Origin of the sequence: Roseovarius sp. A-2, from assembly GCF_002072155.1 — a bacterium.
Taxonomy (GTDB): domain Bacteria; phylum Pseudomonadota; class Alphaproteobacteria; order Rhodobacterales; family Rhodobacteraceae; genus Roseovarius.
In genome coordinates this window covers 1-57,167 of sequence record NZ_BDIY01000023.1, presented here as the reverse complement: position 1 = coordinate 57,167, position 57,167 = coordinate 1, and the positions used below count along the sequence as shown (strand labels likewise).

Here is a 57,167-nt window from a genome sequence, read left to right as displayed (position 1 = left end):
GCCGCGAGGGCCGCGCGCCCACCAGAGGGCGCAAGAGGTGCGGCACCACGAGGCCGACAAACCCGATGGCCCCCGCCACGGCGGTTGCCGCGCCAACCACGCAGGCAGTGCCCAGCACCAGCGTCAGGCGCAGTCGGGTGAGGCGAATGCCCATGGCCTCTGCCGCGTCCTCGCCCAATGTCAGCGCATCAAGCCCGCGCCCGAGGGTCGCAAGCCCGATCCAGCCTACCACCATCAGCGGCAGCGCCACCCAGACATGCGTCATCGAGCGGTCGGCAAGCGAGCCCATCATCCAGAACACGATCTCTGAGGCGGCATAGGGATTGGGCGAGAGGTTGAGCACCAGCGAGGTGAGCGCGGCGGCCAGCGCCGATATGGCGATTCCCGCAAGGATCAGCGTGATCGACGCACCGCGCGGCCCGGCCAGCATCAGCACCAGCAACACGCCGGTGCCCGCACCCGCAAGCGCCGCCAGCGGCAGGCCAAGAGTAAAGGCGGCGGCAAGCCCGGTATGGATGGCCAGCACCGCGCCGAGGGCGGCGGAGCCCGACACGCCGATCAGGCCCGGCTCGGCCAGCGGGTTGCGCAGGTAGCCTTGCATCGCGGCCCCGGCGAGTCCGAGGCTTGCCCCGATCATCAGGCCCAGAAGGGCACGCGGCAGGCGGATCTCGCGCATCACCAACGGCAGGGGGCCGTCACCGCCGAGGACCAACGCGGAGATGTCCGACAAGGCGGGGGTGTCCGACGGCCCGGTGGTGAGCGAGGCGGCGAAGAGTACCGCCACAAGAGTTGAGAGGGCGAGGGCGAGGCGGCTCATTGCGTGCCCTCTGGCAGGACGCGGCGCGCCTCGGTCAGGCGCTCGACCGCGTTCAGGACATGCGGCGTACCGCAGATCCAGTCGGGCGAGGTGATGCGCAGCCCGGCGCGTCCCTTGCGCAGCGCATCAAGCGCGGGATGGCCCAGCACCGCCTCGGAGCGCGAGGTGCCGGGCAGGGGGGCGGCGCTGATCAACAGGTCGGGGGCGGCCATGACAAGCTGTTCCAGCGGCAGGGTGCCCCCGCCGCGATGCCCCAGTTCCGCAGCGAGGTTGCGAAAGCCCGCGGCGCGCAGGATGTCATCCGCCAGCGTGCCGCCGCCGAGCGTATAGCCGTTGGGGTGGTAGAGCGCGGCGCGCGGGCGGGGGCCAGCCTCGGCCTCAAGCTCTACCATACGTGCGTCGAATTCGGCGATCAGCGCCGCACCTTCGTTTTCGCGCCCCAGAACGCGGGCCATCTGCGCGATACGCGCGCGGGTGTCGTTGAGCGACTTGGCGGTGTCGAACTGTTCCACCCGCAGCCCCACCCGGCGCAGCATCTGCACCGTGGCGGGATCGCTATAGGCCCCGGCGAGCACCAGATCGGGGGCCAGCAGATAGACCTCCTCGGCGCGGCCCCGATTGACCGGATAGCCGCGCGCGGCGTCGGCCATGGCGGAACTGTGCGGATCGGCGGCCAGATCGGAGACCGAAACAAGCTGCCCCGGTGCCGCCAGCAGCATAGCCAGCTGATCGGTGCACAGGTTGATCGACACGACCCGGCGCGGAGCCGGGTCGGCCGGGGCCTCGGTTGCGGCCACGGCCCCTGCAAAGGCGAGGGCCGCGCCAAGAGATATGAGCCTAGAAAGACGCACGCAGCCCCACGAAGGCCGAGCGCCCGGCGGTGTTGAACCCGCCCGCCGTCTCGTAATCCTCGTCAAACAGGTTCTCGACGCGGATATAGGCGGTCGCATTGTCGGTGATCGCATGGCTCAGCCCGACCCCGACAAGGGTATAGTCACCCACCTTGTTGCCTGCGGGTGCAAAGGCGCTCGGTGTCACACCAGCCACGTGACGGACATCGAAGCTGCCCGACAGGCGGTCGGTCAGGTCGGCATCAAGCCCGATCACGGCGTCATGTTTGGGCGTGCGGGTAAGTTGCTGGCCGCCGTTGCGGGCGCGGGTGTAGGTATAGTTGCCGAAGACGGTGATGAAGGCATTGATATCGGCCTCACCCGCGAGCTCGAGCCCCTTGGAGGTGGTCTCGCCCGGCACCTGCCCGAAACAGCCGAAACCCGAGCCGCAGGCGGTCGCGCCCGGGTCGAAGTCGATCAGGTCATCGACGGTGATGTGAAACAGCGTGGCCTCGATCCGGGCATTGGCAAACGTGCGCTCGACGCCGATCTCGAAGCTTTCGCTGTCCTCGGGTTTGAGGGTGGGATCGCCGAAGGCGCTGAACCGCTCGAAGAGCGAGGGCGCGCGAAAGCCGGTGCCGGCGACGGCGCGCAGCGCCCAGCCATCGGCGGGGCGCCAGACGGCGGCGGCGCGCCCCGTGAGCTTGCCGCCGAAATCGCCGTCCTCGTCATGGCGCAGCGCCAGCGAGAGATCGACCGTGTCGCTGGCAGGCAAAAGCCATTCCGCCGTCACCGCGACATTGTCATTGGAGCCGCGCACCGGCTGCGCGGTAAAGCGCTCCTCGGTATATTCCAGCCCGCCGGTCACGGTGCCGGCGCGACCCACTTCGACGCTGCCGAGATAACTGATCTCGTCGCGCTCGCCGGTGAAACGCGGGGTGAAGGCACCGGGTGAGGTGTCGCGCCGGTCGATGTCGAAATAGGCATAGGACAGCTCATGGCTGACCGGGCCGGTGCGCAGCCGGGCAAAGCCGCGCAGGCCCAGTTCCTCGGTCTGGATCTGGCCCGCCGTCGCAGTCAGGCTGGGGTCGAAATCGGCCTCGTTGTCGCGATAGATCACAGTGCCGCCGACCGTGAGCATGTCGGTCGCGTCGAACTCGCCCGAGATGGTGAGCATGTCCTGCTCGAACCCGTCATCCTCAGGGTCGCCCGCGCGGGCAGAGAAGCCGTCGCTGTCGATGCGGTTGTAGCTCAGCGCCACCTCGCCGCGCGCGCCGCGATAGCCGAGGCTGAGCGCGCCGCTCTTGGTGTCGAACGCGCCCGCCTCGGCGCGCACCTCGCCCGACAGGCCATCGCGCGAGGGCCGCCATGTGGTGATATCGATGACCCCGCCAATCGCCTCGGATCCGTAGAGCGCCGATTGCGAACCCTTGAGCACCTCGATCCGCCCGAGGCCCGCGCCGGTAAGGCCGCCGAAATTGAACTGGTTTTGCGTGCCCGACGGATCGGACATGTCGATGCCGTTGATCCGCACCCCGACATAGCGCGCGGGCAAGCCGCGCAACTGGATCGAGGACGACGCCCCGAGCGGGCCGTTGCTGGTCGAATTGACGCCCGGCAGCCGGTCGAGCCGGTTGGTGAGCGCGGTGTCGGAGGTCTCGGCCTCGCGCCCGTCAATGACCTCGACCGAGGCCCCGGTGCGGGCGAGTTCCTGGGGTGTGAGGCTGCCCGAAACGGTGATCGTGTCGAGATCGAAGGCGTCCTGCGCGAGAGCGGGGGCGGTGCAAAGCGCGCAGAGCGCGCAAAGGGCGGTGGTTCTGAGATATGTCATTCAATGTCCCTCAATACCGGTTTCCGGCATCGGCGTTCCAAGGTGCGAAGTCATTGGAAAGGACATGGCCCCTCCGCAGACGGTGAAGCGCCACCACTACGGAATAGACCGTTATCCACGGCGCGCCCCGCGCCCGGATAGGGTGATCACCTCGGCAGGTCTCCTGACTCGCGGGTCGCTGCTCTACCGGGCCTTCCCGTCACATGGGGTGACAGTGGCATCTGCCGGTATCGCTCGCCGCTTACAGTTGCGGGGGCAGTTACGGAATTGATCCAAGGCGAGGATCGCACCGTATTCCCTTTTCACCGGAAATATGCATTTCCGGACCGAAGCATGTGTGCGGATAATCCCGACACGGGATTCGTGCAAGGATAAAGATAGCGCGTCCGGTGATCCAAGACGCGAAAAGGCCCCCTCGCCGGGGGCAGCCCCTGGAAGGAAATGGTGCAGGTGAGCGATACCGGGGTTCGGAGCCCAATGTCTGCTTGGAGCCCCATACTTACCAAATGCCGCAGATTGGCCGAACGGCAGCTTCTGTTTCGTCCGGCCGACTATTGTCGCCGCTCAAGCGTCTTTCATCTGGATCAACTGAATCAGGTTGCCGCAGGTGTCATCAAAAACTGCCATGTGAACAGTGCCTGCATCCATTGGTTCGGTGGTGAACTCAACGCCCCGGTCGGTCAACTTCTTCCACTCGGCATCGAGGTCTTGGACCTGAAATGAGTGCGCGGCGATACCGTCGGCAACGATAGATTCCCTGAAGGGGTTCGCCGCGGGGTGGTCGCTTGGCTCAAGCAGCAACTCAGTTCCATCAGGGTCTTCTTCTGAAACAACGGTCAGCCAACGGTTTGTGCCCAACGGAATGTTGTGTTTTACCTTAAAACCGAGCACTTCGGTATAGAATTTTTCGGCCTTGTCCTGGTCGTCAACAAAGACACTTGTGACATAGATTTTCATTTCTTGGTTCCTTTCGGTTTGTATTTCGTCAGCCATGATGCTGCCGCGATGTCGTCTTCGCTGACACTCAAAGAATGCGCCTTTGTGCGCCCCTTCCATTCAAACTCAATTAATCCCGCTTTCTCTAAGACAGCGAGATGCTGGGAGACTGTTTGTCGGGATAAAGCAACACCACCCTCTGCAACCGATGCGGCGCACACCTCGAACAACGATTGAGCGGGCTTTTTGCTCAGGTGGTCGATAATGCGACGGCGTGTGCTGTCAGAAAGAGCCTTGAAGATTAAGTCGAGCTGGTCATTTGTCATGATCTGCAATATGCAGTATATTTACTGCATATCAAGAGGAGTAATTTTACTGCATAATTGACGACGATAGAAAAGCGGACGTAACTGGCTAGCAAACCAACAGCTGCAAAGTACGCACTACCGACATCAACTTGCAGAGGTTCCCTATAATTTCTTCGCGAGTCTTTGCTCAACATTGCCTTTTCGGGGCAAGGGGTTTCGCTCAACTAAAGTGTGCATCATTTACTGCCAAAGGCCCCCTCGCGGGGGCCTTTGTCGATGGACATCTGCCGTGTGAGCCATGGCCCGGCCTGCGGGTCAGAGCAGCGCCTTGACCTTGTCGGCCACGGCCTGCGCCGTGATGCCGAACTGCTCGTAAAGCACCTCGGCGGGGGCGGAGGCGCCGAAATCGTGCATGCCGACGAATTCGCCCTTCTCGCGGCGGCCGCGCTCACCATAGAGCCAGCGATCCCAGCCGAAACGGATGCCTGCCTCGACCGCGACGCGCACCGGGCCTGCGGGCAGCACGCGGCGGCGATAGGCCTCGTCCTGTTCCTCGAACAGCTCCCAGCAGGGCATGGAGACGACGCGCGTGCCGATCCCGGCTTCGTGCAGGATATCGCGTGCGGCCATGGCGATGGCCACCTCCGAGCCCGTGGCCAGCAGTATCGCCTGACGTTTCCCTTCTGCGTCGGCCAGGACATAGGCGCCTTGCGCGGTCAGGTTCTTGACCTTGTGCTCGCGGCGCAGCGTCGGCAGGCCCTGACGGGTCAGCGACAGGACCGATGGGGTCTCTTTCGAGTTGAGCGCCAGTTCCCACGCCTCGGCGGTCTCGACCGTGTCGCAAGGGCGGAATACCCAGGTGTTGGGCGTGGCGCGCGAAATCGCCAGATGCTCGATCGGCTGGTGGGTCGGGCCATCCTCGCCCAGGCCGATGCTGTCATGGGTCATGACGAACACGGTGGGGACCTTCATCAGCGCGGCGAGGCGCATCGAGGGGCGGGCGTAATCGGTGAAGCACATGAAGGTGCCGCCATAGGGGCGGATGCCGCCATGCAGGACCATACCGTTCATCGCCGCCGCCATGCCATGCTCGCGGATGCCGTAATGGATGTAGCGGCCCTTGCGGTTGCCCTCGTCAAACACGGTCATGTCGCCCGAGCGGGTGTTGTTGGAGCCCGACAGATCGGCCGAGCCGCCAATGGTCTCGGGCATGATCGGGTTGACCACTTCGAGCACCATCTCGCTCGATTTGCGGGTGGCGACCTTGGGGGCCTCTTCGCTGATCTGCTTTTTCAGCGCCTTGATCCGGGCCGACAGTTTCGACGGCACGTCTCGGGAAAAGATCCGCTCGATCTCGGCCTGACGCTGCGCCGATGCCTCTGCCAGGCGCGTCTGCCAGTCGGCGTAGTCGGCGGCACCGCGCTTGCCGATGGTCTCCCATGCGGATTTCACATCCGCCGGGATGTCGAAGGCGCCGTGTTGCCAGCCATAGGCCTCTTTCGCCGCCCGGAGCTGATCGGCATCGGTCAGCGCGCCGTGCCCCTTGGAGGTGTCCTGCGCGGCATGGCCCAATGCGATATGCGTCTTGCAGGCGATCATCGAGGGTTTGCGCGTGCGCTTGGCCTCGGTCAGCGCGGCGTCGATGGCCGCCGGGTCATGGCCGTCGATTTCCTGCACATGCCAGCCGCTGGCGCGAAAGCGTTTCACCTGATCGGTGCGGTCGGCCAGATCGACAGAGCCGTCGATGGTGATGTTGTTGTTGTCCCACAGCACCACGAGCTTGCCCAGGCCCTGACGCCCGGCAAGGCTGATCGCCTCCTGGCTCACGCCCTCCATCAGGCAGCCGTCGCCGGCCATCACATAGGTGTGGTGATCCATCAGCTTCTTGCCAAAGCGCGCGCGCAGGGCCTCCTCGGCGATGGCGAAGCCGACCGAATTGGCGATGCCTTGCCCGAGCGGGCCAGTGGTGGTCTCGATCCCCTTGGCATGGCCGTATTCCGGGTGGCCTGCGGTTTTCGCCCCCCATTGTCGGAAATTGCGGATCTGGTCGAGCGTCATGTCCTCGTAGCCGGTGAGGTAGAGCAACGAGTAGAGCAGCATCGAGCCGTGGCCCGCCGACAGGATGAACCGGTCACGATCCGGCCAGTCTGGGTTTGCAGGGTCGAACTTGAGGTGCTTTTCAAAGAGCACGGTGGCGACATCGGCCATGCCCATGGGCATGCCGGAATGGCCGGAATTGGCGGCGGCGACGGCGTCGAGGGTCAGCGCGCGGATGGCGGTGGCCTTCATCCAGTGATCGGGGTTGGCAGAGCGCAGGGCGGCGATATCCACGGGGCGAGCATCCTTTGGAAGTGGCAACAGATGCCCGCTGCATATCAGCCCGGCACAGAAGATCAAGCGCGCGCGCCCTGTCCGGAGCGCTCTGGGCGGGTCTGCAGCGCCAAAGGGCGCGCATTTCCCCGCAGTTTTGGCTAGACTTGAACAAAACCGGTCCGGTATGCGATTCGTAAGGCAAACGGGCCAAGAGACGTGAGGGGTCGAGGAGATGAGCCAGATAGACGAGTTGCAGGCGCGGATCACTGCCGCGCTGGACCGGATCACCAAGGGTCTCGAGGGGCGCGAGGCGGCGGGCGATGCGACCGACGTGGACAAGCTGCGTCAGGATGTCGAGGACGAGAAGCTTGCCAATGCGCAGCTGGAGGAGCGGGTGCGCGCGTTGCATGAGCGGCTTGCGGCCCGCGACGCGGAGTTGGAGGCGGCGCGCGGCGCGCAGGCTGACAATCTGCGCAGGCTTGATGCCGATCTGCAATCGCTGCGCAAGGCGAACCAGCAGTTGCGCGACAACAATCAGGCCTTGCGCGAGGCGCATCAGGCGGGCATCGCCGAGCCGCATCTGATCAACAAGTCGATGCTGGCAGAGCTGGAGGGGTTGCGCGCCGTGCGCGCCGCCGACCGCGACGAGGTCGAGGCGGTGCTGGCCGAGCTGGGGCAGGTCATTGCCACGGCGGGCGACGACACCACAACCGAGACGGAGGACGCCTGATGCCCGAGGTGAAGATCGAGATCGGAGGGCGCAGCTTCGATGTGGCCTGTCAGGCAGGCGAAGAGCATTACCTGCAGTCGGCCGCCAGGATGCTGGACGAGGAAGCCGCCGTTCTGGCTGCGCAGATCGGGCGCATTCCCGAGGCGCGGATGCTGTTGATGGCGGGGCTGATGCTGGCCGACAAGACCGCAGGCTTGCAGGACAAGCTGCGCGCCGCCGAGGACAAGCTGGCAGAACGCGAGGCGGAGCTGGATCAATTGCGCAACGCCCCCGCGCCCGAGGCAGAGCGCGTGGAGGTGCCGGTGGTGCCGCAGGAGGTGACCGAGACGCTGGCCGAGATCGCCGCGCGCGCCGAGGCGCTGGCCGAAACGGTGGACGGTGCGCGCGCGGGCTGAGCCGGGACCGGGCCGGCATCGGGGCACCTGATGAAGCTCGCCATCGGACTTGTGCTGGTTCTGATCGTGGCTGCGCTGGCCTTTGTCCGGCTGGCCCCGTCTGATCCCGCACGCTGGCACCAGATGCCCGAGAGCGTGACTAATCGCGATCTGGCGGGTGGCGCGATGCGCCGGGTCGAGGGTGATCTCGCGACGCTGGATGCGAGCATCCGCGCCACGGCCCGCACCCGGGTTCTGGCGGGCGGTCTGGATCAGGGCATGATCACCTATGTCACCCGCAGTCGCGTCTTCGGCTTTCCCGATTACACCACCGTGCGGCGAAACGACGACATGCTTGAGATTTACGGGCGTCTGCGCTTCGGCAAGTCAGATCTGGGCGTGAACGCCGCCCGCATCGACGGCTGGCTCGACCGGATCGCTCAGGCTGGATGACAGGCAGCCATCGCTGACCTTGCGCCAGATCGGCACGTTGAGCGACATCGCACATTTCGCCATGAACATCTTGCCATCGACCCGCAGGCAGATCGTTTCGCCCATCTCGATCCGCGCGCCGCTGGTATCGGTGCAATAGCATTCGACGGTCTTGCCACCGATGGTGGCATCCGAAAGCGCGGGCGTGGCCGCGAGGAGCAGGGGCAAGAGCAGTCTCATGGATGAACCGTAGCACAGCTTTGCGCCCTTGACCAAGTCACAAGGATGGGACAGAGGATCAGCCCTATGGTGCCTTTGGACAGACTGGAACAGATCACGCAGCGTTTCGAGTATATCGAGGCGCAGATGATGCAGGGCGGCGGTGATATCGCGCAGCTCGGGCGCGAATACGCCGAATTGCGCCCTGTGGTCGAGGAAATCCGTGCCTATCGGCAGGCCCTAACGGATATCGAGGCGGCGCGGGGGGTGCTCGACGATCCGGACCTGTGCGATCTGGCCCAGGCCGAGATTGCGGAGCTTGAGGCGCGTCTGCCGGAGATGGAGGCGGCGCTGCAACTGGCGCTTCTGCCGCGCGACAAGGCCGACAATCGCGCCGCGATCCTCGAAATCCGCCCCGGCACTGGGGGCGACGAGGCGGCGCTTTTCGCCGCTGACCTGATGCGCATGTATCAGCGCTACACCGAGGCGCAGGGCTGGTCCTTCGAGGTGATCGAGGAGCAGTGGAGCGAATTGGGGGGCTTGCGCGAACTGGTGGCGCGGGTGGGGGGCGAGGGCGTCTTTGCCCGGCTCAAGTTCGAATCCGGTGTCCACCGCGTGCAGCGCGTGCCCGAGACCGAGAGCGGCGGGCGCATCCACACCTCTGCCGCCACCGTCGCGGTCCTGCCCGAGGCCGAGGATGTCGATATCCAGATCGACCCGAACGATCTGCGCATCGATACGATGCGCTCCTCCGGGGCGGGCGGGCAGCATGTAAACACCACCGATTCGGCGGTGCGGATCACCCATGTTCCTACCGGGTTGGTGGTCACCAGCAGCCAGAAATCCCAGCACCGCAACCGCGAGATCGCGATGGACGTGCTGAAGTCGCGGCTTTTCGACATGGAGCGCAGCCGCGTGGACAGCGAACGCTCCGCCAGCCGCGCGGCACAGGTGGGCAGCGGCGACCGGTCCGAGCGCATCCGCACCTATAACTTCCCGCAGGGGCGGATGACCGACCACCGCATCAACCTGACGCTCTACAAGCTCGATCAGGTGATGCAGGGCGATCTCGACGACGTGATCGACGCGCTGACGGCGGATGCGCAGGCCACGCTGCTGGCCGAGATGACGTGAGCGCGCAGGCCGCTCTTGTCGCGGCCACGCGGGCCTTGCAGGCGGCGGGCATCGACGGTGCCGCCGGTGATGCGCGCGCGTTGCTGGCCGTGGCGATGGAGGTGCCGCGTGACCGGCTAACCTTGCATCTGGGGGATGATCTTGATGCGGCGGCGGCGGCGCGGCTTAATGCGATGATCGCGCGACGCATGGCACGCGAGCCGGTGGCGAAGATCATCGGGCGGCGCGATTTCTGGGGGCGCAGCTTCGAGGTGACGGCGGATGTGCTCGACCCGCGCCCCGAAACCGAATGCCTGATCGCCGAGGCGCTGCGCGGCCCGGTGGCGGCGCGGCTGCTCGATCTTGGCACCGGCAGCGGGATCATCGCGGTGACGCTGCTGGCCGACTGGCCCGGGGCGCAGGGCGTGGCCACGGATATCAGTGCGGCGGCGCTTGAGGTGGCGGCGCGCAACGCGGCGCGGCACGGGGTGGGCGCGCGGCTCGATCTTTACCGCTCTGACTGGTTCTCGCAGGTCACCGGCCCATTCGACCTGATCGTCTCGAACCCGCCTTACATTGCGGTGGACGAGATGCCGGATCTCAGCCCCGAGGTGCGCGACCACGACCCCCAAGCCGCACTGACCGATGGCGCAGATGGGCTCCTGGCCTACCGGATGATCGCTGCGGGGGCAGGGGCGCATCTGCGCCCCGGGGGGCGCATCGCGCTGGAAATCGGCTGGCAGCAAGGCGCGCAGGTGCGTGAACTCCTTTGCGCGGCGGGCTTTGCCGAGGTGGGGGTGCTGCCCGATCTTGATGGGCGTGACCGTGTGGTTGTCGGCGTCTGGCCCGCAAAGCCGGGCCGATCGGCGCGTTTCGACCGCTAAAATCCGCGCAAACTGAATAAAAATCGCGCTTTCCTCTTGTGCGACGCGGTTCGGCGTGTTTATTGGGAGGTATCAAGACGGCGGATGCGCGTAATGGGCGGTCCCGCTTGATGCCAAGCCAATACATGTCCGATTCGACAGATTTCGGTGCACAGACGCGCCAGTCGGAGCAAGCGACGCATTGACCACAAGGCTGGACTGCAAAAATATGAGATCATCCAAGTCACGTTCGCGGAACAAGCCGAACCGCAACCGCTCGGTCGGGAATATCGTCAACCGGGTCTTCGATAGCTCCGGCCCCGAGGGCAAGGTGCGCGGTACGCCGCAGCAAATCATCGAGAAATACAATCAGCTTGCACGTGATGCGCAGCTGTCGGGCGACCGGGTCGCCACTGAGAATTTCCAGCAGCATGCAGAGCATTACCTGCGCATGCTGGGCGAGGCGCAGAAGGAACAGGACGCACGCCGCGAAGAGCAGGAGCGTCAGAACCGCGAACGTCAGGCGGATCGCGACCGTGAACGTGGCGAGCGCCCGCAGGGCGGGCGTGACGACGGTCAGGCGCGCGAGGCCAACGATAGCGGTGGCCAGGGCCCGCGCCATACGCAGCCTGATCCGGCCCGCAGCGCGCAGCCGGACGTGATCGACAGCGGCGGCGATAGCGAAAGCGGTCTGGTCGAGACGCCGGAAAGCCAGGAAAAGCCGGCGCCGCAGAAACGCCCGCGCAAGCCGCGCGCCAAGAAACCGCCGAAATCCGAGGGTGGCGAGGGTCAGGCGCAGGGGGATGAGGCCAAGGATGCCTCCTCCAGCGGCCCGGCGGAAGCGGCGGAATAAGCCGCCACGCGATGGAATGCCTAAGGGCGTGCGTCCATTCGGGGCGCGCGCCCTTTTGTCTGGGTTGAGCATGAGTATTTTCGGAACGGTGAAGGGCAGGGGCTTTTCAGTTCCGCGGCCCTGTCCTAAACCCGGCGCGCCGCCTATCCGGAAAGAGAACACCGATGCCCAGTGACCGACCACAACCCGCCTTCGTGCTCGTGCGCCCGCAGATGGGCGAGAATATCGGGGCCGCGGCGCGGGCGATGTGGAATTTCGGCCTTGACCGGATGCGCATCGTGGCCCCCCGCGATGGCTGGCCCAACCCTCGGGCCGTGGCTATGGCGAGCGGGGCGGGGCGGCTTCTGGACGAGGCGCAGCTGGTCGAGACGACGGCCCAAGGCGTGGCCGATTGCGCCTATGTCTTTGCCACCACAGCGCGGGCGCGGGGCCTGACCAAGCCGGTATTCAGCCCCGAACGCGCGATGGCGCTGGCCGCCGAGAAGATCGCCGGGGGGCAAAAGGTGGCCGTGCTCTTCGGCCCTGAACGCGCCGGGCTGGAGAATGACGATATCGCGCGGGCCAACGCGATCATCAACGTGCCGGTGAACCCCGAATTTGCAAGCCTCAACCTTGCGCAATGCGTGCTCTTGACCGCCTATGAATGGCAGCGCGCCGCAGTCGAGGTGGTGCATGAGCGCATGGACATGGCCAAATCCGACTGGGCCGCGCAGATCGAGATCGAGAAGCTGGCGGAGCATTACGAGGACCGGCTGGGCGAGGCGGGGTTCTTTTTCCCCGACCACAAGGCCGAGAGCATGAAGACCAACCTGCGCAACCTCTGGAGCCGGATGCCGCTGACCCGCGCCGATGTGCAGATGCTGCACGGCGTGTTGCGGCAGATGGTCCGCTGGAAGGAGCGCGGTTGAAGCAGGAGGGGCCTCGACCTAAGCTGTCAGGCGGTCGCAACCGGAAAGGCGGGACATGAGCGGGAAACGCAGTATCTTCGAAGAGGTCGGTGGCGCCGAGACGCCGAAACAGGGCCCCAAGGGCGGCATGATCGACGCCGGTCGTCGCGGCGCGCGGCGCGGCATCCGTGTCTGGCTGATGATCCTCTTTGCGCTGGTGGTGGGGATGATCGCCGTGGGCGGGCTCACGCGGCTCACCGATAGCGGGCTGTCGATCACCGAGTGGAAGCCGGTGACCGGGGCGCTGCCGCCGATGTCGGAGGCCGTCTGGCAGGACGAATTCGACAAGTATCGCGCCATCCCGCAATACCAATTGCTCAACAAGGGCATGAGTTTGGCCGAGTTCAAGGTGATCTACTGGTGGGAGTGGGGCCACCGGCAATTGGGTCGGTTCATCGGGCTGGTCTGGGCGCTGGGATTTTTCGGGTTTCTGGTCACCTTTCAGATTCCCAAGGGCTGGACCGGGCGTCTTCTTGGCCTGGGCGCGCTGGGCGGGGCGCAGGGCGCGATCGGCTGGTGGATGGTGTCCTCGGGCCTTTCGGGTGAGATGATCGCCGTGGCCTCCTACCGGCTGGCCGTGCATCTGGGGCTGGCCTTCGTCATTCTGGGGCTTATCGCCTGGTATGTGATGGGTTTGGGCCGCGAGGAGCGGGAATTGATGCAGGCCCGGCGCGGACGTGAAGCCAAGCTTTTCAGCCTCTCAACCGGCCTCATGCATTTCGCCTTTCTGCAAATTCTGCTGGGCGCGCTGGTGGCGGGCATCGACGCAGGCCGCAGCTATACCGACTGGCCGCTGATGGCCGGGGGGCTCTTGCCGCCTGACATGATGGACCTTGCCCCGTGGTGGCGCAATTTCTTCGAGAATCCCGGCACCGTGCAGTTCATCCACCGGGTCAGCGGTTATCTGCTGTTGGGCTTTGCCGTGGTGGTCTGGCTGCGCGGTCGGCGCTCTGCGCATGGCATCACGCGCGGGGCCTTCACCGCGATGTTCGCGGTTTTGCTGTTGCAGATGAGCCTCGGGATCATGACTGTGCTCTATATCGCGCCGTGGCATCTGGCGATTGTGCATCAATTCACGGCGGTGGTGCTTTGGGTGCTGATCCTGCGGGCGCGGTTCCTGAGCCAGTATCCGCGCACCACATCCATCCGGGAGGGGACGGCATGACGGCCTATGACGATCTGATCGCGCTGGAGCGCGACACGCAGGCACTGGCGCAAGTCGCGGGGCGGCTGGGCTGGGATCAGGAAACCATGATGCCGCGCGGCGCCGCCGAGCAGCGGTCCGAGGAGACGGGCGCGATACAGGCGGTGCTGCACGCCCGGCGCTGTGATCTGCGGCGCGGCGATCTGCTGGCCCGTGCCGAGGCGGATGTCACCGACGAGGTGGCCCGCGCGCAGCTGCGCCATATCCGGCGCGACTATGACCGCGCCACGCTGGTGCCGGGCGATCTGGCGGTGGCGCTCGCGCGTCTGACCAGCCGCGCGCAGGGGCAATGGGCCGAGGCGCGGGCAGGCGACGACTACGCGGCTTTCGCGCCGGTGCTGGCCGAGGTGATCCGATTGAAGCGGGAGGAGGCCGCCGCCGTGGCGCGGGGGCGCACCCTTTATGATGCGCTGATTGACGATTTCGAACCCGACATGACGGCGGCGCGGCTGGACGCGATATTCGCCGAGATGCGGCCCCGGCTGGTCGATCTGCGTGCCCGCGCGCTGGAGCGCGACTGGCCCGCGCTGGACGCGCATTTCGACGAGCAGGCACAACTGCGTCTCTCGCGCGAGTTGGCGCGGAATTTCGGCTATGATTTCGCGCGCGGGCGGCTCGACATGGCGGTGCATCCGTTTAGTTCGGGCAGCGGCGACGATGTGCGCATTACCACGCGGGTGAACGAGCATGACCCGTTCAACTGTCTCTATTCCACGATCCACGAGGTCGGCCACGCCTGCTATGAGCAGGGCATAGACCCGGATTATCGCCTGACGCCGCTGGGGCAGGGCGTGTCGATGGGCGTGCATGAAAGCCAGAGCCGGATTTACGAGAACCAGCTAGGGCGCAGCCGCGCCTATACCGGCTGGTTGTTCGAGCGGATGCGCGACACCTTCGGTGATTTCGGGGTTAACGATGCCGAGACGTTCTATCGCGCGGTCAATCGGGTGCATCGCGGCCATATCCGCACGGAGGCGGACGAGGTGCAGTACAACCTGCATATCATGCTGCGGTTCGATCTGGAAAAGGCGCTCATTGCGGGCGATCTGTCTACGGATGACCTGGAGGCCGCTTGGAACGACCGGTTCGAGGCCGATTTCGGCTATGCCGTCGATCGGGCCTCGAACGGGGTGTTGCAGGACGTGCATTGGTCGGTCGGGCTGTTCGGCTATTTCCCGACCTACAGCCTGGGCAATGTCTATGCTGGCTGCCTTTTCCAGGCGATGCGCGGGGCGGTGCCGGATCTGGAGGTGCATCTGTCGCTCGGCGATCTGGGCGGGGCGACATCGTGGCTGCGCGCGCAGGTGCAGCGCCATGGCGGGCGGTTCGCCCCCGCAGAGGTGATCGCGCGCGCCTGCGGCGGGGCAGAGCCCACTGCGGGGCCGTTGCTGGATTACCTGGAGGAGAAGTTCGGCGCGTTCTGAGGGTCGCGGCGCACCAGCCACCGCGGGGCTCATGGCAGCCCCGGCACCGGCCCCGCAGAAATGGGACCTTGCCGGTGCCACCATGCCCGGCTGCGGATCAGTCGCGCAGCAACTCGTTGATCGCGGTCTTGGAGCGGGTCTGCGCGTCGACGCGCTTGACGATCACCGCGCAATAGAGGTTGAGGTTGTTCTTGGTCGGCATGGAGCCCGAGACCACCACCGAATAGGGCGGCACCTCGCCGATGAAGACCTCGCCGGTCTCGCGGTCGACGATCTTGGTCGATTTGCCGATATAGACGCCCATGCCCAGAACCGAGCCCTCGCGCACGATGCAGCCCTCGACCACCTCCGAGCGCGCGCCGATGAAACAGTTATCCTCGATGATCGTCGGGCCCGCCTGCATCGGTTCCAGCACACCGCCGATGCCGACGCCGCCCGACAGGTGCACCCCCTTGCCGATCTGCGCGCAACTGCCCACGGTGGCCCATGTATCGACCATGGTGCCTTCATCGACATAGGCACCAAGGTTGACGAAACTCGGCATCAGCACCACGCCGGGCGCGATATAGGCGGATTTGCGCACCACGCAATTCGGGACCGCACGGAACCCTGCGGCGCGCCACTCGGCTTCACCCCAGCCGTTGAACTTGCTGTCGACCTTGTCCCACCAGCCGCCCGCCTGCGGCCCGCCGGGATGGATTTCCATGTCCTTGATGCGAAAGCCCAGAAGCACCGCCTTTTTGGCCCATTGGTTGACATGCCAGTCACCGGTCTCCTGCCGCTCGGCCACGCGCAGCGTGCCGCTATCCAGCGCGTTCAGCGTTGCCTCGATCGCCTCGCGGGTTTCGCCGCCGGTCTTGGGCGTGATGGTGTCGCGCGCCTCCCAGGCGGCTTCGATGGCGGTTTCAAGCGCGGCATTCGACATGGGCGTTTCCTTCGGATCAATTGCGTGTGTCGTCGTCGCCTATAAGCGCAAGACGTGCCGGGATCAATGCGACCAACCGCAAGGCACGCACGACGTCAGCCGCGCCAAATCCGGTCACCCTCCGGCTTGACCGGGGGATCTCCCCGGCGATCGGCGATGTCTGCCTGCGCGCGACGCACGCTCAGCCGCGCATCCGCTCCGATTTCGGATCATAGATCGGCCGCAGACTTGCCTCGGCCCGCACGCGGGCACCCGCCACGTCGATCTCGTAGGTCGAGGCCAGCATCTCCTCCGCGCTCTCACCGGGGCAGGGGACATAGCCCAGCCCGATGGCGGCACCAAGGTGATGGCCATACGCCCCCGAACTCAGGTAGCCCACGATCTCGCCATCCCGCAGCAGCGGCTCGTTATGATAGAGCATTGGCTCCGGATCGGTCAGGCGGAATTGCAGCAGACGACGTGTGAGACCCGCCTCACGCTTGGCCAGTACCGCGTCACGGCCGATGAAATCGGGCTTGCCGGTCTTGACGGCAAATCCCAGCCCCGCCTCCAGCACATGATCCTCGCAGGTGATGTCATGGCCGAAATGGCGAAACGCCTTCTCGATACGGCAACTGTCCATCGCGTGCAGCCCGCACAGTGTCAGCCCGTGATCCGCCCCCGCCTCGGTCAGCACCTCGAAGACATGGCCGCACATGTCGGCACTCACGTAAATCTCCCAGCCCAGCTCGCCCACGTAAGACACGCGATGCGCGCGCGCCAGTCCCATGCCGATCTCGATCTGTCGTGCCCAGCCAAAGGGATGCGCCTCGTTCGACATGTCATCGGGTGAGACCGCGCGCATGAGATCGCGCGCGTTCGGCCCCATGACGGCGAGCACGCCCTCGGTAGCGGTGACATCGGTGATCACTACCATCCGCCCGCCCAGATGCCGCCGCAGCCATGTCTCATCCGCCAGCCGCGTGGCGGCGGGCGTGACCACCAAGTAGGCGCTCTCGGAAAGACGCGTCACCGTCACATCCGCCTCGATGCCGCCGCGCGCGTTCAGAAACTGCGTATAGACGATCCGGCCCACCGGCACCGCCATATCCGCCCCGCAGACATGGTTGAGGAACGCTTCCGCCTCCGGCCCCTCGACGCGCAGTTTGCCGAAACTCGACATGTCATACATGCCCACAGCCCCGCGAATGGCGCGCACTTCGGCCCCGGCATTGTCGAACCAGTTCTGCCGCCCCCAGCCATAGCGATACTCCCGCGCTTCGTCCTCACGCGCATACCAGTTCGCCCGCTCCCAGCCCGCCGCTTCGCCCATCACCGCCCCACGCTCCAGCAGTTGCGCATGAAACGGCGTGCGCCGCACACCGCGCGCCGTGGCCTTCTGCCGATAGGGGTAGTGATCGGCATAAAGCAGGCCGAGCGTCTCCTTCGAGCGCTCGAACAAATACTGCCGGTTGCCCTGAAACGGCTGCATCCTGGAGATATCCACATCGCCCAGATCAAAGGGCTTCTCGCCATCCTCCATCCATAGCGACAGCGCATGCCCCGCGCCGCCCGCGGACTGGATCCCGATGGAGTTAAACCCCGCCGCCACCCAGACATTGTCCATCTCAGGCGCCAGCCCCAGATGATAGGCATCATCGGGGGTAAAGCTCTCGGGACCGTTAAAGAACGTGTGAATCCCCGCCTCCGCCAGCATCGGCATCCGGTTCACCGCCGCTTCCAGAATGGGCTCGAAATGGTCGAAATCCTCGGGCAGCTGATCGAATTCAAAACTCTCGGAAATGCCGTCCATCCCCCAGGGCTTGGCATTGGGCTCAAACGCGCCCAGCAGAATCTTGCCCGCGTCCTCCTTGTAATAGGCGCATTCGTCCGGCACCCGCAGCACCGGAAGCTGCGACAGCCCGGCAATCGGCTCCGACACGATATAGAAATGTTCGCAGGCATGCAGCGGCACGCTGGTGCCCGCCATGCGCCCCACCTGATGCCCCCACATGCCCGCGCAATTGACGATGTGATCGCAGACGATATGGCCCGCGCTGCCACCCTCGCCCTGCCAATCCACGCCGGTCACGCGGCGGCCCGTTCGCGCGATCCCCGTCACCTTCACACGCTCCTGCACCCGCGCGCCCCGGCCCCGCGCGCCCTTGGCCAGCGCCAGCGCGATATTCGCGGGGTCCGCCTGCCCGTCGGTGGGCAACCAGACGCCGCCAGTCACGCCCTCGATGTTGAGATGCGGATAGCGGTCGGCGATCTCGGCGGGGCTCAACTCCTCCACCGGCACACCAAAGGCGCGCGCCATCGCCGCGCTGCGCTTGAGCTCCTCCAGCCGCTCGCCCGTCAGCGCCGCCGAGATCGAGCCGACCTGCCGGAACCCCGTGGCGATGCCGGTCTCGGTCTCCAGCCCGGTATAGAGATCGGCCGAATAGCGCGCGAGCCGGGTCATGTTGGCACTGGCGCGCAACTGCCCGATCAGACCTGCCGCGTGCCACGTGGTGCCCGAGGTGAGCGCCTTGCGCTCCAGCAGAACCACGTCGGTCCAGCCCAGCTTGGTCAGGTGGTAGGCGACAGAACAGCCCACGACGCCGCCGCCGATGATGACCACGCGGGCCTGTGTTGGAAGATCGGTCATGGGTTATCTCCTGTCAGGATGCAAGTGGGGCTCGGATCGCTGTCGCGATACGACTGGGGCGGGGGCGCTGCCCCCACACCCCAGGAGTATTTCCGGAACGATGAAAGCCTCAGACAAAGTCATGGCCCGCCGCGCGGATGCGCCGCGCCAGTTCGGTGATATGATCGGGGCCGATCTCGCAGCAGCCACCGACGATCGTGGCACCCGCGTCGATCCAGCCCATGACGGTTGTGGCATATGCGGCGGGGGAGAGATCGGTCCGCTGTTCGAGCGCGTCGACGGTGGGGGCGTTGCCCAGAAACCCCTCGCTGATCCGGGTGAAGCCGTTGGCATAGGCACCGAAGGGCAGGCCGAACGTGGCGATATGAGGTAACCCTTGGGTGATTGCCTCGGGCGGCGAGCAGTTGAGCAGGATCGCGGCGGGCGGCATTTCGGCTAAAAGCGGCGCGAGCGCCGAGAGCGGCTCGCCCGAGCGCAGCCGCGTGCCGTCCTCGTCCATCACCGAGACCGCCAGCCACAGCGGCACGCCCGCCGCCTGCGCCGCCAGACACGCGCCGCGCGCCTGATCGACCGAACACATGGTCTCGAAGAGCAGCAGATCGACGCGGGGCGCGATGGCCGCCACCGGCTCGTTATAGATCATCGCCGCCTCAGCCGCAGGCGGGCAAAGATCCGGCCGGTAGGATTGCACCAATGGCCCTACGGCCCCGGCCACGCGCCCCGCGCCATGCGCGTCGCGGGCGGCGTTGGCGGCGCTGACGGCCACATCGGCGAGGCGGTCGACCGAATCCTCTAACCCTACGCGTACCAGTCGGTCGCGCAGCACCGCGTAGGTGTTGGTGGTGGCCACCGTCGCCCCGGCGGCGAAATAGGCGTCATGCACCTGCCGAACGATCTGCGGGTAGTCGATCATCACCTGAGTGGACCAGAGCGGCGTCGCCCGGTCGCCGGACCGGCGCACCAGCTCCTGCCCGATGGAGCCGTCGAGGAGGGTGATTTCTGCCATGTGTCTGCCTCCCGTGGCAAAAGGAAAAGCTTGCCGTTGTGGGTCTTGGTCTGGAATTCGACCTGTGCGCGGGCGATGTCGCGCAGGTAGATGCGGCATAGATCGGCATGAAACATCGGCCCGGCGATGACCCCCACCCCCGCGTAATGCCCACCCGGGCGCAGCGCGTCGATGAGCGCGGCAAAGCCTGCTACGCCCACGAAGTCGATCACCGTGTGATAGTGGTTCCGGGGCAGGGGGGGTGCCACCACGCGTGACGATCTCCGCCGCACCCTTCAATGGCGCGGAGATGCCCGTCACCCGTGCGCCCATCCGCGCGGACAGCTGCCCCGCCGCGGGGCCGACATTGCCTGAGGTCCCGGTGATCAGCACCTCTTGCCCCGCCGTATCGCCCGTGGCCCCCGTCACCTCCGCCGCATACCAGCCCTCGTGCGTGTTGATATCGGTGTTGTTGACGCTCGCCACCAGCACACGGACCATCCCCTCGCCCACACCGGGGCGCGGGACGGGAAAATCCTCGCGCCACTCCAGCGCCTCCGGCCCGCCATGGCGGGTGAGGTATACGCCGGACATGGTGGCGGGCAGGGTCAACGCGTGGCCTCCCGTTCGATGTCCTTGAAGCCCAGCAAGACCGCCGCGCCGATCATCAGACAGCCCGAGACGCGGTTGATCCAGATCCCGGTCAGTTGCCTGACCCGGCCAAGCGTGCGGGTCGCGGCCCAGCCCCAGAGCAGCAGGATCAGGCCGTCCACCACCAGATAGCTCAGCCCCAATATCAGGAGTTGCGGCCAGATCGGCTGCCCCGGGTTGATGAACTGCGGAAACAGCGCGCCAAAGAACACCACCGCGTAGGGGTTGGCCGAGGAGGTGACGAAGCCCTGCCGGAAGAGCCTGCCACCCGGTGCGGCATCGGGCGCTATCGCCTCGGGGCGGGCAAGCAGCAGCCTGACCCCGATCCAGGCCAGATACGCGACCCCCGCCCATTTGACGATCCAGAGCGCATCCGCGTTGGTGGCGATCACCGCGGTCAGCCCGAAGGCGGCCAGTGTCATCTGAATCGCATTGGCGCTCAGGTCGCCGGCTACGGTGGCGAGGCTGCGGCGCAGGCCGTGGCGCAGGCTGTTGGAGATGATCAGCAATTGGCTGGTGTCCGGGGGCGTCGCGAAGAATGCGGCCACCACCCCCAGATAGAGCAGGTATGTCTCGAGCGTCACGCCTTGAGCCTTTCGTTCTCCGGATCCCAGAGCGGCGCGTCGGCCTGCACCGTGGCGGGAACCCGCTCGCCGTAGATCTCCACCTCCAGCTTTGTGCCCGGCACTGCCAAATCGGCGCGCAGCATGGCGAGTGCCACCGACGCCCCCACGCGGTAGCCCCAGGCGCCCGATGTGGTCTCGCCCACGATCTCGCCCCCGTGCCAGATCGTCGACATATAGGGCGCATCCGCCGCCCCCGCCTCGACGATCATCGGCGCGAACCGTTTGGTCACGCCCCTCTGTTTCTCGGCCAGCAGCGCCGCCTTGCCTGGAAACTCCTGCGGCTTGTCGAGCTTCACGAACCGCTCCAGCCCGCCCTCGAGCAGCGAGTAATCGGTCGAAAGATCGCCCTTCCACGCGCGGTAGCCCTTCTCGATGCGCAGGGAATTCAGCGCCCACATGCCGAAGGGCTTGGCCCCCGCATCCGTCACCGCATCCCAGATCACCGGTGCCTCCGCGGCCCGGCAGTGAATTTCCCAGCCCAACTCCCCGGCGAAGGACACCCGGATCAGCACACAGCCCACACCGCAGACCGTCGCATCCTGCACGCTCAGCCAGGGCCGCGACAGATCGCCATCGGTCAGCGGCCCGAGAATGTTGCGCGCCGCAGGCCCGGTGACCAGCAGGCAGTCATACCGGTCGCTCCGGTCGGTCAGCGTCACCCCCTCGGGCAGGCCCCGTGCCAGCACGTCGCGGTCATGCCATTGCGCCGCCCCGGCGGTGATCAGCCAGATCTCATCCTCCGAACGCGGGATTACCGACATCTCGGTCAGGATACGGCCTCGCGCATCGCTGAAATAGGCAAGGCCAATGCGCCCCGGCTGCGGCAGGCGCGAGGCGGTGAGCGCATCGACATGCGCGCGCGCCCCCGGCCCCTCAACCGCCAGCCGGGTAAAGCCGGAAATCGCGATGACCCCGGCATGATCGCGTACCGCCTCGCATTCCTCGCGGATACGAGGCTCCCACGGTCCCGCGCGGTCCCATGTCTGCGTCGCTTCCTCGCTCGTGTCATCCCCCGGCCCGGCGAACCAATTGGCCCGCTCCCAGCCGTTATAGGCCCCCATCTGCGCCCCCGCCGACTTGAGCCGGTCATGCAGCGCCGAGACCCTGCGGTCGGGTGCCGCAGGCCAGCGGTGCCACGGGAAGTGCATGGCGTATTCGTGGCCGTAAACCTCCATCCCCTTGGCGACACAATACTCGGGATCGGTGTAATCGGTGTAGCGGCGCGGATCGCAGGACCACATGTCCCATTCTGGCGCGCCCTCGGTGATCCATTCCGCCAACACCTTGCCCGCGCCGCCGCCCTGCGCGATCCCAAACGTAAAGACACAGGCCTCGAACGCGTTCGGCACGCCGGGCATCGGCCCCAGCAAGGGCATCCCGTCTGGCGCATAGGGGATCGGCCCGTTGATGATCTTGCTGATGCCCGAGGTGCCCAGCAAAGGCACCCGCGCCATCGCGTCGGTCACGATCTCCTCGATCCGGTCGATATCCTCCTGCCAGAGCTGAAAGCTGAAATCCTCGGGCATCGGGTCGGACGGGTCCACCCAATGCGCCCGGCAGCGCGGCTCGTAAGGGCCAAGGTTGAAGCCGTGCTTTTCCTGCCTCAGGTAATAGGACACATCGACATCGCGCAGTAGTGGCAGCTTGCGGCCCTGTTCCTTGGACCAGGCCTCGATCTCGGGGATTTCCTCGGACAGAAGATACTGATGGCTCATCACCATCATCGGTACGGTGCGCCCGCCATAGGGCCTGAACCACTCACCGACGCGCTGCGCATAGTAACCTGCGGCGTTCACCACGATCTCGCAGCGGATCTCGCCCTTGTCGGTCTCGACGATCCATTCGCCGTTCTCACGCCGCACGCCCGTGGCAGGACAAAAGCGCAATACCTTCGCCCCCATCTCTCGCGCCCCTTTGGCCAGCGCCTGCGTCAACTGCGCGGGGTCGATATCGCCGTCGTTGGGGTCATAAAGCGCGCCCTTCAGGTCATGCGTCTCGATGAACGGATAGCGCGCCTTGATCTCGCCCAGGCCGAGGATCTCCAAGTCCATCCCCTGATGCCTGCCCATCCCCTTGGCGCGCTCGAATTCCTGCATCCGCTCGCGGCTATGCGCCAGACGGATGGAGCCGGTCTGATGATAATTCATCGGATAATCGACCTCAGCCCCCAGTCGGGCGTAAAGCTCGGTCGAATAGCGCTGCATGTTCATCACCGACCAGCTTGTGGAGAAGGTCGGCACATTGCCCGCCGCGTGCCAGGTGCTGCCTGCGGTCAACTCGTTCTTCTCCAGCAGCACGCAATCCGACCAGCCAGCCTTGGCCAGATGATAAAGGCACGACGCCCCCACTGCGCCCCCGCCGATGATCACGACCCGCGCGGTTGTTGGTATCTCAGCCATCCGTAGCCTCCCTCAGCCCTTCTGCGGCACGCCGTCCGCGATGTCGTAATAGTCGCCCTTGTCGGTGACGAAGATGTGCTTTTCCAGCCGCAGGCCCGTTGGCTCCTCCAACGCGCCGAGCGCGAAACTCATCGTGTCCTCTGCATCCGCCGCCCAGAACAGGAACGACCCACAGCGCGGACAAAACCCGCGTTTCGCGGTCTCACTCGCGGCATACCATTTCACCGTTCCCGAAATACTCAAATCCGTCCGCGCCACATAGGCCGAGGCCCAGAGATGGCCGGACTGCCTCCGACACTGCCCGCAATGGCACACGCTCGGCCCTTGCGGGGGTGCGCCCACGGTGAACGTCACATCCCGGCATAGACACGATCCTGTCAACATCACACCCTCCCCGGTGTTGCGGCGCTGCCCAATGCCACGCCATAGAACACGAAGGCGGCGGCCATCGCACGCCGCAGCCAGACATTGAACACCGCACCCAATGCCGCGCGTCCCAGCCCTGCGCCAAGCGCGGTAAAGCCGGTGTAACTGATTGCCGTGATGGTCAGCGCAGTGGGAAAGATCACCCACATCTGCTCCCAGATCGGCACGCCCGGTTGCACGAATTGGCTGAACGCCGCGAGATAGCCCGCCACGCTCTTGGGGTTGATCGTGGCCACCATGAAGGCCCGCCAAAAGACAGATCCATCGCTTTGCGTGCCAGTCTCGATAGGCCGCCGCGCCCGTATCCAGCCGCGCACGCCCAGCCAGATCAGAACCCCCGCCCCCAGCAGTTTCGCCGCCTCGAACGCCACGGGCGAGGCGGCGATCAGCGCAGTGATCCCCGCCGCCGAGAGCGTCAGGAAGAGCGTGGCCTGCGTCAGGATCGCCGCCACGCCCCACAACCCGCGCCGAAAGCCCAGGGTCATCCCGTTGGTGATGCAATTGACGTGATTGGGCCCCGGTGTGATGACGAATACCACCCAAAAGAGCGCGAACACGGACCAGGCTTGATAGCTCATCCCCGCCCCCTCAATAAACCGGCGGAGCGATCACCCAGATCGCAACGCAGGGCGTGTCATAGGGATTGGCCCAGCAATAGGGCTCGCCGCGAAACCGGAAACTGTCGCCCGCGCCGACGGTGAAGCGCCGCTCTGCGATCCTCAGGTCGAGCCTGCCCGACAGGATGTAACCCACCTCCTGCGTCGGGCGCTGCGCCGGGCGCTGCATCTTCGAGCCGGGGCGAAAGGTCGAATGGATCACCTCGAACTCGTCGGTCAGGTCGGGCGAGAGCAATTCCTCGATCAGCCCCTCCTCGCCCGAGCCCATCGGCCGCCGCGCGCCTGCCCGAACCACATAGCCCTGTTCGCTCACCGGCGCGCTCGCATGGCCAAAGAGCAGCGACATCGGCACGCCCAGCACGTGCGCCACCTGCCGCAGATCGCTGATCGACGGCTCCGACAGGTCGCGCTCGACCTGTGACAGCCAGCCAACCGACCGGCCAAGCCGCCCCGCCAGCCCCGCCAGCGTAAGCCCGCGCGCCTTGCGCAGGGCGCGCAGATCGGCGCCCAGGCTTTGCATGTGCTTGATGTCGGACTGATGCATTGGCGGTGAGTCTCGTGAAAATTCGTTAGCAATTTTCACGCTGCGGTGATTCCATGAAAAAATCAATCCCTATTTCATGCGTCGACAGCCGAACCGACGCGATGCCGACGCAATACAGCCCCCGTTTTCGCGGATGACGCGCCAGCCGCATCGTGCTACGTGCGAGCCATGAGCCAGATGCCCTCCAAGGCCGATATCCTGCAATGGATTTCGGACAACCCGACCCTCACCGCGAAACGCGATATCGCCAAGGCCTTTGGTATAAAGGGGGCTGCGCGGATCGACCTCAAGCGCCTGCTCAAGGAGCTGGAGGATGAGGGCCATCTCGAAAAACGCAAGAAAACCTATCGCGATCCCGACCGCCTTCCGCCGGTATCTGTTTTGCAAATCAATGATTTGACCCCGGATGGGGAGCTTCTGGCCAAGCCGCTGGAATGGCAGGGTGAGGGGGTGGAGCCGGTGGTGCTGCTCATTCCCCGCGCCTCGGATCCGGCATTGGGCGAGGGCGACCGCATCCTCGCGCGTTTGCAGGAGGTCAAGGCCGAGGCGCATCATTACGAGGCACGGCTCATTCGCCGCATCGGGGCCAACCCCCGGAAAGTATTGGGTGTTTTTCGCAAGGGAGAAGAGGGCGGCAGGATCGTACCCATCGACAAGGGCGACGGCAAGGAATGGCAGGTGCCGCGCGACGCCACCGGCGGCGCGCAGGACGGCGAGTTGGTGGAGGCCGAACAGGCCGGCCCCAAGACCCGCCTCGGCCTGCCGCGCGCAAGGGTACTGGAGCGGTTGGGCGACCCCTCGGCCCCCAAGGCCGTGTCGCTTATCGCCATTCATCAGCACGGCATCCCGGACGAATTCCCCGACGACGTGATCGCTGAGGCCGACGCGATGAAACCTGCCGGGCTGTCTGGCCGGGACGACCTGCGCGACATGCCGCTCATCACCATCGACCCCTCGGACGCGCGCGACCATGACGATGCCGTCTGGGCCCATGCCGATGACGACCCCAAGAACGAGGGCGGGCATGTGATCTGGGTGGCGATTGCCGATGTGGCGCATCATGTGCGCCCCGGTTCCGCACTGGATGCCGAGGCCAGAAAACGCGGCAATTCCAGTTACTTCCCCGACCGCGTGGTGCCGATGCTGCCCGACCGACTGTCGGGCGATCTGTGCTCGCTGCACGAGGGCGTGCCGCGCGCCTGTTTGGCGGTGCGGATGCAGATCGACGCACATGGTGAGAAGGTCGGGCACAGGTTCGTGCGCGGCCTCATGCGCTCTGCCGCCTCGCTCAGCTATCAGCAGATCCAGACCGCGATGGATGGCGCGCCGGATGACGCATGCGCCCCCCTGATGGACGAGGTGATCCGCCCGCTCTATGCCGCGCATGATGCGCTGCAACAGGCGCGCCACAAGCGGCAACCGCTGGACCTCGACCTGCCCGAGCGCAAGGTGGTGCTGAGCGACGAGGGCAAGGTGCTGTCGGTCAATTTCTCCGAGCGGCTGGACGCGCATAAACTGATCGAGGAATGCATGGTGCTGGCCAATGTGGCCGCCGCCGAGACGCTGGTCGCGCGCAAATCACCGCTGCTTTTCCGCGTGCACGAAGAGCCCAGCCCCGAAAAACTCGATAGCCTGCGCGAGGTGGCCGAGGCGGCGGGGCTGGTGCTGGCCAAGGGGCAGGTTTTGCGCACCGCGCATCTCAACGCTCTGTTGCATGCAGCACAAGACACCGACCATTCTGAGGTCATCAACATGTCCACCCTGCGCGCCATGACGCAGGCCTATTACGCGCCGCAGAATTTCGGGCATTTCGGCCTTGCCTTGCAGGCCTATGCGCATTTCACCTCGCCGATCCGGCGCTACGCCGACCTGATCGTGCATCGCGCGCTGATCACTGCGCATGGCTGGGGCAAGGATGGACTGAGTCCGGCGGAAATCGAGCAACTCGAGAATACCGCGCAACATATCTCCGAGACCGAGCGCCGCTCGATGATGGCCGAGCGCGACACCAATGACCGCTACCTCGCGGCCTTCCTGTCGGAACGGCTGGGCGAGGAGTTCACCGGGCGGATCAGTGGCGTGGCCAAGTTCGGGGTGTTCGTTCGGCTCGATGAGACGGGCGCGGACGGGCTCATCCCGGTGCGCAGTCTCGGGCGGGAATTCTTCCATTTCGACCGCGAGGCGGGCACGCTGATGGGCTCGGATACCGGGTTGACCATCGGGCTGGGGCAGCGCGTGACCGTGCGGCTGGCCGAGGCGCTCCCGGTTTCGGGCGGCATCGCGCTCGATCTGGTGAGCATAGAGGGCGAGCAAATGCCCAAGGGCGGGCGCGGCGGACGCGGCAAGCCCCCTCGGCGCAAACAGGGCGCAGCCAAGCACAAGGCCGCCAAGGCCAAGCGCAAGGTCGCGCGCAAACGCGGCTAGGCGCGGAGTCGGCCTTTACTCCGTTGCCCGCCCGGCCTCGATTTCGCGCCAGCGGGCGACGTTCTGGTTATGCTCGGCCAACGTCTCTGCAAAGGCGTGCCCGCCCGTGCCATCGGCGACGAAAAACACGTAATCCGTGCTGGTCGGTTTGACCGCCGCCTCGATGCTGGCGCGGCCAGGATTGGCGATCGGTGTGGGCGGCAGCCCCTCGATCACATAGGTGTTCCAAGGCGTTGCCCGGCGCAATTCGCTCTGCCGCAAGCCGCGCCCCAGCACGCCCTGTCCCTCGGTGATGCCATAGATCACCGTCGGGTCGGTTTGCAGACGCATACCGCGCTTCAGCCGGTTGACGAAAACGCTCGCCACCTGACGCCTTTCCTCCGCGACGCCGGTTTCCTTCTCGATGATCGAGGCGAGGATCAGCGCCTCCTCGGCGCTGTCCAGCGGCAGCCCCTCGGCGCGCCCCTCCCAGGCCGCCGCAAGAATCACCTCCTGTGCCTCGGCCATGCGGTTGAGCACGCTTTCGCGGCTGTCGCCCGGACGCACTTCGTAGCTGTCGGGGGCGAGCGTGCCTTCGGCGGGCACCTCTTCGACCTCTCCGTCAAGTACATCGACGGATTTCAGACCCTCGACCACCTGCCAGCTTGTGACGCCCTCGGCAAAGGCGATGCGATACCGCGTGTCGGCCTGCCCGCGCACGGTGTCAAAGACTGCGGGCGCGGGCACCTGCTCGGCCATCGGATCAAAGGTGGCGCGCTCCTCATAGCGACCGGTGGAGGTGTCAAGCTCACGCACCACCACCTCGGCCGAGGTCACGCCGATGCGGTAAACCACCTCGGTGCCGCAGCTGCTCGCCCCGCCCCGGGTGACGATATCGGTGATCTCCGACATGCTCGCCCGCTCGGGGATAAGCCAGCTTCCGGCCTTCAGATCCCCCGTTTTCTCGGCATAATCCGCGCCGATGCGAAAGATCGCTCCGCTTGTCACCGCGCCCTCGCCCTCGAGCTTGCGCGACACGATGCGCATGTTGCTGCCCGGCTCGACCCGCAGGCAGATCGGATCGCCATGCGGGCCTTCGGCGGTGTATTGGCTTTGGCCCCAGAGGATCAGGCCACCCAGCAGGAACACCACAACCACCAGAAGCGTCAGGAAATTTGACGCGACATGCCGCCACATCAGCGCGGTTTCCCCAGCACCAGCGCGGCATTGGTGCCGCCAAAGCCGAAGCTGTTCGACAGCGCCACGTCGATCTTGCGCGCGCGCTTGGCATTTGGGGCGAGGTCGAGCGTCGTCTCGACTGCCGGATTGTCGAGGTTGATCGTCGGCGGTGCCACCTGATCGCGCAATGCCAGGATGCAGAAGATTGCCTCGACGGCCCCCGCCGCACCCAGAAGATGCCCGATCGAGGATTTGGTGGAACTCATCGTCGCGTGGCTCGCGGCCTCGCCGAGCAGCGTCTCTACCGCCTTGAGTTCGATCGTGTCGGCCATGGTCGAGGTGCCGTGCGCGTTGATGTAATCCACCGCCGCAGGTTCCAGCCCGGCGTTTTTCAGCGCCGCGCGCATCGCGCGCAGACCGCCGTTGCCATCCTCGGACGGCGCGGTGACATGATAGGCATCGCCCGACAGGCCATAGCCCAGGATCTCGGCATAGATCTTGGCACCGCGCGCCTTGGCATGCTCGTATTCCTCGAGCACGACCACGCCCGCGCCCTCGCCCATGACGAAACCGTCGCGATCCGCGTCATAGGGACGCGAGGCCGCCTTCGGGTCGTCTGCGCGCTTGGTCGAGAGCGCCTTGCAAGCGTTGAACCCGGCGATCCCGATCTCACAGATCGACGCCTCGGCCCCGCCCGCGAGCATGACATCGGCATCGCCGAACATGATCAGCCGCGCGGCATCGCCAATGGCATGTGCACCCGAGGCGCAGGCGGTGACCACCGAATGGTTCGGCCCCTTGAACCCGTAGCGGATGCTGACCTGTCCGGCGATCAGGTTGATCAGCGCGCCGGGGATGAAGAACGGCGACACCCGCCGCACCCCCTTGTCGCGAATGATCAGCGTGGTCTCTTCGATCGAGCGCAGCCCGCCGATACCCGCGCCCATCATCACGCCGGTGCGCTCAAGGCTCTCGGCATCCTGCGGCTGCCAGCCAGAATCCTCGACTGCCTGCTGCGCTGCGGCCATGCCGAAGAGGATGAAGTGATCCACCTTGCGGCGTTCCTTTGGCTCCATGTAGTGGTCGGGATCGAAGGTGCCGTCGCTGCCGTCGCCATAGGGCACTTCGCAGGCATATTTCGTGACCACATTCGAAGGGTCGAAACGGGTGATGGTTCCGGCCGCGGATTGCCCGTCCAGCAGACGGCTCCAGCTTTGCTCGACCCCATCGGCCAATGGGGTCACGAGACCCAGCCCCGTGACAACGACACGCCGCATGATGCTGACCTTTCCTTGCTCATTCTCCGGCTGCTCTTACCCCGGCTTGCCCCCGGGGGGCAAGAGCGCGCCTCCCGGCGCGCGGGCGCGCGCCGGTTTTGCATCCATCGGCCGATATCATGGGCCGCGATATATGCGGGTCGCCTACTGGAACTCGGCGGTGGGTTCCGACGTTGGCCGGGCCACGTCCAGCGCCTCGGCCAGATCGACATCCCTGGATAGCAGCGCCCGTCCGATCAGCGCGCCCGCTATATTGGGGATGTAGCGCAGGCGCGCCACGTCATCGACGCTGCGCACCGTACCGCGCGCCATGATCTGCTGACGGGTCTGTGCGGCAAGGCCGGAGATGACCCCGAGGCTGCCGTCGCTGTCTTCGATATCAGCGTCGATATCGGTGATGATGATGCCCGCCAGCGGCACGCCATCAAAGGCGCGGATAAAATCATCGGCCCCGAACGCACTGGCCGACCGCCAGCCGTCGCTCATCAACTGGCCCTGGAACACGTCCACGGCCACGACGATCTGATCGGGGTGGTACTTGGCCACTTCCTTGACGCCCTCGGGGTTCTGGATGGCCATGGTGCCCAGCACGATACGGCCCGCCCCCTTGTCGATCCAGTGGCTCACCGCCTCGCGCGAGCGGAACCCGCCGCCAAGCTGCACCGGGATGCCTGCGGCGCGGATGATCTCCTCGATCAGCGCCTCGTTACCGCCCTCGCCGCGCAGCCCGTTCATGTCGGTGAGATGCATCCATTCGGCACCGGCTCGCGCGAATCCACGCGCGGTTTCGACCGGATCGACATGCCAGATCACCGGCTCGTCGAGCCGCCCGCGCGTCAGGCTCACGCATTTGCCGTTGAGAATTTCCAGAGTCGGATAAAGGATCATCGCCAAGCCCCATGTCAGGTAAAGCCCCCGGCGGGCATGCCGGGCCAGCGTCTTCGTGCACCCGCGGGCGACGCCGCGCTGTTCTCAAATCGGCATGATAGCCCCTGTTCGCGCCGCGCAGGTGTCAGTTGCGCGGGAATTGCGCGGCCAACGTCGCCGCATCGCGATGAAAACGCCGCAATCCCCTGTTCCCTTCGTCGCATCCCCATGGCAGTCTGCGCGCCATGAGTACAGAGATCACCTCCCCCGACGGAACCCCGGCCAGCCAGGTTGCTTTCGGTACAATGCAATTTGGCGGCACAGCGGATGAGCGCGCCTCTCGCGGCATGTTCGACGCGTGCCTCGCGGCGGGCATCACCCATTTCGACACCGCGCATCTGTATACAGACGGTGCGTCGGAAACCCTGCTCGGCCGGTTCGCCGCACCGCATCGCGACCGGCTGGTGATCGCCACCAAGGCGGGCTATTCGGGCGGCGCGGGGGCCGACAATATCCGCGCGCAGTTCGATCTCTCGCGGCAGAGGCTGGGGATGGATCATGTCGATATTCTCTATCTGCACCGCTTTGATCGCGACACACCGCTTGAGGAAACGCTGGAGTGTTTCGCCGATCTGAAATCGCGCGGCCAGATCAGCCATGTCGGCCTGTCGAATTTCGCCGCCTGGCAGGTTATGAAGGCGGCCTGTATCGGCGTGCGCTTCGACCTGCCAATCTCGGTCTTGCAACCGATGTACAGTCTCGTGAAGCGGCAGGCCGAGGTGGAGATCCTGCCAATGGCGGCCTCTGAGGGGATGGTCGTGGCCGGATATTCACCGCTGGCGGGCGGCCTGCTCACCGGCAAATACGCCCGAGGCGAGACCGGACGGCTCACCGGCAACGAACGCTATGCGATCCGCTACGGCAAGGACTGGATGCGTGACGCAGCCGCAGGCCTGGTCGAAATCGCGGCAGAGCTTGGCACCGATCCCGCGACGCTGGCCGTAGCCTGGGCTTCGCGGCATCCCGCCCGGCCCGTGCCGCTCATATCGGGCCGCTCGGCGACGCAGATCGCGCCTTCACTGGCCGCGATGACGTTCGACATGGATGATGCGCTCTATGCGCGGGTCGCCGCCCTTACCCCCACGCCGCCCCCGGCGACGGATCGCACGGAGGAGGGCGGATGAGCGCGCGCCGCACCCTGCCGCCTTCGGCCTCGGTCGCGCATGCGGGCGAGGGTGCCAAGCTGCACGCGCCCTCGGCAGAGCGCAATGCGGCGGCGATCAGCGAAGCGCTTCGCGAATTCGCGCCGGAAACAGGTCCTGCGCTGGAGATCGCCTCTGGCACCGGGCAGCATGTCGTGGCCTTTGCCGCTGCGATGCCGGGCCTGAACTGGCAGCCCACCGAGATTGACGCCGCGCGTCGCGCCAGCATCGACGCTTATGTCGCCGAGGCGGGCCTGCCCAATCTGCGCGCTGCCATGGCGCTCGATGCGACCGAGGCAGGTTGGAGCGCACAGCAGGCAGGGCAGGCCCTGATCGTGCTGATCAACCTTCTGCACCTCATCAGCGCGCCCGAGGCGCGCCGGATCATCGCGGAGGCGGCGCAGGCACTTGCCCCCGGCGGCCGCTTTGCAATCTACGGCCCGTTCCTGCGCGACGGGCAGGCGACCTCTGAGGGTGACGCGCGGTTCGATGCGAGCCTGACGGCGCAGGACCCGGCCATCGGCTACAAGGATCTGGCCGAGGTGGAGGGCTGGCTGCGCGAGGTGGGTTTGAGCCTGCATCCGGTTCGCCAGATGCCTGCCAACAACCTCTTTCTGGTGGGCGAGCGTCCCGGCTGATCTGGATCAAGGCCAAGTCGCGCCAAGGGTGGTTTCTACGGTTGCAACCGCAGCCACAGAAAGGCGCTGACATGAGCTGGTCCAAGACCATCGACACCACCCGCCAGGATTTGCGCACGCTCAACGCGCTCATCCCCGACACCGCCCGCGCCTTCGGCGGGCTTGGCAAGGCCGTCAAGGAAGGCGGCACGCTCGATTTCAAGATCAAGGAATTTGTCGCGCTCGGCATCGCGGTGGCGACCAAGTGCGAACCCTGCATCGCGCTGCACATGGAGGCGTTGATTCGCGTCGGGACGACCCGCGAAGAGGTCGGCGATGTGCTCGCCATGTCGATACAGATGGGCGGTGGCCCGGCGATGATGTATGCCGCCAAGGCGATCGCCTGCTATGACGAGTTGGCGGAAAAAGGCTAGGCGGACGCGGAATTGGCTGACGGCGGGATACATCCGGACTAGGATCGGCGCGGGTATCCGATCCGGGGAGGCATTGATGCTGCGCGTGGTTCTGTTCTGCTTCGGGTTGACATTGACCGCGCCGGGCCTTGCGGCGGACCGGTTCGGCGACTACGACCGGGTGGATTTCGGGCCGCGCGGGCCGGGCAGCTATCCGGTGCATGGCATCGACGTGGCGCGGTTCCAGAACGAGATTGACTGGCAGCGGGTGGCGTTCTCTGAGGTCGAATTCGCCTTTATCAAGGCGACCGAGGGCGGCGACCTCAAGGATCCGCAATTCGACCGCAATTGGCAGTTGGCGGCGCGCCATGGCGTGCCGCGTGGGGCCTATCATTTCTACTATTTCTGCACCAAACCGGAGGTGCAGGCGCGCTGGTTCATCCGCAATGTGCCGCGACGGGGCAAGGCCTTGCCGCCGGTGCTCGACATGGAATGGAACCCGTTTTCGCCCACCTGCGTGGTACGCCCGCCGGGGGCGGAGGTGCGGCGGCAGGCCGAGATCTTCCTCGATATCGTCGAGCGTCACTACGGCCAGCGCCCGATCATCTACACCACCCCGGAATTCTTTGCCCAGACCGGCATCGGGCAGGTGCGGGCGGAGTTCTGGCTACGCTCGGTGGCGAAAACGCCCGATCAGGTCTATCCCGGTCACCCGTGGGTGTTCTGGCAATATACCGGCACCGGGATCGTGCCGGGGGTCGAGGGCGGCGTCGATATCAACGTCTTTCGCGGGTCTGAGAGCGCGTGGCGCAGGTGGTTGCGCCAGCACGAAAAATGAGGGGGCACCCGAAGGCACCCCCTGCATGTATCACCCATCCTTGCGGATGGTCTCGTTCTTGGGGTCGTAGGGGCTGTCGCAGGTCACGGTCGCGTCCCAGAGCCGGTCGAGCATCTTGACCTTGAGCTTTGTGCCCTCGACCGCCAGGTCGGGGGTGACGTAGCCCATGCCGATGGATTTGCCAAAAGCCACCGAATAACCGCCCGAGGTCAGGCGACCGACGCGGGTACCATCCTCGGTATAGAGCACTTCGCGACCCCAGGGATCGGCATCCTCGGGCCCGTCAATGAGCAGCGTGCAGCATTTCACCCGCACGCCGGTTTCGACCAGCTTGGCCTTGCCGCGGAACTCCTTGTCGAGATCGACAAAGCGGGGCAGATCGGCCTCGAGCGGGGTGGCGTCGCGGCCCAGCTCGTTGCCGAAGGCGCGATAGCTTTTCTCCTGCCGCAGCCAGTTCTGCGCGCGCGCGCCCACCAGCTTCATCCCGTGCTTTTCGCCCGCCTTTTCCAGCAGGTCGAAGAGGTAGTTCTGCATCTCGATCGGGTGATGCAATTCCCAACCCAATTCGCCGGTATAGGCCACACGGATGGCGTTGACCGGGCACATGCCCAGCTCGATCTGCCGTGCCGAGAGCCAGGGGAAGCGCTTGTTGGAAAGCGCCGTCGCCGGATCGGCATCCTTGATCACCTCAAGCAGAACGTCGCGCGATTTCGGGCCGGCGATGGCGAAAACGCCCCATTGCGTGGTCACGTCCTGGATCTCGATATAGCCGAACTCGGGCGCCATATCCTCGGCGGCCTTGCGCATGTAGTCGGCGTCGTATTCCGTCCATCCGCCGGAGGAGACGAGGTAATATTCGTGCTCTTTCAGCCGAACGATGGTGTATTCCGTGCGGGTCGTTCCGTGATCGGTGAGCGCATAGGTCAGGTTGATGCGGCCCACTTTGGGCAGCTTGTTGCAGGTGAACCAGTCGAGGAAGGCGGTCGCCCCCGGCCCCTTGATGACGTGCTTGGTAAAGGCGGTGGCGTCGATCAGGCCCACGCCCTCGCGGATCGCCTTTGCCTCATCCACGGCATGTTGCCACCAGCCGCCGCGGCGGAAGCTGCGGGCATCGTGGTCGAAGTTTTCCGGCGCATCAAGGGGGCCGTAATAGTTTGGCCGCTCCCAGCCGTTGACCCAGCCAAATTGCGCGCCGCGCGCCTTTTGCCGGTCATAGGCCGGGGCGGTGCGCAGCGGGCGGGCGGCGGGGCGTTCCTCGTCGGGGTGGTGGAGGATATAGACGTGGTCATAGGCCTCCTCGTTCTTGCGCGCGGCGAACTCGGTTGTCATCCAGTTTGACGAATAGCGCTTGGGATCGAGGCTTGCCATGTCGATTTCGGCCTCGCCCTCGACCATCAGCTGGGCGAGGTAGTAGCCGGTGCCGCCAGCAGCGGTGATGCCAAAGCTGAAGCCCTCGGCCAGCCACATGTTGCGCAGCCCCGGCGCGGGGCCGACCAGCGGATTGCCGTCGGGCGTGTAGCAGATCGGGCCGTTGAAATCGTCCTTGAGGCCCGACTCCTCGCAGGACGGGATGCGGTGGATCATCGCCATATATTGCTCTTCGATCCGCTCCAGATCGAGCGGGAAGAGATCGGCGCGGAAGCTGTCGGGCACGCCGTATTCAAAGCAGGCGGGGGCGTTCTTCTCATAGACGCCCAGAATCCAGCCGCCGCGTTCCTCGCGCACATAGCTCTGCGCGTCGGCGTCGCGCACGACGGGGTGTTCCTGCCCGCCATTCGCGCGATATTCGACCAGTGCCGGGTCCTTGTCCATCACGATGAACTGATGCTCGACCGGGATCGCGGGGATCTTGATGCCAAGTTTTTTCGCCGTGGTCTGCGCGTGGTTGCCGCTTGCCGTGACCACATGCTCGGCGGTGATGACGATCTGTTCGTCGCCGGGCACAAGATTGCCGCCCTTTTCGATCATCTTGGTGCAGGTCACCTCCCAATGGGTGCCGGTCCAGTGGAACGCATCGGCCTGCCACTTGCGCTCGATCATCACGCCCCGCTGGCGCGCGCCCTTGGCCATCGCCTGCGTCACGTCGGCGGGGTTAATGTAGCCGTCCTCGGTGTGATAGATCGCGCCTTTCAGATCCTCGGTATTGATCAGCGGCCAGCGGTCCTTGATCTGCTCTGGGGTCAGCCACTCATAGGCCACGCCGCAGGTCTCGGCGGTGGAGGCGTAGAGCATGTATTCGTCCATCCGCGCGTCGGTCTGCGCCATGCGCAGGTTGCCCACCACGGCGAACCCGGCGTTGAGCCCGGTCTCTTCCTCCAGCGTCTTGTAGAAATCGACCGAATACTTGTGGATATGGGTCGTGGCGTAGGACATGTTGAAGAGCGGCAGGAGCCCCGCCGCGTGCCATGTCGAGCCCGATGTCAGCTCGTCGCGCTCCAGCAGCATCACATCGTCCCAGCCTGCCTTGGCCAGATGATAGGCGATGGATGTGCCGACGGCACCGCCGCCGACGACGAGGGCTTTGACTTGGGTTTTCATGGCATGCGACTCCCTTGGGGTATGCGGTGTTTGGGCGATCTTTATCAGTCCTGCCAATTCGTGCGAAATTCAGCCGACACAAAGCTGCCCAAAAGCGACCTTCCCGGCTTTTGCCGGTGTAAAACTGAGCGGTGGATTTCCCCTGCCACCCTTGCTAGCCTGCGCCGCGACGCAGAGACAACCGAAAGACTGCCATGAGCGCCACCAGCCAGAAATCCGCCCCGCTGCCCGATGATATCAGGAAGATGAAGGGCGGCACGCCGATTGTCAGCCTGACCGCCTATACCACGCCGATGGCCCAGATGATGGACGAACATTGCGATTTCGTTCTTGTGGGCGACAGCGTTGGTATGGTGCTGCACGGTCTGTCCTCGACGCTTGGTGTGACGATGGAAATGATGATCCTGCACGGGCAGGCGGTGGCGCGGGGGCTGAGCCGCGCCATGCTGGTGGTGGACATGCCCTTCGGTTCCTACGAGGAGAGCCCCGCTCAGGCGTTCCGCAATGCCGCGCGGTTGATGGCGGAGACGGGCGCGGCTGCGGTCAAGCTCGAAGGCGGGCGGCACATGGCCGAGACCATCGGTTTTCTGGTGGCGCGGGGCGTGCCGGTGATGGCGCATATCGGTCTGACACCGCAATCCATCAACACGCTTGGTGGCTATAAGGTGCAGGGCAGGGGCGCGGCGGCAGAGGCGCTCATGGCGGATGCGCGCGCGGTCGATCAGGCGGGCGCGTTTTCCGTGGTGCTGGAAAAGGTGCCCGCGACGCAGGCAGATCAGATCACCGCCGGGATCAGCATTCCCACCATCGGCATCGGGGCCTCGGTGGGCTGCGACGGGCAGATCCTTGTGCTCGATGACATGCTGGGGCTCTTTACCGCGTTCAAGCCGAAATTCGTCAAGCGGTACGGCAATTTGGGCGAGGATGGCGAGGCGGCGATCACGGCCTATGCCGAGGAGGTGCGCAGCCGCCGCTTTCCGGCGCCAGAGCATGTCTTTTCCGACAAGGCCCCCAAGGCATGACCGCCCCGATCCTGCGCGCGCTGAGTGATCTGCGCGAGTTCACCCGGCCTTTCATCCGCGCGGGCGAGACCATCGGTGTCGTGCCTACCATGGGCGCGCTGCATGACGGGCATCTTTCCCTGGTGGCGGCAGCCAAGGCGCGTTGCGACCGGGTGATCGTGACGATTTTCGTCAACCCCAAGCAATTCAACAATCCCGAGGATCTGAAGAATTATCCAAGGACCGAGGTTGAGGACGCACGCAAGCTGGAGCGTTTTGGGGTCGATGCGCTCTGGGTGCCGGACGGCGATCAGATGTATCCTGAGCATTTCGCGACGACGGTTTCGGTGTCGGGTCTGACCGATGTGATGGAGGGGGCCTGGCGCCCCGGCCATTTCGACGGGGTGGCAACGGTGGTCACCAAGCTGTTCACCCAAACCGCCGCGACCGACGCGTTTTTTGGCGAGAAGGACTACCAGCAATTCATGGTGGTGCGGCGGATGGCGCGGGATCTGGATATTCCGATTACCGTGCATGGCTGCCCGACGATCCGCGATATCGACGGGCTGGCGCTGTCGTCGCGCAACCTGCTGTTGTCGGACCGCGCGCGCACCACGGCGCCCGTGCTCTTCGAAGAGATGGAAAAGATTACAGACGGGTTGCGCGCCGGGCGCGGTTTTGCCGATTTACAGGCGCAGGCTGCGGCGCGGCTGGAGCGGGCCGGGTTCACCGGGGTTGATTACCTTGACCTGCGGGCGCAGGACGATCTTTCGGCGCTCACCGCCCCCACGCGCCCGGCGCGGCTGTTTGCTGCGGCTTGGCTCGCGGGGGTGCGGCTGATCGACAATATCGCGGTGGACTAACGCTATTGCTTGGCCGCGCCGCGGCGGAACAGGCGCGTCACGATCACGAAGAAGAGCGGCACGAAGACCACGCCCAGCACCGTGCCCGAGATCGTGCCGCTGAGCACGCCCGAGCCGATGGCGTTGCGCCCGCCCGAGCCCGCGCCGGAACTGAGCACCAGCGGCAAAACGCCGAGCGAGAAGGCCATCGAGGTCATGATGATCGGTCGGAAGCGTTGCCGCGCCGCCGTCGCCACCGCCTCGATCACGCGATCGCCCGCCTCGTGCCGTTCGCGGGCGAATTCCACGATCAGGATCGCGTTCTTGCCCGTGAGGCCAATGACGGTGAGCAGGCCCACTTGGAAGAATACCCCGTTCTCGAACCCGCCCAGCCACGCGCCTGTCAACGCGCCGACGATGCCGATGGGCATGGCGAGCATGACGGCGAATGGGATCGACCAGCTTTCATAGAGCGCGGCCAGCGACAGGAACACGGCGGCAAGCGACAGTGCATAAAGGAGCGGTGCCTGACTGCCCGACTCGCGCTCTTCCAGCGAAAGCCCGGTCCACGCGAGCTCGAAACCCGGGCCAAGCTCTGCGGCAAGGCGTTCCATCTCGGCCATAGCCTCGCCGGTCGAGACGCCGGGCGCGGGAGAGCCCTGCAACTGCACCGAGGGGATGCCGTTATAGCGGTAAAGCCCCTGTGCCCCGTAATCCCAGCTGCCTTTGGCAAAATTCGAGAACGGCACCAGCCCGCCGCTCGCGTTGCGCACGCGCCATTGCTCGATATCGGTGGGGGTGGCGCGGGCCTCGGCCTCGCCTTGCACATAGACGCGCTTGATCCGGCCCTGATCGAGGAAATCGTTCACATAGGTCCCCGCCCAGGCGATTTGCAGCAACTCCCCCACATCGGTCGGGGTCAGCCCCATCGCCCCGGCCTTGCGCCAGTCGATATCGAGGTTGAACTGCGCCGCATCCTCAAGCCCGTTGGGCCGGGTGGAGGCGATGAGATCGCTTTGTGCAGCCATGCCCAGGAGTTGATTTCGCGCCGCCATCAGGTCGCCGTGGCTCTGCCCGGCGCGGGCCTGCAGGTAGAAATCAAACCCCGACACGTTGCCCAGCTCGATCACCGAGGGCGGCACGACGGGAAAGACCTGCGCGTCGCGGATTTGGCTGAACGCACCAAAGGCGCGACCGGCGAGGGCCTGCACGCTTTGATCGGGTCGCGGGCGTTCGTCCCAGTCCTTGAGCTGGACGAAGGCGAGGCCCATGTTCTGGCCGTTGCCGGAAAAGCTGAAGCCGACGACGCCGAACATCGAATCGACGACTTCGGTTTCCTGTTCCAGGTAGTAATTTTCCACCTGTTTCACCACTTCAAGCGTGCGCTCGGCGGTCGATCCGGTCGGGGTCTGTATGAGGGTGAAGAGAATGCCCTGATCCTCCTCAGGCAGGAACCCGGTGGGCGTGCGCAGGAACATCAGCGCCATGCCGAGGGCGAGTGCGAGGTAGACTACGAAGACCCGCGCCGGACGCCGTACCGACCAGCGCACGGTGCCGGTGTAGCCGTTGGTCAGCTTGTTGAACCCGGTGTTGAACCACGCGAAGGGGCCGCGCTGTGCCTCATGTCCCTTGGGCTTGAGCAGCGAGGCGCAGAGCGCGGGCGTCAGCGTGATCGCCACCACCACCGAGAGCGCCATCGCCGAGACGATGGTGATCGCGAATTGCTGGTAGATCACGCCGGTGGAGCCGGGAAAAAACGCCATCGGCACGAACACCGCCGACAGCACCATTGCGATGCCCACCAGCGCGCCGGTGATCTGGCCCATGGATCTATGCGTCGCCTCGCGCGGGGGCAGGCCCTCTTCCTCCATGATCCGCTCGACGTTCTCGACCACAACGATCGCGTCATCGACTAGCAGGCCGATTGCCAGCACCATCGCCAGCATGGTCAGCGTGTTGATCGAGAAACCGGCGGCGGCGAGCACCCCGAAGGTGCCCAGAAGGACCACCGGCACGGCAAGCGTCGGTATGAGCGTGGCGCGCAGGTTTTGCAGGAAGAGCAGCATCACCAGGAACACCAGCCCGATCGCCTCGAACAGGGTCTTGACTACCTCCTTGATCGAAATCTCGACGAAAGGCGTGGTGTCATAGGGGATCACGTAATCGACCCCCTCGGGGAAGAAGCGGGCGAATTCCGCCATCCGTTCCTTGATCGCGCGCGCGGTGTCGAGCGCGTTGGCGCCGGGTGCGAGCGTGATCGCCATGCCCGCCGCTGGGTCGGTGTTGAAACGCGCGGTGGTGGCATAGTTCTGCGCCCCGATCTCGACGCGGGCGACGTCATTTAGCAGCACGAGGCCGCCATCGGTTTCGGCGCGTAGCACGATCTGGCGAAAATCCTCGGGCGTGCTCAGCAGTGACTGCGCGGTGATCGTGGCGTTGAGTTGCTGGCCGTCGATCGCAGGCCGTGCGCCGAACGCCCCCGCCGAGATTTGCGCATTCTGCGCCGAGACGGCGGCCACGACTTCTGAGGGTGACATGCCGAAGGCCGCCAGCTTGGACGGATCGAGCCAAATCCGCATCGCGTATTCCGAGCCGAACACCCGCACCGAGCCGACGCCTTCGACGCGGCTCAGCTCATCCACGAGGTTGGTCGACATATAATCCGACAGATCCACCTGTTCGAGTGCGCCATCGGTCGAGATCATGCCCACGACCATCAGGAACCCGGCCGAGGACTTCTCGACCGTGATGCCCTGACGCTGGACGATTTCCGGCAAGAGCGGCGTGGCCTGCCCCAGCTTGTTCTGCACCTGTACCTGAGCGATATCCGCATCGGTGCCGGTTTCAAACGTGAGCGTGATCTCGGCATTGCCCTGCGAGGTGGAGCGCGACGAGAAATAGCGCAACCCGTCGAGCCCGGTCATCTGCTGTTCGATCACCTGCGTCACGGTATTGGCGACCGTCTCGGCGGAGGCACCGGGATAGTTGGCGGCCACCGTGACCGAGGGCGGCGCGATTTCGGGATACTGCGCCACCGGCAATAGCCGGATTGCCAGCACCCCGATGCCCATGATCAGGATCGAGATGACCCAGGCAAAGACCGGGCGGTCGATGAAGAAACGTGCCATGCTTTACGTCCTTTGCCCGGTTATTCTGAGCGTTCTTCAGGGGCGACCGTCGCCCCCGGAGAGGTTTTCTGAAAGCCCGAGACGACGATGCGATCCCCGGGGTTCAGCCCCTCGTCCACGACCCATTGATTGCCACGGTCCTGCACGATGCTGATGGCGCGCTCCTCGATCACGTTCTTTTCGTTCACCACCCAGGCGTTGGGCCGCCCGCGCCGGTCGCGCACGACGCCTTCCTGCGGGACAAGGTAGACGGATTCGGCCACCTCGACGGGCATGTCGACCTGCACATACATGCCGGGCAGGAGCAGGAGATCAGGATTGTCGAACTGCATGCGCAGCGTGACCACGCCGGTCTGCGGATCGACATTCGGCTCGGCGGCCTTGAGCTGCCCGGTCTCGGAATAGTCCGAGCCGTCGGCGAGGATCAGCCGCACCGTCGCATCCGCGCCGCGCAACTCCTCTTCGGTCTCGCCGCGCCGCCAGCGGAGCAGGTCGGCGGCGGATTGCGTGACGTCCACATAGACCGGGTTGATATTGCGGATCACCGCCAGCGGCTGCGCCTGGCTGGCGGTCACAAGCGCGCCCTGCGAGGTTTGCGACAGGCCGATCCGGCCTGAAAGCCGCGCGCGGATCGTGGTGCGTGACAGCTCGATCTCGGCAGAGTTGAGCTGCGCGCGTGCCAGTTCCAGTCCGGCCTCGGCGCCGTCGCGGGCCGATACCGCCTCATCGAGTGCCTGCTCGCTGGCCACGTTGCGCGATTGCAGTTCCACCAACCGGTTCGCCTCGCGTTCGGCGGCGCGCAGCACGGCCTCGGCCTGCGCCACGCTGGCGCGCGCCTGCCGGACGGTGGCCTCGTAGGTCGCCACGTCGATCTGATAGAGCGGATCGCCCGCAGACACGTCGGCACCCTCGTCGAACAGGCGCTCGGTGATGATGCCGTTGACCTGCGGGCGCACTTCGGCCTCGGCGGAGGCAGCGACGCGCCCGGGCAAGAGCGAGGTCAATGTCACGTCCTGAGGCGCGACTGTGACCACTGTCACCGGCACGGGGTCTTGCCCCTGCTGCGCCGTCAGGGGGGCGGGCGTCAGGAAGGCACAGGCCGCGAGTGCAGCCACGACACGGGGAAGATAAGCCATCACAAGTCCTTTCACGGATAAAGGATTGGCGCGCATGCGGCCGTTGTATTATAAAACTGTTGAGTTTTATAAATATGACGCGTCTAAAAATGGCAAGCACGCAGTTGGGCGCGCACACTGACTGTGCGGGGATGAATGGGGTCGATACCGGCAAAACGCCCGCAAACCGGGCAATGTGATCCGGGACGACGCGGGCGTCCGGTGACCCTCTCGCCAGAGGAACGGCGCGAGGCTATCTTTGCCGCACTCGAAGAGGTGCATGCCGAGGTCGGACTTGACGGCGCGACGATGCAGGTCATCGCGCGCCGCGCGGGGATGTCCAAGCGCACGCTCTATGATGTGTTTCCCAGCCGGATCACGCTGTTGCGCGCCTATATGGACAGGGTTGCGGAGCAGTTCATCCAGCCCTTGCCCGTCTCGGAAACGGATCTGCCGATTGCTGAGCGTCTGAGCCGCATCCTGACCCGCAATGCCCGTCATCAGGGCTATGGCCTGCCGCTGGAGATTCTGCGCACCTTCATGGCACAGGTGCCCGCGTGCCCCGAGATCGGGCGCGATCTGGTTGACCGGCTGATGCAACGCGATCTGCGTATTCTGACGCAGGAATTGCAGCGCGGCGTTGCGCGCGAGGAAATTCACCTCGACGACACCGGGCAGGCGGCGGCGCTCCTGCTCGACATGGTGCGGCCCTGGCCGATCGAATCACTGCTCGATCCGGCGCGGCTGGCCTCGCCCGAGGCGTTCGCGGCGCGCCGTTGTCTCGCCATCGAGGTGTTTCTCGCTGGCGTCGCGGTTCGGCGGGGGGATGGCGCGCCCTAGTCGTGCGTGCGCAGGCGCGAGTGTTGCACGACCGCCACCGCCAGCAGCGGCAGACCCACCGTCACCACGCTCACCACGATCAGCAGGATGCCGAGATCGGAATAATCGGCGGGGGTGGTGACCTGCCCGGTTTCGGAATCGGTCACTTCGCGGGTGATGACGAAGATGTTGTTGAGATATTTTGTCAGCAGCGAACTCGCCGACAGCGCAAGGTTGGTGAATGAAGCCATGACGGCAAAGAACGTCGCCTTGAGATCGTTCGGCGCGTTGCGCGCGATCCAGGCCAGCATCGGGATCATCGCGATCTGCCCGAGCGGCGATTCGATGGCCGTATCGAGAATCGCGATAAAGCGCGCATCGACAACCCCACCGGTGAGCGGCGCGGTGATGTCCTGAATTCCATAATAGAGCCCGATATTGGGCAGTGACAGCACCCCGCCCGCCAGCGTCAGCAGCACCACGATGTAGACGATGGGCCTGGCTGCCATCAACGGGCGCAGGATCACCATGCCCACGAGGGTCAGGACGGACGTGATCAGCGACAGAACCGACAGGAACTGCTGGTCAAAGCCCAGAACGTCGATGGAAAACCACGTATAGCCGTCACCCGGTCGCGGCACCGCGCGGAAGATGAAGATAACCAGCGCCGTTCCGATCAGCGCCCGCGCCTGAGCGGAGGTCAGCACCTTGATCAATTGCCGCATCAGGAGCAGCACGATCGTCATGGAGCCGACAAAGATGATCTCTTGTCCATAGGCGATATCGCTCAGCCCGACGGTCAGCGAGATCGCCACAAAGCCGGCACCGCCGATGAAATACCACGGGTTGGGCTTGGTGTCCTCGTCGGGCCGCTCGAAGAGCGCATCGGCTTCCGCCGGGTCGAGGCCGCGCCGGATGAACCCCCGCTGCGCACGGATTTTCTGGATACCCGCCAGCACCACGCCCGAGACCGACACCACCGGAATGAGCAGTGCGGTCAGGTAGATATTGGCGTAGATCTGTCGCTTGGCGTCTGCATCCATCGCCTCTATGCCCGAGAACATCGAGATATTGAGCGTCGCCACGGCCACCGTCCCCAGGATCAACGCGAACCGCCCCAGCGTCTGCATCGTGGTATGCATGGCGCGCGATTGCTCCAGCCCGATCTCGTGGCCTTGCGAATCGACGCGCGGCACCGCCTCGACCGACATCGCATCGGCCACCGCGTCCTGGACCACCAGACCGCAGGGGGCCAGCAGGTACGAGGTGATGTACCATGCACTCATCGGCATGATTGCGGTCATCATCTCGGTCTGCGTCAGCAGCAGATACATGGTTAAGACCGACAGTCCGATCAGCCCGGCACCGAGATAGACCAGCAGCCATTTCCACCGCCAGATGATATCGACGAGGTGCCCGAGCGGCATCTTGAGCGCCCAAGGAAGCCCCGCCCAGAAGGCGAGCCCCGCCAGATAGGCCGCCGAGAGATCGAGATACTCCTTCACGAAAAAGGTGCCCACGATCATCGTCAGCCCCGAAAAACCGGCGGCGAAATAGACCATCAGCGGCGGCAGGAACGTCCAGCGCATCTGCCGCCCGAGATCGAAGACGACCGCGTCGATCCAGTTTCCGATTCGGCCTGTCGCAGTCATCTCGGGTTTGCCCCGTTGGGCCAGCGGGCTGCACTCTCGGCTAGGGCGGTCACCACGATATCCAGCTTGTCCACCGGCAGCATCACCAGCATCTTGGGTGCGGTGACGGTCAGATGCACCGGCCCGGTGGCCGCGTTCGATGTGCCGCTTTGCCCGTCAGGGGCGAAGTTCAACCCGCGAATGGGCCATTGCAGCCCGTCGGACGCGCCCTCGACCGCGCCCATCGGAAACAGCGAGACGCGACAGCCCGGATCGAGGGCCAGATGGATCGCGGGGGGGCAGAGGAACATCAGATCGACCTCGCCCAGCAGGACGCAGCGTTGCGCCGGGTGGCGCGCCAGCGCGTTGCAGGCCGCCAGCTGATGATCAAGCCGGTCTCCGCAGAAGCCAACGCCGAGAATCAGCGGTGCCGCGATGCTGCGCAGGCATTTGTCGAAATCGGTGCTGTTCTGATCTGGTATGTGGTGCAGGATGGCCTCGGGCAGGGCGGCGCGCGCGTGGTCCGAGATGCTGTCGAAATCGCCGATAACCGCGCGCGGCGTTACGCCATGGGCCAGCGCCCGGTCGGCCCCACTATCGGCCGCAACGACCCGTTCCGCCAGCACGAGGGCCCGGTCGAGCAACCGGTCAGACAGGCCGGCCCCGCCGATCAGCGTGATTGGATCGTTTTCGTGCACAATCATTTCTCGCCGCCCTTATCGTTGCCTTAACTCTTGCGATGACACATTGTGACCACGAAATGATACAGTAAAGATCGAAGAATCGCGCCGCTTTGGTCTTGGCGGTCATGGTAAACACTGTCTTTGCAGGCAAGCAAAGCGAGCATTTAAATATGGTTGGTTCAAGCAAAATTCTCACCGTCTCCTACGGCACCTTCTCGTGCACGCTGGAGGGCTTTGACGATTCATTCGATACGATGAAGGCGATTGCGGAATATTTCCGCGATCTCGCCTCTGATGACCGCTATTTCGGGGCAGAACCGCCGACGCCGGATGCTGAGATGCTGGCGCGGATCGCCGAACGCGAGATTTCGCGCCGGGTCGAGGCCAGCGAACAGCAGGGCCGTATCGTGCTGCGTGCGGACACCATAGCGCGCGAGAGCGAGGTCGCAACCGAGAAGGCCACGCCGCACAAAGAGCATGCCGAGCCCACGGCGCTTGCCGCACCGCAGCCCGAATCCACCCAGGAGCCGGTGCCCGAGCCTGAGATGGCGCAACCAGAGATGGCGCCAGAAGAGCCGCGCGAGGAGCTCGCCCCCGTTGCGCCGAGCGACATGCCCGCAGAAACGCCCGAGCCGATTGTCAAGGCCGTCGAACCCCCCGAGCCCGAGTGGCAGGAGCCCGAGGTCGCGCAGGCCGAGCCGCGTGCGCCTCTGACTGCGGATCCCAACAGCTTCGCCGCGAAGCTGCATCTGATCCGGTCGGTCGTGAGCGGCGATGCCCCCTCTGTGACAGATCAATATAGTGAAGACGAGCATGCACAGGATTTCGGGCATGCGGGATCTGACGATAGCGCGTTCTGGCCTGACGATTATGAGGACGAGGCAACGGATGAGGTGACCGCCGCAGTCGCCGCTCCTGCTGCGGATTCGGAGGCGGAGGCCCCCCGCGAGGATGCGTTCGAGGACACGCTGGCAGCACTTTTGGCCGATGAAAAGCTGGAATCAGAGACCGCCGCAGAGCCGTCACAGAAGGACACCGCCGAAGACGACGCGCGGTTTGATGACGAGGATCAGGTCGCGCCCGAAATGAACGCCGAGGACGACGCCGTTGCCGAGACCGACAGCGACGTCGAAGAGGACATGGCCGAAGACGAAGCGGTTGCCGGGTCCGAAGACACCAGTGCGCTGGAGGAAATCGCTCTGGCAAGCGATACGGTGACCGAGAAAGAGGCGCTGACCGATGACGCGACGCCGGTCGAAGCGGGCCCGATGCAGGACGCCCCCGAGAACCTCTTGGAAGACGAGACACCCGAAGCTCCAATCGCCCGCGTGGTCAAGGTCAAGCGCGCGGCGCTTGACGAGATGATCGAGCAAGGACTCTTCGAGGAAGATGCGGACGCAGACGAGGCCGAAAGCGATACCTGCGAGAATATGTTTGAGGAGGAGGTCGCACTCAGCCCCGAGGAAGAGGCGGAGTTGCAGCGCGAACTCGCCGAGCTGGAGGCCGAATTCGACCCTGACGCCGAGATCGCTGACGAGCAGGACGAGGACGACCGGCAGACCGAAGCGGCCTCTCTGGCCACGCGCGAGGAATCCGCGCACCCGGTGGCGGAGCCCGCTGATCACACGCCCTCGGGCCGCCGCAAGCTTGCCCGGGCCGAGTCCGAGATCGATCTGTCGCGCATCTTTGAAGAGACCGACAGTCAGCTCGAGGCGCCTGCCTCCAGCCAGCGGCGCAACACGATTCAGCACCTGCGCGCCGCGCTCGAGGCGACCCGCGCCGAAAAAGCGGCCGGGTCCGAGCTCAAGCCCGATGTCGACCAGACGCCCTACCGCTCCGATCTTGCCGATGTGGTGCGCCCGCGCCGCCCGCAAGCGCTGCCCTCCGGGGCGCGCAGCGCGCGCCCGGTCGAGACCCGTCCCGCGCCGCTCAAGCTCGTGGCCGAGCAGCGGGTGGATACCGAACGCGGGCCAATTCGGCCGCGCCGGGTGTCCACCGAGGATATACAGACAAGGGCCGAAACCGCGCGCGACGGCGGGTTCACGGCCTTCGCCGAGAAGGTGGGGGCGAGCGCGCTGCCCGACCTTCTCGAAGCCGCCGCCGCCTATCTCGCCGATGTCGAGGGGCGTTCGCAATTCTCGCGCCCGATGCTGATGGGCAAGCTCAAGGAAATCGAGCAGGATCGTTTCTCGCGCGAGGACGGGCTGCGCTCCTTCGGCAAGCTCTTGCGAGAGGGCAAGCTGCAGAAACTCTCGGGCGGGCGCTTCGCCATCACCGAGGATACCGAGTTCCGCGCCCAGGACAAGCGGCAGGCGGGCTGAGATCAGCGCCTATCCCCTTGCCCCCATGCTTGGTGCCGCGTAAAACGCGGGCCAAGTCAGAGCATGGAGCCACGTAATGCTGGATCTCACCTACGAATCCCCGAAACCCAAGGTCATCGCCGGTGCGAAACACGACTGGGAACTCGTCATCGGGTTGGAGGTACACGCGCAGGTCGCCTCCAAGGCCAAGCTCTTCTCCGGGGCCTCTACCCAATTCGGGGCCGAGCCCAATTCAAACGTCGCCTTTGTCGACGCGGCCATGCCCGGCATGCTGCCGGTGATCAACGAGTTCTGCGTCGAGCAGGCGGTGCGCACCGGGCTGGGGCTCAAGGCGCAGATCAATCTCTGGTCGGCCTTTGACCGCAAGAACTATTTCTACCCCGACTTGCCGCAAGGCTACCAGATCAGCCAGCTTTACCATCCGCTGGTGGGCGAGGGCGAGATCCTCGTCGATATGGAGCCGGGCATCGCACGGCTGGTGCGGATCGAGCGCATCCACATGGAACAGGACGCGGGCAAGTCCATCCACGACATGGACCCGGCGATGTCCTTCGTCGATCTAAACCGCACCGGCGTCTGCCTGATGGAGATCGTCAGCCGCCCCGACATTCGCGGCCCCGAGGAGGCCGCCGCCTATGTGACCAAGCTGCGCCAGATCCTGCGGTATCTGGGCACGTGCGACGGCAACATGCAGAACGGCAACCTGCGGGCGGATGTGAATGTCTCGATCTGCCGTCCGGGCCAGTATGAGAAATACCAGGAAACACAGGATTTCTCGCATCTGGGCACACGCTGCGAGATCAAGAACATGAACTCCATGCGCTTCATCCAGATGGCGATTGATTACGAGGCGCGCCGCCAGATCGCGATTGTCGAATCCGGCGGCGAGGTGGTGCAGGAAACCCGCCTCTATGACCCGGACAGAAACGAAACCCGCTCCATGCGCTCCAAGGAAGAGGCGCATGATTACCGCTATTTCCCGGACCCCGACCTGCTGCCGCTGGAAATCGAGCAGGCCTGGGTGGATGAGATCGCGGCCAACCTGCCCGAATTGCCCGACGCCAAGAAGGCGCGTTTCGTGCTGGAGTTTGGCCTCAGCGAATACGACGCCAGCGTTCTGACCGCCGACCTCGCCAATGCCGGGTATTTCGAGCAGGTCGCGGCGGGCGCGGGCGACGGCAAGCTGGCGGCGAACTGGGTGATTAACGAACTTTTCGGACGGCTCAAGAAAGAAGACCATTCCATCGAGGACAGCCCGGTCAGCCCGGCGCAACTGGCGGGTATCGTGCGGCTGATCAAGTCCGACGCCATTTCCGGCAAGATCGCCAAGGACCTCTTCGAGATCGTCTATACCGAAGGCGGCGACCCAGAGGAGATCGTAGAGGCGCGCGGCATGAAACAGGTCACCGACACCGGCGCGATTGAAACCGCCGTCGATGAGATCATCGCCGCCAACCCCGCGCAGGTGGAAAAGGCACAAGCCAACCCCAAGCTGGCGGGCTGGTTCGTGGGGCAGGTGATGAAGGCCACCGGCGGCAAGGCCAACCCCAAGGCCGTAAACGAGATCGTGACGGCGAAGCTGGGGCTGTAACGGCCTCCGCCCGATCTTCCCCATTTGAAAGCGCCCTGAACTTGCCTAATCTCTCCGGACCCGCGAGGGAGAATCAGGGAGGGTTCGATGGGCTGGATGAAGGACGAGACCGGGCTGGAGCGTTGCGCCGCGAATTTCGTGGCGCTGACACCGTTGTCGCATCTGCGGCGGGCCGCGCATCTCTTTCCGGATCGCGAGGCGCTGGTCTATCACGGTTTCCGCAAGACCTATGCCGAATATCACGCCCGCGTCTCGCGTCTCGCGTCGGCGCTGGTGGATCTCGGGATCGAGCCGGGCGACGTGGTTGCCACGCTGCTGCCAAACATTCCCGCCCATTGCGAGGCGCATTTCGGCGTGCCTGCGGCGGGGGCAGTCCTCAACGCGATCAACACCCGGCTGGAGGCCGACACCATCGCCTATATCCTCGATCACGGCGAGGCGCGGCTGGTGCTCTGCGATCCACAATTCCTGCCCACGCTCATGCAGGCCGTCGAACTGATGGAGCGCCCCGCGCCCGGCATCATCGAGGTGGCCGACGATGAGGCCGGGGTGCATGGCCACGGTCATTACATGGAATACGAGGAATTGCTGGCCACCGGCGATCCCGAGTTCGACTGGATCATGCCGCAGGACGAATGGGAGAGCCTCGCGCTCAACTATACCTCGGGCACGACGGGGCGACCCAAGGGCGTGGTTTACCATCATCGCGGCGCGTACCTGATGACAATGGGCACCGTCGTGAGTTGGGACGTGCGGCGCTATCCGCGGTATCTGACCATCGTGCCGCTCTTTCATTGCAACAACTGGAACCATGTCTGGATGATGCCGGTGCTGGGCGGAACCACCGTGTGTTGCCGCGACATCACCGCCAAGGCGATCTATGATGCCATCGCCGATGAGGGTGTCACCCATTTCGGGGCCGCGCCCATCGTGCTCAACACCATCGTGAACGCCAAGGCCGAGGACCGGCGGGCGTTCGATCATATCGTCGACGTGTTCACCGCCGGTGCCCCGCCCCCCGCCGCGACGCTGGCGGCAATCGAGCCGCTCGGGTTTCAGGTGACGCAGGTTTACGGGCTGACCGAGACCTATGGCCATGTCACCGAATGCCTGTGGCAAGAGGGCTGGAACGATCTGGATGAAGAAGACCGCTATGCGATCAAGGCGCGCACTGGTGTCCTGATGCCGATGATGGAGGACATCACCGCGATGGACCCCGAGACCATGCAGCAGGTGCCGATGGACGGGCAGGCACAGGGCGAGATCATGATCCGCGGCAATTCAGTGATGAAGGGTTATCTCAAGAACCCCAAGGCCACGCAGGAGGCGTTCGCGGGCGGCTATTTCCATTCCGGCGACATCGCCGTGCAGCATTCTGACGGCTATCTGCAGATCGCCGACCGGGCCAAGGACATCATCATCTCGGGCGGCGAGAACATTTCCTCGGTCGAGGTGGAGGGGGTGCTGATGCGGCACCCGGCGGTTCTGCTCTGTGCAGTGGTCGCCAAACCGGACGAAAAATGGGGTGAAGTGCCCTGCGCCTTTGTCGAGTTGAAGGATGGGGCCACGGTGGAAGAGGCCGATCTGATCGCCTTCGCCCGCGAGCGGCTGGCCGGGTTCAAGACACCGAAATCGGTGGTCTTTCAGGAATTGCCAAAGACCTCTACCGGCAAGATCCAGAAGTTCGAGCTGCGCCAGATCGCGCGGGGGCTGTAAGGCCGGGTCACGCCAGTTCTTTGAGCAGCAGGACCGCACCCGAAACAAGCGTCATCGCGATCAGCAACCGCCGAAATCCCGTATCCGTGAGACGCTTGAAAACGGCGATGCCGATCTGCGCGGCACCGATCGAGAGCGGCAGGGCGAGCGCGAGGTAGATCAGCGTCTCGCGGGTATAGGCCCCCTGAAGCGCGAGCGCGGCTGCCGTGAGCGTGAGAACCGTGACGTTGAACGGTTGCAGCACCGCGCGCGTCTCGGATTTCGGCCAGGGGCGCAGGGTGCACCACATCATCGGCAACGCGCCCGAGAGCGAGGCCGCCCCGCCCAGCACGCCACCCGAGAAGCCGACGATCATGTCCCAGATCGGAGTAGGGCGTTCAAAGCGGGGAAGTTGGGCGCGCAGGCTGAAATAACCGCCATAGAGGATGAGAAGCCCGGCGATCACCAGTTTCAGGCTGCGCGCGTCGAGCACCGACAGGATCAGCACACCGATGGGGATGCCCAACAGACCGGGCAGGAGGAACCTTGCCAGCCGTCGCGTGTTTGCACGGATGGCATGGCGGACGACCCATAGCCCCTGCACGCCCGTTAAGGCCGAGAGCACGACGACCACCGCCACTGCCTGCACCGGTGGCATCACGTTGAGGAAAAACCCGAGCGCAAACAGCGCGGTGCCAAAGCCTGCCAGCCCGTTGATCAGCCCACCTGCGAGGGCCCCGGCGGCGACGTAGAGTGCGATCTCGGGCGTCATGCGGGGGCGCTCGTTGCGGCCGGTTTGAAGGCCCCGATCCCGACCGCGCCGAGCAGGGCGGTGTGAATCTCCTGAATGACGCGGATGCGGGGATTGTCGCGGCGATGCGCGAGGGTCAGTTGCCGGATTGGCGCACCCTCGGGCAGGGGCAGGCGGCGCAGGGGCAGGGGGTTTGCGCCGCGCACGCAGCGCGCGGGCACGATCGACACGCCGAGCCCGGCCAGAACCATGCTGGAGATTGCCTCCAGCCCCTGCAATTCCATGGTTACGTTGACGGCGATGGACTGCTCGCGCAGCCATCCGTCGATCAGCCCGCCTACCACGGCGTCGCGGCTGAAGCGGATGAAGGGATGGTTCGCCAGAAGGGCGCGCACGTCGTCGCCGGTGGTGTCCTCGGGGGACAAAAGCTCCATCGGTTCGCGGGCGATATCGGCATGGTCGATCTCGGGTGGCAGCGGGCCTTGCCGCGATAGCACCGCGCAATCGAGCGCGCCGCGCTCGACCTCGGCGATGAGCCCGGTCGTCATGCCGGGCACGATGCGTACATGCAGGTCGGGAAAGCTCTGCTTCAGCAGCCTAACCGACAGTGGCGTCAGGCCGGTCAACGTCATCGGCACTGCACCGAGCGAAATTTCGCCCTGAAACCCCTCATCGCCCAGAACCGATGGCACGATCCCGTCATAGGCGCGCACGATGTCGCGGGCGTGGGCCACAAAGGCCCGCCCGGCCGGGGTGAGTTCGGGGGTGCGACGCGACCGGTCGAACAGCGCCACGCCCCATTCCTCCTCAAGGCTGCGCATCTGCTGGCTGACGGCGGCATGGGTCACGAACACCGCATCGGCGGCGGCGCTGAAGGTCTTGTGCTCGTCCACGGCGATCAGGGTGCGGAGGCGTCGGATTGACATGACTTCCCTTTACCGTAAGCTTGTCTAACGTAAGCTGTAACGGAATATTGCTTATATTAAGGTTGGCTTAAAGTTACACCTGAACCGGCAGGCGTTGCAATCCGCGATCACGACCCGCGTCGCCACGCCACGACAGAGGAGGAGGACAAAATGAAACTGAGACATCTGGGCGCGCTTTGCGCAATGGGTCTGGGGCTGGCGGCGGCGCCCGTGCTGGCCGAATATCCCGAACGCCCTATCAACATGGTCATTCCCTATGGCGCGGGCGGAGCGACGGATATCTCCGCGCGCACGATAGCCGAGCCGCTGGGTACGGCCGTGGGCCGACCGCTGGTCATGTCCAACATCACCGGGGCGGGGGGGGCGACCGGCTCGGTCGTGGTGCAGAACGCCAAGCCGGACGGCTATACGATGCTGTTCGCGCGGGTCGGCTCGCATACCGTCAGTCCGGCGATGAAGGCGACACTACCCTACACGCTTGATGACTACCGCTTTGTCACGGTCTACGAGATCAACCCGGTGGCCTGTGCCGTGCGGCCCGATTCGGGTATCGAAAGCATGGAGGAACTGGTAAGCCTGACCGAGAGTGAGGGCACGAGTTACAGCTCTTCGGGCGTGGGCTCGATGCTGCATCTGGCGGCAGTGTTCGTGCTGGATGAGTTCGGCGTCAAGGACCCGCTGGAGAAGGCCACCCATATCCCGCAAAACGGCGGCGGTGCGGCGGCGACGGCAGTGCTGAACGGCACGGCGACGTTCCTGTGCACCAATACCTCGGCGCTGGCGAGTTTCGTGGCCAACGGGCAACTGAAGCCGCTGATGGTTACCACCGATGAGCCGGTGCCGGGATTTGACGCACCCTCGGCGAGTTCTCTGGGAAAATCCGAACTCACCCAGCTGGTCGGCTGGACCGGGATTGCCGGGCCGGATGACCTGCCCGACGACGTGGCCACCAAATGGGGCGAGTGGATTGCCGAGGCGGCTGGCAACGAGAAATTTGTCGAGCAGATGACCGCGCGCGGCTCGGTGATCGAGGTAATGAGTCCGGAAGAGGCAAACGACTTTATCCAGACGCAATACGAGACTTTCCGCGCGCTGGTGGATAAGCTGGGAATGCGGATCGAAGGCTGAGGCCCGATTGACAACCCCCCGGGCGCGGCTGTCCTGCGCCCGGGCAATAAAAGACATTTTCTGATCGGGGAGGGTCAGGTGTGAGCCATCGGGCAATGCAGATGCAGCTTGGCATCGGGGCTATTTTCGCAGCCCTTTTTCTAATTCTCTACGCCATTCCAAACTGGGTCTCATCGCCCAGCAATGTGCGTAACATCGTGCTGTCGCCGCTGTTCTGGCCCTATATTCTCGGCGGGCTGACGGGGCTGACCGGACTGGCGCTGCTGCTGACGGGTCGGCAGCGACTGGGCAGCGGCGACCCGGTAAACGAGCCGATCGACGATCCCCGCCAAGGTGTGCTGCGCCTCACGGCGATCGCGGGGCTGATGGTGGCAACTTTCTGGGTCATGCCCTGGCTCGGCATGGTCTGGACCTCGATGCTGGCCTTTGTCGCGCTCGCCTTTCTGGTCAGGACGCGCCATCCGGTGACGGCCTTCGTCTGCGCAATCGTGGTGCCGCTGGTGCTCTATGCCTTCTTCGCGCATGTGGCGAGTGTCGCCATTCCGCAGGGTGAGTTGGTGAGACTGCCATGAGCCTGATTGATAGCGTGATGGCGGGGCTGGCCCTTGTCGGCAATTGGGAGGCGTTCCTGTCGCTGGCCATCGGTGTGGTGATCGGCGTTGTGGGCGGCGCGATCCCCGGCATTTCGGCGACGATGGCGGTGGCCTTGGCTCTGCCCTTCACCTTTCCGATGCAGCCGATCAACGGCATTCTGCTGCTGCTCGGTGTCTACAAGGGTGGCATTTTCGGCGGCTCGATCCCGGCGATCCTGATCAAGACGCCGGGCACGCCCGCCTCCTCGGCCACCATCCTCGACGGCCACCCGCTGGCCGCGCAGGGTGAGGCGGGGCGTGCGCTAGGCATGGCGCTCTGGGCGTCCTGCACGGCGGATTTCGTATCAAACCTTGCGCTCATATTCTTTGCGGGCTTCCTTGCGTCCTTCGCGCTCAGCTTCGGCCCGCCGGAATTCTTCGCGCTGATCCTGTTCTCATTGACGATCATCGCCGGGGTGTCGGGCGAGAGCCTGTTGCGAGGGGCGCTGTCGGCGCTGTTGGGGCTGCTATTGGCCACCATCGGCCTTGATCTGGTTTACGGCACCAACCGATTCACCTTTGGCGACCCGAACCTGATGGGCGGGCTGAATTTCATCGCCGTGCTGATCGGCCTCTTCGCCATACCCGAGGTGATCAACATGGCCTGGCATCCCACCGGCCACATCGGCAAGGTGCAGAAGCTGGGCAGCAAATGGGTCACTTTCGCGGAATACAAACGCAGCTTCCGTTCGATCATCCGGGGCAGTTTCATCGGCGTGTTCCTCGGCTCCATCCCAGGTATCGGCGCGGCCCCGGCGGCGTTCCTGAGTTATTCCGAGGCACGGCGCAAATCGCCCAACAAGGCGAATTTCGGCAAGGGCGAGATCGAGGGCGTGGCGGCCTCGGAGGCGGGCAATAACGGTGTGGCGGGGGCGACGCTCATCCCGCTGCTGGCGCTGGGCGTGCCGGGCGACGTGATCACCGCGATCATCATCGGGGCCTTCATGGTGCACGGGTTGCAACCGGGGCCGATGATGTTCGTGCTCAACGTCGATATCATCTACGGCCTCTTCATCGGGTTGATCCTGTCCTCGGGCATCCTGTTCATCGTTGGCGGGCTGGCCATTCGCGGCTTTCGACCGGTGGCGGATATCCCCAAGCGGATTCTCATGCCGATGGTGCTGGTGCTGTGCATCTACGGGGTGTTTGCGGTCAACAACAACATCTTCGACGTCGGAGTGATGTTCGTGATGGGCTGGGTCGGCTTTGTGATGTCGCGCTATCACATCCCGGCCGCCCCTTTCCTCATAGCCTTCATCCTCGGGCCGTTGCTGGAGGATAATTTCCGCCAGTCCATGCTGATGTCGGGCAGCAGCCCTGATATCCTTCTGCGCGGGCCGATCACTTGGTTCTTCTGGGCGCTGACGGTGATCAGTATCGTGGCGATCACGCGCGGCACCCTGCGCGCGGCAAAATCCAAGGACTAGGCTGTGCACGGGCCCGGTCACATTTACGTGGACGCGGGATTAATTCTGTAAAAAACGACAGCGCTTTCATATATTCAGTCATGCATATGTATCGGTGCGTCGTGAGGCGCTGCCATGACGGATGAAGGAAGACGACAAATGACAGGGTTCGAAACCGAGTTCACCCCGCTCATGTCACTGGCTGGGGGCGTGTTGATCGGGTTGTCCGCAGTATTGCTGATGTTCCTGCAAGGCCGGGTGATGGGGGCCACGGGTATTCTATCGGGTCTCGTGACTGGCACCGCGCCCGGCGACAAGGGCTGGCGAGCGGCAATGGTCGCAGGGATGATCGCAGGGCCCCTGCTGGTGCTGGCGGTGAGCGGGCAGATGCCTGCGGTCGATGTGCCGGTCAGCTGGCCGATGATCGCGGTCGGCGGGTTCATCGTAGGCATCGGCGTGACCTATGGCTCGGGTTGCACCTCGGGACACGGCGTTTGCGGCAATGCGCGGCTGTCGCCGCGCTCGATGGTCGCCACGGTGACCTTCATGATTGCCTGCGGCGTCACAGTCTATGTGATCCGTCACGTGATGGGGGGCTGAGCCATGCGATTGCTGTCTGCTTTCATCGTCGGACTGACTTTTGGCGTCGGGATTGCCATTTCCGGGATGATCAACCCGGCCAAGGTGCTCAATTTCTTCGACATCGCCGGCACATGGGACCCGAGCCTGATCTTCGTGATGGGCGGCGCGCTGGTGACCACCTTCATTGGCTATCGGTTCGTGCTGCGGCGTGATAAACCTGCACTCGAAGAGAGGTTTCAATTACCCACGGCACGCGACATCGACGCGCGTCTGGTAGGCGGCTCTGCGGTGTTCGGCATCGGCTGGGGAATCGCGGGGTTCTGCCCAGGAGCGGCGGTGCCGGCACTCGGCTCGGGCAAGGTGGAGGTCGTGGGCTTTGTCGCGGCACTTCTCGTCGGGCTGTGGGCGGCGCGCCTCGTTCAGGCGAAACAGGCAGGGCGGAGGGCCATGGCATGAGCGATTACCCGGTGAACATGGATGTGCATCCGCAGGTCACGGCGTTCTTTGACGAGGCCACCAACACGATCAGCTACGTGGTGAAGGATCCCGGCTCCAACGCCTGCGCGGTGGTCGATAGCGTGATGGA

Annotated in this window: 51 protein-coding genes, 1 pseudogene and 1 riboswitch (1 of these 53 running past the window's edge); of the genes and pseudogenes, 26 read left to right on the top strand and 26 right to left on the bottom strand. The window is 65.0% G+C overall.

Annotation, left to right across the window (positions count from 1 at the left end):
- The 6 genes from BHD06_RS18975 to tkt form a co-directional block, all read right to left on the bottom strand.
- Positions 1-817, bottom strand: the 5' portion of a protein-coding gene (locus BHD06_RS18975; protein WP_080458547.1) for an iron ABC transporter permease. Its footprint begins 167 nt before the window's first position; the window shows 817 of its 984 coding nt (coding positions 1-817); the start codon lies at positions 815-817; the stop codon falls past the left edge of the window.
- Positions 814-1,614: an ABC transporter substrate-binding protein gene (locus BHD06_RS18970; RefSeq protein WP_254892484.1), complete on the bottom strand. Its 801-nt coding sequence runs from the start codon at positions 1,612-1,614 to the stop codon at positions 814-816. The genes BHD06_RS18975 and BHD06_RS18970 overlap by 4 nt, the downstream gene beginning before the upstream one ends.
- A 40-nt stretch (positions 1,615-1,654) precedes the next feature.
- A complete protein-coding gene (locus tag BHD06_RS18965) occupies positions 1,655-3,478 on the bottom strand; it encodes a TonB-dependent siderophore receptor (RefSeq protein WP_080458545.1) in 1,824 nt (607 codons plus the stop codon).
- Positions 3,479-3,613: 135 nt separating this feature from the next.
- A riboswitch (cobalamin riboswitch) is annotated at positions 3,614-3,824 on the bottom strand.
- 218 nt (positions 3,825-4,042) lie between these two features.
- Positions 4,043-4,435: a VOC family protein gene (locus BHD06_RS18960; RefSeq protein ID WP_080458544.1), complete on the bottom strand. Its 393-nt coding sequence runs from the start codon at positions 4,433-4,435 to the stop codon at positions 4,043-4,045.
- A complete protein-coding gene (locus BHD06_RS18955) occupies positions 4,432-4,740 on the bottom strand; it encodes a helix-turn-helix transcriptional regulator (protein WP_080458543.1) in 309 nt (102 codons plus the stop codon). Before BHD06_RS18955 ends, BHD06_RS18960 begins: the two co-directional genes overlap by 4 nt.
- A 297-nt stretch (positions 4,741-5,037) precedes the next feature.
- The gene (gene tkt, locus BHD06_RS18950) at positions 5,038-7,053 is read right to left on the bottom strand and encodes a transketolase (protein ID WP_080458542.1); all 2,016 of its coding nucleotides are present in this window, start codon (positions 7,051-7,053) and stop codon (positions 5,038-5,040) included.
- Between the two features lie 214 nt (positions 7,054-7,267).
- Here tkt and BHD06_RS18945 point away from each other — a divergent pair, with 214 nt between their 5' ends.
- From BHD06_RS18945 to BHD06_RS18935, 3 genes are read left to right on the top strand one after another with little or no spacing between them, the layout of a single operon-like run.
- Complete coding sequence (locus BHD06_RS18945) at positions 7,268-7,765, top strand: hypothetical protein (protein ID WP_080458541.1); 498 nt, start codon at positions 7,268-7,270, stop codon at positions 7,763-7,765.
- Entirely contained in the window at positions 7,765-8,160 is a 396-nt protein-coding gene (locus BHD06_RS18940) for a cell division protein ZapA (RefSeq protein ID WP_080458540.1), read from the top strand. Before BHD06_RS18945 ends, BHD06_RS18940 begins: the two co-directional genes overlap by 1 nt.
- A 30-nt stretch (positions 8,161-8,190) precedes the next feature.
- On the top strand, positions 8,191-8,592 hold the full coding sequence (locus BHD06_RS18935; protein ID WP_080458539.1) for a DUF1499 domain-containing protein: 402 nt from the start codon (positions 8,191-8,193) through the stop codon (positions 8,590-8,592).
- Here BHD06_RS18935 and BHD06_RS18930 read toward each other — a convergent pair.
- Positions 8,527-8,811, bottom strand: coding sequence for a hypothetical protein (locus tag BHD06_RS18930; protein ID WP_080458538.1), 285 nt, complete (start codon positions 8,809-8,811; stop codon positions 8,527-8,529). The two genes, BHD06_RS18935 and BHD06_RS18930, sit on opposite strands and share 66 nt — an antisense overlap.
- 66 nt (positions 8,812-8,877) lie before the next feature.
- On the opposite strand from BHD06_RS18930, the gene prfA reads away from it, so the two are divergent.
- The 6 genes from prfA to BHD06_RS18900 all read left to right on the top strand — a co-directional run bounded on the left by prfA (position 8,878) and on the right by BHD06_RS18900 (position 15,194).
- Entirely contained in the window at positions 8,878-9,924 is a 1,047-nt protein-coding gene (gene prfA / locus BHD06_RS18925) for a peptide chain release factor 1 (RefSeq protein ID WP_080458537.1), read from the top strand.
- Positions 9,921-10,787 (top strand): peptide chain release factor N(5)-glutamine methyltransferase, encoded by an 867-nt coding sequence (prmC, locus tag BHD06_RS18920; protein ID WP_080458536.1) that lies wholly within the window; start codon positions 9,921-9,923, stop codon positions 10,785-10,787. The genes prfA and prmC overlap by 4 nt, the downstream gene beginning before the upstream one ends.
- A gap of 208 nt (positions 10,788-10,995) precedes the next feature.
- Entirely contained in the window at positions 10,996-11,619 is a 624-nt protein-coding gene (locus BHD06_RS18915; RefSeq protein WP_080458535.1) for a DUF4167 domain-containing protein, read from the top strand.
- A gap of 164 nt (positions 11,620-11,783) precedes the next feature.
- Entirely contained in the window at positions 11,784-12,527 is a 744-nt protein-coding gene (locus BHD06_RS18910) for an RNA methyltransferase (RefSeq protein ID WP_080458534.1), read from the top strand.
- 55 nt (positions 12,528-12,582) lie between these two features.
- Positions 12,583-13,731 carry a heme A synthase gene (gene ctaA / locus BHD06_RS18905; protein WP_080458533.1) on the top strand — a complete coding sequence of 383 codons (1,149 nt, stop codon included), beginning with the start codon at positions 12,583-12,585 and terminating at the stop codon, positions 13,729-13,731.
- Positions 13,728-15,194, top strand: a complete 1,467-nt coding sequence (locus BHD06_RS18900; RefSeq protein WP_080458532.1) for a carboxypeptidase M32 — start codon at positions 13,728-13,730, stop codon at positions 15,192-15,194. Before ctaA ends, BHD06_RS18900 begins: the two co-directional genes overlap by 4 nt.
- Before the next feature lie 97 nt (positions 15,195-15,291).
- Here the strand turns inward: BHD06_RS18900 and dapD are convergent, their stop codons facing one another.
- The 9 genes from dapD to BHD06_RS18855 all read right to left on the bottom strand — a co-directional run bounded on the left by dapD (position 15,292) and on the right by BHD06_RS18855 (position 24,996).
- A complete protein-coding gene (gene dapD / locus BHD06_RS18895; protein ID WP_050662225.1) occupies positions 15,292-16,119 on the bottom strand; it encodes a 2,3,4,5-tetrahydropyridine-2,6-dicarboxylate N-succinyltransferase in 828 nt (275 codons plus the stop codon).
- A gap of 181 nt (positions 16,120-16,300) precedes the next feature.
- A complete protein-coding gene (locus tag BHD06_RS18890; protein ID WP_080458531.1) occupies positions 16,301-18,748 on the bottom strand; it encodes an FAD-dependent oxidoreductase in 2,448 nt (815 codons plus the stop codon).
- Between the two features lie 109 nt (positions 18,749-18,857).
- On the bottom strand, positions 18,858-19,754 hold the full coding sequence (locus BHD06_RS18885) for a homocysteine S-methyltransferase family protein (protein ID WP_080458530.1): 897 nt from the start codon (positions 19,752-19,754) through the stop codon (positions 18,858-18,860).
- Complete coding sequence (locus tag BHD06_RS24480; RefSeq protein ID WP_254892483.1) at positions 19,661-20,005, bottom strand: hypothetical protein; 345 nt, start codon at positions 20,003-20,005, stop codon at positions 19,661-19,663. The genes BHD06_RS18885 and BHD06_RS24480 overlap by 94 nt, the downstream gene beginning before the upstream one ends.
- A 336-nt stretch (positions 20,006-20,341) precedes the next feature.
- Entirely contained in the window at positions 20,342-20,968 is a 627-nt protein-coding gene (locus BHD06_RS18875; RefSeq protein ID WP_080458529.1) for a LysE family translocator, read from the bottom strand.
- Positions 20,965-23,409: an FAD-dependent oxidoreductase gene (locus BHD06_RS18870; protein ID WP_080458528.1), complete on the bottom strand. Its 2,445-nt coding sequence runs from the start codon at positions 23,407-23,409 to the stop codon at positions 20,965-20,967. Before BHD06_RS18870 ends, BHD06_RS18875 begins: the two co-directional genes overlap by 4 nt.
- A gap of 12 nt (positions 23,410-23,421) precedes the next feature.
- Positions 23,422-23,793 (bottom strand): GFA family protein, encoded by a 372-nt coding sequence (locus BHD06_RS18865; protein ID WP_176214410.1) that lies wholly within the window; start codon positions 23,791-23,793, stop codon positions 23,422-23,424.
- Complete coding sequence (locus tag BHD06_RS18860; protein WP_080458526.1) at positions 23,793-24,413, bottom strand: LysE family translocator; 621 nt, start codon at positions 24,411-24,413, stop codon at positions 23,793-23,795. The genes BHD06_RS18865 and BHD06_RS18860 overlap by 1 nt, the downstream gene beginning before the upstream one ends.
- Before the next feature lie 10 nt (positions 24,414-24,423).
- The gene (locus BHD06_RS18855) at positions 24,424-24,996 is read right to left on the bottom strand and encodes a helix-turn-helix domain-containing protein (protein WP_080458525.1); all 573 of its coding nucleotides are present in this window, start codon (positions 24,994-24,996) and stop codon (positions 24,424-24,426) included.
- Positions 24,997-25,164: 168 nt separating this feature from the next.
- On the opposite strand from BHD06_RS18855, the gene rnr reads away from it, so the two are divergent.
- Positions 25,165-27,420, top strand: a complete 2,256-nt coding sequence (gene rnr / locus BHD06_RS18850) for a ribonuclease R (RefSeq protein WP_080458524.1) — start codon at positions 25,165-25,167, stop codon at positions 27,418-27,420.
- A gap of 15 nt (positions 27,421-27,435) precedes the next feature.
- Here the strand turns inward: rnr and mltG are convergent, their stop codons facing one another.
- The 3 genes from mltG to BHD06_RS18835 form a co-directional block, all read right to left on the bottom strand.
- Positions 27,436-28,596 carry an endolytic transglycosylase MltG gene (gene mltG, locus BHD06_RS18845; protein ID WP_080458523.1) on the bottom strand — a complete coding sequence of 387 codons (1,161 nt, stop codon included), beginning with the start codon at positions 28,594-28,596 and terminating at the stop codon, positions 27,436-27,438.
- A complete protein-coding gene (fabF, locus tag BHD06_RS18840; protein WP_080458522.1) occupies positions 28,596-29,855 on the bottom strand; it encodes a beta-ketoacyl-ACP synthase II in 1,260 nt (419 codons plus the stop codon). Before fabF ends, mltG begins: the two co-directional genes overlap by 1 nt.
- Before the next feature lie 144 nt (positions 29,856-29,999).
- Entirely contained in the window at positions 30,000-30,743 is a 744-nt protein-coding gene (locus BHD06_RS18835) for a 1-(5-phosphoribosyl)-5-[(5-phosphoribosylamino)methylideneamino] imidazole-4-carboxamide isomerase (RefSeq protein WP_080458521.1), read from the bottom strand.
- Positions 30,744-30,967: 224 nt separating this feature from the next.
- Here BHD06_RS18835 and BHD06_RS18830 point away from each other — a divergent pair, with 224 nt between their 5' ends.
- The 4 genes from BHD06_RS18830 to BHD06_RS18815 all read left to right on the top strand — a co-directional run bounded on the left by BHD06_RS18830 (position 30,968) and on the right by BHD06_RS18815 (position 33,792).
- On the top strand, positions 30,968-31,906 hold the full coding sequence (locus BHD06_RS18830; protein WP_080458520.1) for an aldo/keto reductase: 939 nt from the start codon (positions 30,968-30,970) through the stop codon (positions 31,904-31,906).
- Positions 31,903-32,562: a DUF938 domain-containing protein gene (locus BHD06_RS18825; RefSeq protein ID WP_080458519.1), complete on the top strand. Its 660-nt coding sequence runs from the start codon at positions 31,903-31,905 to the stop codon at positions 32,560-32,562. The genes BHD06_RS18830 and BHD06_RS18825 overlap by 4 nt, the downstream gene beginning before the upstream one ends.
- Positions 32,563-32,633: 71 nt before the next feature.
- Positions 32,634-32,975, top strand: a complete 342-nt coding sequence (locus BHD06_RS18820; RefSeq protein ID WP_080458518.1) for a carboxymuconolactone decarboxylase family protein — start codon at positions 32,634-32,636, stop codon at positions 32,973-32,975.
- 76 nt (positions 32,976-33,051) lie between these two features.
- The gene (locus BHD06_RS18815) at positions 33,052-33,792 is read left to right on the top strand and encodes a GH25 family lysozyme (RefSeq protein ID WP_080458517.1); all 741 of its coding nucleotides are present in this window, start codon (positions 33,052-33,054) and stop codon (positions 33,790-33,792) included.
- A gap of 30 nt (positions 33,793-33,822) precedes the next feature.
- Here the strand turns inward: BHD06_RS18815 and BHD06_RS18810 are convergent, their stop codons facing one another.
- Positions 33,823-36,330, bottom strand: a complete 2,508-nt coding sequence (locus BHD06_RS18810) for an FAD-dependent oxidoreductase (protein WP_080458516.1) — start codon at positions 36,328-36,330, stop codon at positions 33,823-33,825.
- A gap of 194 nt (positions 36,331-36,524) precedes the next feature.
- Between BHD06_RS18810 and panB the strand changes: the two genes are divergently transcribed.
- Together panB and panC are read left to right on the top strand one after the other, a co-directional pair.
- Complete coding sequence (gene panB, locus BHD06_RS18805) at positions 36,525-37,352, top strand: 3-methyl-2-oxobutanoate hydroxymethyltransferase (RefSeq protein ID WP_080458515.1); 828 nt, start codon at positions 36,525-36,527, stop codon at positions 37,350-37,352.
- Positions 37,349-38,194, top strand: coding sequence for a pantoate--beta-alanine ligase (gene panC, locus BHD06_RS18800; RefSeq protein ID WP_080458514.1), 846 nt, complete (start codon positions 37,349-37,351; stop codon positions 38,192-38,194). Before panB ends, panC begins: the two co-directional genes overlap by 4 nt.
- Positions 38,195-38,196: 2 nt before the next feature.
- Here the strand turns inward: panC and BHD06_RS18795 are convergent, their stop codons facing one another.
- Positions 38,197-41,301: an efflux RND transporter permease subunit gene (locus BHD06_RS18795; protein ID WP_080458513.1), complete on the bottom strand. Its 3,105-nt coding sequence runs from the start codon at positions 41,299-41,301 to the stop codon at positions 38,197-38,199.
- Positions 41,302-41,321: 20 nt separating this feature from the next.
- Complete coding sequence (locus BHD06_RS18790; RefSeq protein WP_254892482.1) at positions 41,322-42,437, bottom strand: efflux RND transporter periplasmic adaptor subunit; 1,116 nt, start codon at positions 42,435-42,437, stop codon at positions 41,322-41,324.
- Between the two features lie 201 nt (positions 42,438-42,638).
- Between BHD06_RS18790 and BHD06_RS18785 the strand changes: the two genes are divergently transcribed.
- Positions 42,639-43,256 (top strand): TetR/AcrR family transcriptional regulator, encoded by a 618-nt coding sequence (locus BHD06_RS18785; RefSeq protein WP_254892481.1) that lies wholly within the window; start codon positions 42,639-42,641, stop codon positions 43,254-43,256.
- Here the strand turns inward: BHD06_RS18785 and BHD06_RS18780 are convergent.
- A complete protein-coding gene (locus BHD06_RS18780; RefSeq protein ID WP_080458511.1) occupies positions 43,253-44,887 on the bottom strand; it encodes a hypothetical protein in 1,635 nt (544 codons plus the stop codon). The two genes, BHD06_RS18785 and BHD06_RS18780, sit on opposite strands and share 4 nt — an antisense overlap.
- Positions 44,884-45,570 (bottom strand): thiamine diphosphokinase, encoded by a 687-nt coding sequence (locus BHD06_RS18775; RefSeq protein WP_080458510.1) that lies wholly within the window; start codon positions 45,568-45,570, stop codon positions 44,884-44,886. Before BHD06_RS18775 ends, BHD06_RS18780 begins: the two co-directional genes overlap by 4 nt.
- Positions 45,571-45,719: 149 nt before the next feature.
- Between BHD06_RS18775 and BHD06_RS18770 the strand changes: the two genes are divergently transcribed.
- The 3 genes from BHD06_RS18770 to BHD06_RS18760 all read left to right on the top strand — a co-directional run bounded on the left by BHD06_RS18770 (position 45,720) and on the right by BHD06_RS18760 (position 51,177).
- Positions 45,720-47,870, top strand: a complete 2,151-nt coding sequence (locus tag BHD06_RS18770; protein WP_254892480.1) for a hypothetical protein — start codon at positions 45,720-45,722, stop codon at positions 47,868-47,870.
- Between the two features lie 76 nt (positions 47,871-47,946).
- On the top strand, positions 47,947-49,461 hold the full coding sequence (gene gatB, locus BHD06_RS18765; protein WP_080458509.1) for an Asp-tRNA(Asn)/Glu-tRNA(Gln) amidotransferase subunit GatB: 1,515 nt from the start codon (positions 47,947-47,949) through the stop codon (positions 49,459-49,461).
- A gap of 87 nt (positions 49,462-49,548) precedes the next feature.
- Complete coding sequence (locus BHD06_RS18760) at positions 49,549-51,177, top strand: AMP-binding protein (protein WP_080458508.1); 1,629 nt, start codon at positions 49,549-49,551, stop codon at positions 51,175-51,177.
- A 7-nt stretch (positions 51,178-51,184) separates the two neighbouring features.
- On the opposite strand, the gene BHD06_RS18755 is transcribed toward BHD06_RS18760, so the two are convergent.
- A complete protein-coding gene (locus BHD06_RS18755; protein ID WP_080458507.1) occupies positions 51,185-51,928 on the bottom strand; it encodes a sulfite exporter TauE/SafE family protein in 744 nt (247 codons plus the stop codon).
- Positions 51,925-52,833, bottom strand: coding sequence for a LysR family transcriptional regulator (locus tag BHD06_RS18750; RefSeq protein WP_080458506.1), 909 nt, complete (start codon positions 52,831-52,833; stop codon positions 51,925-51,927). Before BHD06_RS18750 ends, BHD06_RS18755 begins: the two co-directional genes overlap by 4 nt.
- 150 nt (positions 52,834-52,983) lie before the next feature.
- On the opposite strand from BHD06_RS18750, the gene BHD06_RS18745 reads away from it, so the two are divergent.
- The 6 genes and pseudogenes from BHD06_RS18745 to BHD06_RS24475 form a co-directional block, all read left to right on the top strand.
- Positions 52,984-53,961 carry a tripartite tricarboxylate transporter substrate binding protein gene (locus tag BHD06_RS18745; RefSeq protein WP_080458505.1) on the top strand — a complete coding sequence of 326 codons (978 nt, stop codon included), beginning with the start codon at positions 52,984-52,986 and terminating at the stop codon, positions 53,959-53,961.
- Positions 53,962-54,041: 80 nt separating this feature from the next.
- Positions 54,042-54,533, top strand: coding sequence for a tripartite tricarboxylate transporter TctB family protein (locus BHD06_RS18740; protein WP_080458504.1), 492 nt, complete (start codon positions 54,042-54,044; stop codon positions 54,531-54,533).
- Positions 54,530-56,020 carry a tripartite tricarboxylate transporter permease gene (locus tag BHD06_RS18735; RefSeq protein WP_080458503.1) on the top strand — a complete coding sequence of 497 codons (1,491 nt, stop codon included), beginning with the start codon at positions 54,530-54,532 and terminating at the stop codon, positions 56,018-56,020. The genes BHD06_RS18740 and BHD06_RS18735 overlap by 4 nt, the downstream gene beginning before the upstream one ends.
- A gap of 138 nt (positions 56,021-56,158) precedes the next feature.
- A complete protein-coding gene (locus BHD06_RS18730) occupies positions 56,159-56,599 on the top strand; it encodes a YeeE/YedE family protein (RefSeq protein WP_080458502.1) in 441 nt (146 codons plus the stop codon).
- 3 nt (positions 56,600-56,602) lie between these two features.
- Positions 56,603-57,037 (top strand): DUF6691 family protein, encoded by a 435-nt coding sequence (locus BHD06_RS18725; protein ID WP_080458501.1) that lies wholly within the window; start codon positions 56,603-56,605, stop codon positions 57,035-57,037.
- Positions 57,034-57,167, top strand: a pseudogene (locus BHD06_RS24475) (MBL fold metallo-hydrolase); the annotation flags it as partial. The gene BHD06_RS18725 and the pseudogene BHD06_RS24475, both read left to right, overlap by 4 nt.

Bases quoted from the DNA above. Each gene is read 5' to 3' on its own strand.
- BHD06_RS18965 (WP_080458545.1), bottom strand. From the start codon at position 3,478: ATGACATATCTCAGAACCACCGCCCTTTGCGCGCTCTGCGCGCTTTGC.
- BHD06_RS18960 (WP_080458544.1), bottom strand. From the start codon at position 4,435: ATGAAAATCTATGTCACAAGTGTCTTTGTTGACGACCAGGACAAGGCC.
- BHD06_RS18955 (WP_080458543.1), bottom strand. From the start codon at position 4,740: ATGACAAATGACCAGCTCGACTTAATCTTCAAGGCTCTTTCTGACAGC.
- BHD06_RS18945 (WP_080458541.1), top strand. From the start codon at position 7,268: ATGAGCCAGATAGACGAGTTGCAGGCGCGGATCACTGCCGCGCTGGAC.
- BHD06_RS18940 (WP_080458540.1), top strand. From the start codon at position 7,765: ATGCCCGAGGTGAAGATCGAGATCGGAGGGCGCAGCTTCGATGTGGCC.
- BHD06_RS18935 (WP_080458539.1), top strand. From the start codon at position 8,191: ATGAAGCTCGCCATCGGACTTGTGCTGGTTCTGATCGTGGCTGCGCTG.
- BHD06_RS18930 (WP_080458538.1), bottom strand. From the start codon at position 8,811: ATGAGACTGCTCTTGCCCCTGCTCCTCGCGGCCACGCCCGCGCTTTCG.
- prfA (WP_080458537.1), top strand. From the start codon at position 8,878: ATGGTGCCTTTGGACAGACTGGAACAGATCACGCAGCGTTTCGAGTAT.
- BHD06_RS18915 (WP_080458535.1), top strand. From the start codon at position 10,996: ATGAGATCATCCAAGTCACGTTCGCGGAACAAGCCGAACCGCAACCGC.
- BHD06_RS18910 (WP_080458534.1), top strand. From the start codon at position 11,784: ATGCCCAGTGACCGACCACAACCCGCCTTCGTGCTCGTGCGCCCGCAG.
- ctaA (WP_080458533.1), top strand. From the start codon at position 12,583: ATGAGCGGGAAACGCAGTATCTTCGAAGAGGTCGGTGGCGCCGAGACG.
- BHD06_RS18900 (WP_080458532.1), top strand. From the start codon at position 13,728: ATGACGGCCTATGACGATCTGATCGCGCTGGAGCGCGACACGCAGGCA.
- dapD (WP_050662225.1), bottom strand. From the start codon at position 16,119: ATGTCGAATGCCGCGCTTGAAACCGCCATCGAAGCCGCCTGGGAGGCG.
- BHD06_RS18890 (WP_080458531.1), bottom strand. From the start codon at position 18,748: ATGACCGATCTTCCAACACAGGCCCGCGTGGTCATCATCGGCGGCGGC.
- BHD06_RS18885 (WP_080458530.1), bottom strand. From the start codon at position 19,754: ATGGCAGAAATCACCCTCCTCGACGGCTCCATCGGGCAGGAGCTGGTG.
- BHD06_RS18870 (WP_080458528.1), bottom strand. From the start codon at position 23,409: ATGGCTGAGATACCAACAACCGCGCGGGTCGTGATCATCGGCGGGGGC.
- BHD06_RS18865 (WP_176214410.1), bottom strand. From the start codon at position 23,793: ATGTTGACAGGATCGTGTCTATGCCGGGATGTGACGTTCACCGTGGGC.
- BHD06_RS18860 (WP_080458526.1), bottom strand. From the start codon at position 24,413: ATGAGCTATCAAGCCTGGTCCGTGTTCGCGCTCTTTTGGGTGGTATTC.
- BHD06_RS18855 (WP_080458525.1), bottom strand. From the start codon at position 24,996: ATGCATCAGTCCGACATCAAGCACATGCAAAGCCTGGGCGCCGATCTG.
- rnr (WP_080458524.1), top strand. From the start codon at position 25,165: ATGAGCCAGATGCCCTCCAAGGCCGATATCCTGCAATGGATTTCGGAC.
- mltG (WP_080458523.1), bottom strand. From the start codon at position 28,596: ATGTGGCGGCATGTCGCGTCAAATTTCCTGACGCTTCTGGTGGTTGTG.
- fabF (WP_080458522.1), bottom strand. From the start codon at position 29,855: ATGCGGCGTGTCGTTGTCACGGGGCTGGGTCTCGTGACCCCATTGGCC.
- BHD06_RS18835 (WP_080458521.1), bottom strand. From the start codon at position 30,743: ATGATCCTTTATCCGACTCTGGAAATTCTCAACGGCAAATGCGTGAGC.
- BHD06_RS18830 (WP_080458520.1), top strand. From the start codon at position 30,968: ATGAGTACAGAGATCACCTCCCCCGACGGAACCCCGGCCAGCCAGGTT.
- BHD06_RS18825 (WP_080458519.1), top strand. From the start codon at position 31,903: ATGAGCGCGCGCCGCACCCTGCCGCCTTCGGCCTCGGTCGCGCATGCG.
- BHD06_RS18820 (WP_080458518.1), top strand. From the start codon at position 32,634: ATGAGCTGGTCCAAGACCATCGACACCACCCGCCAGGATTTGCGCACG.
- BHD06_RS18815 (WP_080458517.1), top strand. From the start codon at position 33,052: ATGCTGCGCGTGGTTCTGTTCTGCTTCGGGTTGACATTGACCGCGCCG.
- BHD06_RS18810 (WP_080458516.1), bottom strand. From the start codon at position 36,330: ATGAAAACCCAAGTCAAAGCCCTCGTCGTCGGCGGCGGTGCCGTCGGC.
- panB (WP_080458515.1), top strand. From the start codon at position 36,525: ATGAGCGCCACCAGCCAGAAATCCGCCCCGCTGCCCGATGATATCAGG.
- panC (WP_080458514.1), top strand. From the start codon at position 37,349: ATGACCGCCCCGATCCTGCGCGCGCTGAGTGATCTGCGCGAGTTCACC.
- BHD06_RS18795 (WP_080458513.1), bottom strand. From the start codon at position 41,301: ATGGCACGTTTCTTCATCGACCGCCCGGTCTTTGCCTGGGTCATCTCG.
- BHD06_RS18790 (WP_254892482.1), bottom strand. From the start codon at position 42,437: ATGGCTTATCTTCCCCGTGTCGTGGCTGCACTCGCGGCCTGTGCCTTC.
- BHD06_RS18780 (WP_080458511.1), bottom strand. From the start codon at position 44,887: ATGACTGCGACAGGCCGAATCGGAAACTGGATCGACGCGGTCGTCTTC.
- BHD06_RS18775 (WP_080458510.1), bottom strand. From the start codon at position 45,570: ATGATTGTGCACGAAAACGATCCAATCACGCTGATCGGCGGGGCCGGC.
- BHD06_RS18770 (WP_254892480.1), top strand. From the start codon at position 45,720: ATGGTTGGTTCAAGCAAAATTCTCACCGTCTCCTACGGCACCTTCTCG.
- gatB (WP_080458509.1), top strand. From the start codon at position 47,947: ATGCTGGATCTCACCTACGAATCCCCGAAACCCAAGGTCATCGCCGGT.
- BHD06_RS18760 (WP_080458508.1), top strand. From the start codon at position 49,549: ATGGGCTGGATGAAGGACGAGACCGGGCTGGAGCGTTGCGCCGCGAAT.
- BHD06_RS18755 (WP_080458507.1), bottom strand. From the start codon at position 51,928: ATGACGCCCGAGATCGCACTCTACGTCGCCGCCGGGGCCCTCGCAGGT.
- BHD06_RS18750 (WP_080458506.1), bottom strand. From the start codon at position 52,833: ATGTCAATCCGACGCCTCCGCACCCTGATCGCCGTGGACGAGCACAAG.
- BHD06_RS18745 (WP_080458505.1), top strand. From the start codon at position 52,984: ATGAAACTGAGACATCTGGGCGCGCTTTGCGCAATGGGTCTGGGGCTG.
- BHD06_RS18735 (WP_080458503.1), top strand. From the start codon at position 54,530: ATGAGCCTGATTGATAGCGTGATGGCGGGGCTGGCCCTTGTCGGCAAT.
- BHD06_RS18730 (WP_080458502.1), top strand. From the start codon at position 56,159: ATGACAGGGTTCGAAACCGAGTTCACCCCGCTCATGTCACTGGCTGGG.
- BHD06_RS18725 (WP_080458501.1), top strand. From the start codon at position 56,603: ATGCGATTGCTGTCTGCTTTCATCGTCGGACTGACTTTTGGCGTCGGG.